A 57,671-nucleotide genomic window follows, 5' to 3' on the forward strand; every position below is an offset into this window, starting at 1 on the left:
ACATGCAAATTATAAAACCTGTTATATCGGCAAATGGCATTTAGATGGCCACGATTACTTTGGAACGGGTGTTTGCCCGCCAGAATGGGATGAAGAGTTTTGGTATGAAGGTGCTAATTACTTGGCTGAATTAAGTGATAAAGAAATAGATCTGTGGCGCAATGGTCTTAATTCCGCAGCGGAATTAAGGGCTAATAATATCACCGCTGAATTTACTTGGGCGAACCGTATAAGCAATCGTGCTGTTGATTATATTAATCGTCGTGAACAGGAAAAAGACCAACCCTTTTTGATGGTACTGTCATACGATGAACCACACCACCCTTTCACTTGCCCACCAGAATATGTTGATAAATATGAAGACTTTGCCTATGACTTAGGTAAAAAAGCCTTTGATACTTTAGAAAAAAAACCTATACATCATAAGCTGTGGAGTGATGCGATGCCTTCACCTGTAGGGGAAGATGGGCAATATCGTCATCCACTTTATTTTGCTTGCAATGACTATGTTGATGATGAAATTGGGCGAGTTATTAAACATCTTGATCAATCTGAGCTAGACAATACATGGATTGTCTATACCTCTGATCACGGAGAAATGATGGGAGCACATAAGTTAGTGAGTAAAGGTGCTGCTATGTATGACGACATCACTAACATCCCTTTAATTATTCGTCCCCCCTCTTCTGATAGAGCACTTGATGCGAGTGCAAAAGTCATTAATACGCCTGTCAGTCACATCGATATTTTGCCAACGCTAATGATGCTAGCAGGCATCACTCCACCTGAAATCTTACCTGGTGAAAACTTATTATCGATTAATGATCAACTCAATATCACACGCGGCGTGATGGTAGAGTTTAATCGTTATGAAATTGAACACGATAGTTTTGGTGGTTTTATTCCTGTGCGTTGTTGGGTTAATAACGATTATAAATTGGTGCTTAATCTACTCACAAGCGATGAACTATACGACAGAAAAAACGATCCAGATGAGTTAAATAATCTTATTACATCGCCAAAACATGAAGTGATTCGTGACCAAATACATGATACTTTATTAGCCTATATGGATACTATTCGAGACCCTTTCAGAAGCTATCAATGGGCGGTAAGACCCTGGAGAAAAGGTATTGAGGCAAATTGGATGGGGGCTTTTAGACCCAAACCACGCGATGGGTTTTCTAAAGTAGTACGAGATTACGATACTGGCATGCCCACACAAGGTGTCAAAGTGGAAGATAAAAAACAAAAGTTCTAAACGACTATTTAATTTATGCCTAAGTGACTTCCAAATAAAGCTTGGGCATATAAAATATATTTTAATAATGTGTTTATTATTACTCGAGTAATTTTATGAAATGGATCAAGCAAGGCAACGCACCTGACTACCGGTTCTCTTTAGCCAACGAACGTACCTTTTTGGCGTGGATCAGAACCTCACTGGCTTTTTTAGCCGCAGCCATTGGCTTAGATCAGTTAGCCCCTAATTTAGCCTCTCCAGCAATCAGAGAAATGCTTTCTTTAGCGCTGTGTTTATTTGCCGCCCTGATAGCGCTTTATGCTTATTTACGTTGGGTCGCAAATGAAAAAGCAATGCGTCAGAATACAGACCTGCCATATACTAAAATTTTGCGCTTAGTGAGTATCTTCATGACTCTTATTGCTTGCGCCATAATATTGATGATCAGCAATGCCATTTAGCCGTATATCAAGACGTCATGACGACCCAGGATTACAGCCTGAAAGAACCTCATTATCATGGTACCGAACGTTATTTTTAATCGTCGGTGTCTCGATGTTATTTCTAAGGTTAGGATTTATTAAAAATGACCTTATTTTAGTCGCTGGTAGTATTATTTTATTACTCTGTAATATTGGTGTTTGCATCTATGCCTACAAACGGAACCTATTCGATGAAAGAAGTACAGTACTCACTTCTTACGGCTCAGTGATAGTTAAAAAAATGATCTGTTTTGCGATCATCTTCAGTGCGCTTGTATTCGCATTATCAATCATTATGTCTAGTTATAATCGTATATTTGAATCGTACCTGATCTAGATAAATTGCGTCGAATGAACTGTTGAATGAGTCAGACAATAACCCCAGCTATTTATATGAAGGTTACAAACACTTCTTTAATCATTACCCCTGAACATGAAAACAATGAGCAGCTTAATGCCAATTCCCCCCTATCTTTATTAATGAAAAGACTAAAACAATAAGTAGGTCATAAGCTACTGCTTTAAATAGGTATCGACTTCCCCCATAAATATGGTTATGTATCAATTTTTTACCGGGTGTTGCAATTAGTTGACTACTAATAATCGGTCAACTCAATAGCCAATATGACTGCTATTCCACAAAGAACTTTTCTAACATCGGATTTCATGTCCGTTACCATTCTAAATACAAATTCAGCAAGCCATGAAATAAACCAATTTGAGGCATTTAAATGAAAATCTAACAGCTTAATCCAGACGTTAGACCTATTCATAACATCAAGAAAGATACTTCTATCATTACTGCCATTACTTATTTTTATCTCTAAACGTGTTTTAGGTTATGGCTAGTTTAAGCCGTTTCATGGTTATTAATATCCAAAATAAAGATACAAATTAGTGAGATATTCATCAACATTTTATTGAAAAAATTCACCATACTGCCCTCTCTACAAGGGGAACTTTAGATGTTAAAAAAACCTAATATACTTATTTTCATGACTGATCAGCAGCGTGGTGATACGTTAAATAATCAAGATATTTTCATGCCTAATACTCGTGAATTAATGGCAGGTGGTATTCACTTTAACAATACCTATTGTCCATCTCCACATTGTTGCCCTTCTCGTGCATCTTTTTTTACAGGCTTATACCCCACTCAACATGGAGTTTGGAATAATGTTTGTGTGCAGAATGCACTTTCTCGTGGTTTAAATGCAGGTAGTGAGTTATTCAGTGATTATCTCAAAGAGCAAGATTACTCACTGTATTTTGCTGGTAAGTGGCATGTCTGTTTTGATACAGGCCCTGAAGATTACGGCTATGAAGAATTATTAGTCACTTGTAATAAAGAGCAAAAGAATGACGTTACTAATGATGCAATGTCTCCAGGTTGGGATATGTACAAAGCGATTGCTAATGAACCAGCATCAATTCGTAAAGAAGGTGAAATTAAACGTCCTGGTTATCCAGAATACATACATTATGGCATTGATGAAAACCCCTTTAATGACCGAGGAATAGTTGACTCTGCAATAGAAAAACTCAAACAAATTCGCGAATCAAATACAGAAAAACCTTGGTCAATGTACATAGGTACTTTAGGCCCACATGACCCTTACTTTGTACCACAAGCATTTTTGGATATGTATGCGAATTATGAGGTCAAGTTAAGTGAAATTCATGATGATTTTATGCTTGATAAACCCTTTTACAATCGCAAAGTAAGATGTCTTTTTGATCAACTTAGTGTCCTTGAAAAGAAAGATGCAATTCGTCATTACATGGCATTTTGCACCTATGAAGATTATCTATTAGGACTGGTACTCACGGAGTTAAAACAACATCCTGACTTCGATAATACCTTGATCTTAGCCACTAGCGATCACGGTGATTACAATGGGGAGCATGGGCTTTGGTGCAAAGGCCTACCGGCATTTAAAGGCGCATACCACATACCCGCCGTTGCTTATTGGAAAAATGGCATTGAAAATCCAGGCCGAGTCTGCGAGCAACTTGTTTCATTAACAGACTTTGCCCCTACCTTTTTAGAGGTCGCAGGCACGCAATTCAAACATCCCGTTGTTGGTAATAGTTTAGCGTCACTGTTTAAAGAAAATGAGCAGGCTCAGTATCGAGAGTTCTTATTTACTCAAACTAACGGTAATGAGCTTTACTGCACTCAACGCAGTGTTTTTAACCTCCATTGGAAACTTGTACATAACCCATTAGACACCGATGAATTGTATGACCTCAACAATGACCCTAATGAATTGTGTAACCGTATCAACGATCCAAAACTTGATCAGATCAAAAAAGATCTGCATCAACAACTTTGGCAATTTGCCGCTAGCGTAGACGATCAGAATATAAACCCTTATATCATGGTTGGTATGGCCGAATATGGCCCCGCTATCGCTTATCAGAAATAAAAAGGAAGCATTAAAATGAATACATGGACTCTATTAAGTTTTATTGGTTTTACAGCACTCGTTGCCATTATTTCGTATATAGCAACAAAAAAAGAAGATTTAAAATCCAGTGATGGGTATTTTCTCGGTGGACGAAGCCTGACAGGCATTTCAATTGGTTTTTCTATTTTGCTAACCAACTGGTCTGCGGAGCAATTAATTGGTCTTAATGGCCAAGGCTTTAGTGTTGGTTTATCTAACATGGGTTGGGCAGTGACATCTGCCATTGCTTTTGTATTAATGGCTTGTGTGTTTTTGCCTATGTTCATTCGCAAAGGGATCACCACTATTCCCGACTATATAGAAGACCGATTTGGGCCTACAGCACGTAATGTGATTGCTTGGTGTATTTTGGTTAATATGGCAGCAGTGGCATTACCTTCGGTGGTTTATGCTGGTGCATTAGGCCTTAGTAAAATTTTTGATGTTTCCTCTCTATTCGGCATTTCAGATTCAAGTGCACTGATCATCTCTATTATTTTTATTACTATTATCGGTGGGTTCTACGCCATTTTTGGCGGCTTAAAAGCAGTTGTTGTTTCGGATACGGTCAACGGTATTGGCTTTTTTATAGGCAGCATTCTAGTACTCATATTAGCATTGCGAGCATTAGGCGCTGGTGACGCAGGTGATGGATTAGTTGAACTTGTCACTAAAGAACCACAAATGCTTAATGCCGTTAGTTCTCCTAAGGTGAATGTGCCTTTTGGAGCTATTTTTACTGGCATGCTATTAATGAACATTTATTTTGCTTGTACAAATCAAGTTATCATTCAACGAGCACTTGGTGCTAAAAGCTTAGCTGAAGGGCAAAAAGGGGTATTAATAGCCGGCATTATTAAGATTATTAGTATATTCATTTTAATTGTACCTGGTATTGCAGCTTACCACCTTTATGGCTCTGAAAATATTCGCCCAGATGAAGCCTACCCGCTATTAATTAATCGCCTGTTACCTGAAGCCGTGGTCGGTTTTTTTGGTGCCGTTCTTTTTGGTGCAATTATTTCAACTTTCAATTCAACCATTAACTCTTGCTCTACTATCTTTGCGGTTAATATTTATAAGCCATACCATAAAGGAAAAATGGATCCGGCAAAATGTATTACTGCCGGTAAATGGTTTGGTGCAGGCTTGGCTTTATTCGCAGCTATATGTGCACCGTTTATAAAATTTGCACCGCAGGGTTTATATATGTTCATGCAAGAATTCAATGCATTATTTACTATCCCTATGCTGTTAATGATTTTGGTTGGTATGGTATCTAAACGCGCTAGTTCAACGGCGACTATTTCCGGTATGTTGACCTACATGGCTCTATATTTATTCTTCCGCTTTGGTTATACAGGTTGGGATTTACATTTCTTGCATAAAACTGCCATCTACTTTGGTTGTGGTTTACTGGTCACCGCTGTTATCACTTATTTGCACCCTGCTGAAATTGTTAAAAGAAGAGTTCAAGAAGCTCCTGTTAATATTCAAAACTGGAAACATCTTCGTCTAGCATCAGTGGCTACGACAGTATTAATGGTCGCAACTTATGCCGTCGCTTCTCCAATCGGCGTTGTTGCACCTATTGAGGAGATCCCTGGTAATTTAATGATTATTTTATTCGCTTCTCTATTCAGTACTTGGGCGATTAATACTGTTATTAAAAGATATTGTGATAATAAAGCCAATAGTATTTTTGAAAGTGGCCCTAAAGAGGAATTAATAAAACAAGTTTAACCCTGAGTTAAGGGTGGCCACATTACTTTTGTGATGTGGCCTTTTTTGTTTGAAAATCATACTTACACTGAACTAATGGGATAAGTCTCATTAATACCCTATTCATTCAAGATGTACATAACCACAACTCATGGTGTGAACTGTTCCTAGGCACTGTATCACTGCAAACAAAGGTGAAGTATCTAAGGGATATATACTATTATTATGGGTTTAAGCCCATAAGCGAGCCAGTACGCTTACTTTCATGCATCTCTACGTTATACAATATTTTTTAATACTTTTTGACCTTTATTTAGAACTGCTGTTTAGAACAATTATTTTGCTCCTATGATTCATAGTCTAGGAATAATAGAAGTTAGCCTTGTTATAATTCAGGCGTTTACAGGAATGAATATGGAAAAACTCTTATTACATTTTAAAGAAGCGGCTTTACAGGCCTCTATTTCTCAAGCAAGTATTGAGCTAGGGGTTAGCCAACCTGCTATCAGCAAAAGTATTAAGCTATTAGAAGCTCGTTACCAGACCTCATTATTTGAACGTAAAGCTAGAGGTGTAACATTGACTCCTGCTGGTAGAATATTACTTGATCGCGTGCAGCGAATAGAAAATGAATTAGTCGCCATAACACAAGAAATCAAAGCGTTAGATCATCAAAAAACAATCTTAAAAATTGGTGCAGGAAGTGCTTGGGAAGGCCCTATTTGTAATTTTTTACCCAACTTTTACTTAAAATATCCACATGTAAGAATAGAGGTGCAGTCTAATACTATTTATCAGCTTATTCCTGCCCTACTTAATGATGAAATTGAGTTAGCTTTTGGTGGCGAAGATGGCGCATCTTTGGTTAAAAATAATGAACTCAGCTTCACGCCTATGATGAAAAGCCGCATGTGTATTATGGCGAATAAGAATCATCCCCTAGCACAAGGCCAAATATGCGACCTCGAAATGTTAACTCAATACCCTTGGGTAGCTTTTCAAAATTCTAAAGTCATGTTGGATCATCTTAATCAGCAGTTAGACCTAGAGCGAATAAGACCTGTTAACTTCATTTTACAAACTGATTTTCTACAAATGGCCTTAACTATGGTTAAACACAGCGATGCATTAATGTGTATTTCCAACCGTCAACTTAATCAATATAACCAGTCTGATATTACAGAAGTACGCATTAAAGAACCGATTTGGCACTATCACCTTGGTGTTTGGTCAAAGTCTCCTAAATATCGCAGTCAGACAGCTTTAGATTTTATTGAAGAGATAATCAAGCATGTATAAAAAACGGACTTCAAAATCGTACTTTTAGTCGCACATCCGTTTCATATTAAGAACACTTTTCATTGCTGCATCTATTCGCATAAACTCTGCACGCCGCCCTATCAAGCCGAACAACATACCTTGATTTCGGGATATTGATACAAAGGCTCAGCCGAGAGGCAGCATTTACTTGTCATAAGATTTAAATCGGTTGTTACCTGTATCAATGCATATTACGTGCAATTGCAATCCCATCTTTAAGTGTTCGAGAGAATTGTAATTTACGTGGTTTAAAGCGAATACCAGCACGTCGTAATTTCAACACCATACGCGGCTGCAGATTATTAATCACTAAGCCTATCTGCTGTTTATCAAGACTTTCTTTAATCGATTCAATAGCAATAATCGCACTCATATCCAGCATAGTAACTTCGGACATATCGAGTATGATGACACGAAGATTTGGTGTGACAATTGAAATACTTTGCAATGCTTTTTGCGCTGACCCAAAAAATAATGAACCGTTAATATCATAGATAACAATGCTGTCAGAGAGATCATCATAAACTTCATGATTTTTCTCGACTCGCGAGGTATCTGTCAGAGTAATACTTCGGCGAATAAACAACATCGCAGCTAAACCAATTCCAACGGCCACTGCAATGGTCATATCAAAAAGTACCGTCAGAACAAAACATAAAATAAGTACAATAACATCGTCTTTAGGTGCAACTTTAACCGTACGGATGAAATGTTTCGCTTCACTCATATTCCATGCAACCACTAATAATAATGCCGCCATCGATGCCATGGGGATATAAGCTAACAAAGGTGTCAATGCGAGTATTGAGCCAAGAATAAATAAACCATGAACGACAGCAGCAAGAGGGATCGTACCGCCTGCTTTGATATTTGCCGCCGTACGAGCTATTGCAGCGGTTGCTGGAATACCACCAAATAATGGCGCAATCATGTTACCAATACCTTGACCGATAAGTTCATCATTTGGGTTATGTTTCTTGCCAGACATCCCGTCAGCGACTACTGCACATAACAAAGACTCAAGCGAACCTAATATCGCAATAGTGATCGCGGCAGGTAAAAGCATTTTGATAAGGTCAAAGCTGATGCCAATTGGCTGACCATCTGCATTTGGTAAATTCCATGGCCATTCAAAAGCAGGTAAAATAGCAGGAATACCATCACCGGTTATGCCGTTTATATCATAGTGAAATCGACTGCCAATAGTAGCAACGGAAAAGTCCGCATAAAAGTATTGGAACCCCCAAGCAGTAATAGAGCCAACAAGCAGTGCAATCAGATGCCCTGGTACTTTTGAGTGTACTCGAGGCCACAACAATAAAATGGCAATGGTAAGCCCACCGATGAAAAATTCTTGAAAATTGATCGTTGGCAATGAATAGATAATTAAAGAGAGTTTTTCAAGATAATCCCCTTCAAATGTCGCAATGCTCAGCCCTAAAAAATCTTTTATTTGTAATGTGCCTATAACAACACCAATACCCGCTGTAAATCCAATAATAACCGGGTAGGGAACAATCTCAATAAGCTTTCCAAGCTTACCGACCCCCATCAAAATTAAAAAGATACCCGCCATAAATCCACTGATCAACAATCCCCCGATTCCAAATTGATGAACAATTGGTAACAAGACAACCACAAAGGCGGCTGTAGGTCCTGATATATTTACTTTTGAGCCGCCACAAACAGCAATAAAAAGACCGGAAATAATAGCGGTATATAATCCATGTTGGGGGGGGACACCACTGGCAATAGCTAATGCCATAGAGAGAGGCAAGGCAATAACGCCTACGGCTAACCCCGCTAATACATTTGCTTGAATATCAAAAAGTGTCGGTTTGCTCGAAATAGATTTTTTTAATGCAGAAAACAAGATGTGCTCACTTATAGGCTCTAACGATAAAATTGGATCTTACTCTTTCATCTTGTATTTCTCAATAATTCATAAAAAAATAGAAGTTAAACTGAGTTATTATTTTTAAAATAAGTACTGAAATTATGAAATTCTTTAAATATTATTAATTGTTATCTTTATTAAATTAGAGGGAAATGTTTTAGCATTCTCGTGGAGCTGTGTTTCTTAATAGAAATGGAGGTAGTTGATAGAAATGGAGGTAGTTGCGTGCATAATTTTAATCAATATGGATCGCTTGTCTTTAATCGAACTAGTTTGATAATACCTGTTATTAACATTATCTTAAGAGCTTGTTTTACCTTACTCAGAAGAAGATATTGATGAGCATGAGCGCGATGCTTTAAAAAATTTTGAGACACCTCTATGATGAGCGACTCAAGATCATATTCCTAGCATCCGTTTACCCCCTGCAGCTTATTGATTTTTGCGTCTTCATGTTAATGATTATATCGCCTGAATAACGCTTTTACAGCAGAAACAAAAACAGCGCTAAAAAGCGCTGTTTTTTATTACTTTCCTTACTAGGAACTCTACTGAGGAGTTAAAGCCCTAGTTTAGCTAGCTCTTTTTCTACTACTGCAACAGGTAGTGGAATATAACCATCTTTTTTCACTATGCCTTGGCCCTGCTCAGATAACATTAGCTTAATGAACTCAGCTTGTAGCGGTGAAAGTGGTTTGTTTGGGTGCTTGTTAACATAAACGTATAGGAAACGAGAGAGTGGGTATTTACCACTGATTGCATTTTCCATGCTCGCTTCAACAAATGGGCCGCCTTTCTTAGATAAAGCTACGGCTTTAACGCCGGCTACTTTATAACCAATACCAGAGTAACCGATAGAATTTAAAGAAGAAGCGACAGATTGAACAACTGATGCTGAACCTGGCTGCTCATTAACAGAGTTTTTAAAGTCACCCTTACATAATGCTTTTGACTTAAAGTAACCGTAAGTGCCAGATACAGAGTTACGTCCAAATAATTGAATATCTTTACCAGACCAGCTACCTTCTAGGCCAACATCAGCCCAGCGAGTTGCATTTTTGTCATTACCACATTTTTGTGTAGAGGAGAAAATCGCATCAACCTGTTTGATTGACAAACCTTTAATTGGGTTATCTTTATTAACAAATACTGCCAGTGCATCGATTGCAACACGTACTTGAGTTGGCTTGTAACCGTAACGCTTCTCGAATGCTTCTATTTCTTTAGACTTCATTTTACGGCTCATTGGACCGAACTGAGAAGTACCTTCTGTAAGAGATGGTGGCGCAGTTGAAGAGCCTGCAGCTTGAATTTGAATGTTAATATTTGGGTATTGGCGTTTAAATTCTTCAGCCCAAAATGTCATCATGTTTGCTAATGTATCAGAACCAACAGATGAAAGGTTGCCAGAAATACCGCTTACTTTAGTGTAAGTTGGCAAAACATGATCTGCTGCAAGAACAGGCGTTGAAATTAATGACGCAGTACCTAAAGTAACCGCTGCTGCTAACATTTTAAGTTTCATTCAAAACTCCATTTTCTACTAAGTTAATTTTTATGATTTGTATTTCATTAATTATTTAACAAAATATTCATTACGCTTCGTAGCGATGTTGCTTAATATGCAGCTTTAATGTGACACTTTGATTACAAGTGAATTATTTTATTCATTTTTTATTCATTGTTTTATGGGTAGAAACAAAAAAGGCTTATTACATTTAAGTAATAAGCCCTTTAAATCATAACGTTAACTATCTTAAATTATTTTTTATTAACGCTAAGTCTGCGTATTAATATTAACGGTAAAGCAAATATCCATAACCAAAAACTTGCACCACCGCTGCGCTCGTAAGAAGTCTCACTATCAACCAACGCTTCAGATTCCCAACAGTTTGGGCTGTTATCAGGCTCTGAAGTTAAGTCAGGTGTTAATTTCACCATTATCTGTGATGCATTAGTTTTATTGGTATAGTCGTCAATACTGTCGTATTGATAACCTTGAGCCAAAATCACGCCGTTATCATTAATCGCCGTTGCACTTTGTAAACGAATTAACGGATGTGTAACCACACCATCAGCATCCGCGCTGCACAGCAAATCTTCTAAGAACCAACTATCACCGCTGGTTTTATCATATAAAAATGCACTTTGTGTGCGAGAATTACCACCTGAAACAGGAGCCGTTTGGTCATAGGCATCGGCTTTACCGACAATCAGCCCCTTGTTATTCATATCATAACCCTGGCTATTCGCTCCGACTTTAGAAGCACTGTCGCCAGCTAAACGTTGTTTAGTTGATAATACTTTTTTATTTTCCAATGGCTCGTCAATACTTTTATTGTCGATATCATAAATAAACATTTCTATAGGTTTATTTACGTTTGTAGATGATGAGTATTGTCGATTACCCATTACGATATTATCGTCGGTAATCGTTTGAGCCCATGAGCTATAGTAAGTATCATCATCGTCATAATCACCACTACCATCATAACTTTCATCTGTTGCTGATGTTATTGCTGTTGGTTCCCCATAAACACCGTCGTCACTAGGAGTCATGATAATCGCACGTTGACGCGCACCTACATCACTATCTGAGTATTCATATGATGAAACACCGACCGCAATCCCAGCACTGTTAATGTCTAACGCCACTGCACTGTATGTCGCGTTACTGCCTTCGTTTGTTGTATTATCATCTAACCATTTTGTTGCCAGAGCAAAACCTGTTATTTCAGTTTCAGTCCCGGTGTATTCCCAAGCCCAAGCTTGTGTATCAAAACCAGGGCAATAAACAAGGTCATTGAGAGTATCAACCTCATCGATATCACCGCTGCTATAACAAAGGTCAAAATTATCAGTATCATCATCACCGCCAGATAAAGACTTACTGCTGCTACCTATAATTAGCGTTTTAGTGATTTGCTTAGGGGCCGTGCCATAAGTCACATCACGCATTTTATAAGCACTAGTAAAACCACCATCTGTATCAAAGTCAGGCATTAATGAAACCGATGCTGTGCTGGTACTCGCATCAGTGATAAAACCACGACGCACAAAGTCACGTGTTGCATCTGATGCGTAAGGCGCAGAGCCATATCCGACAGCAAAACTGCCACTTAATAAACTAGAATCTACAACATCTGTTACTTTAACATCGGTATCGCTGCCAAAACCTTCGATATTAATATTACTGGTTGCACCGAAGAAATAACTACTTGGATCAGCATTACCAGCATCAATATCAAACATTGCATTACGCCAAGCTTGATAACCATTTTCAAAACTTAAATCCGCACTACTTTCACTACCTTCAAATGCAAAATCACAAATATCATCATCATAAAAACAGGTTTGATTAAAGGTAAAAGGCAATCCTAAGTCGATATCTTGATCTAGTTGCGCTTTGAAAGCGTAAGCTGCAAATAAACTGCCTTCTTCAGTAATAGCTGACGGGAATGGGCCTATAATACTGCCGTCTGTATCAACAGATAATATTTCAACACTATAATAAGGTGTTGTCGTCGCGGCCCAGGCACTGCTTGCAGATAACAGGGCGATAATTGAGATACTTTTTGTGTATTTCATGTAAACATTACTCTCCGTTTTGTAACTCGTCCAATTCTTCCCAACGTGCAAAAGCGGTGTCTAGCTTCTCTTCCGTTTCAGCCAATAGCGCTAAGAATTGGTCGGCTTCTTTTTTATCTTTAGTAAAAAACTCAGGCGTATTAATGGTTTCTTGTAATGTGCCTACTTGCTCTTCTAATTGTTCTAGTAAAGCTGGTAAACCGTCTAATTCAAGTTGAATTTTATATGACAATTTTTTCTTTTTAGCAGGCGCTTTAGACACCGTTTTTTCAACAGCCTGTGTTGATTTTTTTTCTTTAACGTTATTGTCTTTAAAGCTATTGTCTTTAACGTTAATGCCTTTATCGTTAGCCACCGACGCTTCACTTTGCGCTTTATGACGCACAGCATCACTGTAACCACCAACAAATTGTTGAATATTACCATTGCCATCAAAGAACCAAGTGTGTGTTACTGTGTTATCAACAAAGCTACGGTCATGGCTCACTAATAATAAGGTGCCTTGGTAATTTGCTAATAACTCTTCTAATAACTCCAGCGTTTCGACATCAAGATCATTGGTCGGTTCATCTAAGATCAAGAAATTACTTGGTTTTAAGAATATTTTGGCTAATAAAAGACGGTTTTTCTCTCCACCTGATAATGCTTTAACCGGCGTACGCGCGCGATCTGGGTGGAACAAGAAATCTTGTAGGTAACCTAAAACATGGCGTTTATTACCATTGATTTCTACTTCTTGTTTCCCTTCTGCAAGGTTATCAACCACGGTTTTCTCAGGATCTAATGCATCGCGGTATTGGTCAAAATAAGCCACTTCTAACTTAGTACCACATTTTACCGTACCTTGATCCGGTTCAAGATTACCTAGTAACAATTTAAGTAATGTACTTTTACCACAGCCATTTCGGCCCACTAGTGCAATTTTATCACCACGCATGATCGTGGTTGAAAAGTCACGCACAATACGTAAATCATCGTAACTGTAAGTTAAGCCTTCAGTTTCAAAGATAATTTTACCTGAACGTGCTGCTTCATCGACAATAATTTTGGCTTTGCCTTGTACATTCGTTCGCTCTGACCGCTCTTGGCGTAATGATTTAAGCGCACGAACACGCCCTTCATTACGAGTTCGACGCGCTTTAATACCTTGACGGATCCAGGTTTCTTCAATGGCTAATTTACGGTCAAATTCTGCATTTTGTTCATCTTCAACACGTAATGCTTCTTCTTTAGCAATTAAGTAATCTTCATAACCACCAGGCCATGAGCTTAACTTACCACGGTCAATATCAACAATACGGGTTGCTAAACGACGAATAAATTCACGGTCATGACTGATAAAAACAATAGAGCCTTGGAATGACATTAAAAATTGCTCAAGCCATTCAATAGTCCCGACATCTAAATGGTTAGTCGGTTCATCCAATAATAATAAATCAGGGTCATTCACTAACGCTTTAGCCAGTGCGACTTTACGTAACCAACCACCGGATAATTGATCCAATGTAATTTCAGGATCAATGGCTAAACGGTCTAAGATTTGGTTGATTTTCGAATCTAATTGCCACGCATTAAGTTGGTCAATTTGTTCCTGTAAGCGTTGTAATTTATTCATTGCTTTTTCACTGCAGTCTTCAGCAATGATATGCAATTGTTCATGGTATTGACTCAACACCACACCCGCATTTTCCATGCCTGATGCGACAAAGTCATAGGCACTCATGGTGCTTGCCGTTGGTGGATCTTGCTCAAGACGTGCGATTTTTACATCGTTATTGATTAATAACGAACCATCGTCTAATTGAATACGACCATCAAGGACTTTTAACAGTGTCGATTTACCCGCACCGTTTCTTCCTACTAAACAAACTCGCTCGTTTGGTTCAATAACTAAATTTGATTTATTTAATAATGCACCACCGCCAAAAGCCAGTTCTGCGTTATGTAATGTTAATAATGCCACGGTTATTCACTCTTTATTAGGTGATAAGAATTGTTCGATTTGAGATAACGTAAAAGGCCAATCAAGATGTTGGCCTTTTGCATTTTCTAATACTGGAATACGAATACCAAATGAATCTACCAAGTGTTGCTCGCTAATGATATCGACTAACACATAGTCAACTTGGCATTGCGTTAACAATGCAATTGCTTGCTCACAAAGATGGCAGCCATCGGTATGATATAAAACAGGTAAACTCATTTTTAATTGTCTATTACTTATAATTTGTTAACTATGCTTGGTCAGTAACCAACACTGGTGGATTTTATCATTACCTTTAAAATCTTCAGGGATGGATGCTTTACTAATATCTTTGACATAAAAACCAAGTGCTTTGATCGCTTCAAGGTCAAGTTTAAACCCGCGTTTGTTATTCGAGAAAATAATCTCCCCGTTTGGATTAACACGCTCACTCGCTGATGTTAATAACGCAACATGGTCATCTTGAACATCAAACACATCACTCATACGTTTAGAGTTTGAGAAGGTAGGTGGATCAATAAAAATAAGGTCATACATTTCATGTGCATGTTGTAACCATTTAATACAATCCTGTTGAATAAATTCATGCTTACCTTGAATGCCATTTTCAGTAAAATTCTCTTGGCCCCAATTTAGGTAAGTATTAGACATATCAACACTAGTTGTTGATTTAGCGCCACCTAATGCCGCATGAACAGAAGCGGTTGCTGTGTAACAAAATAGGTTTAAGAAATCTTTGCCCTTGGCCATATTACCAATACGTAAACGTGTTGGACGGTGATCCAAAAACAGACCAGTATCTAAATAATCTTGTAAATTTACAATCAGTTTTGCAGGCCCTTCTTGCACCACTAAACGTTGTTTTTTACTGTCTAATTTTTCATATTGTTGGCGTCCTTTTTGACGCTCACGCACTTTGATGATTAATTGGTCATCGGTTAAATCTAATAAATAACGCGTAGTTGAAACGATATCTAAGAAACGACGACGTACTTTCTGTGCATCAATTTCTTTAGGAGCGCGGTATTCTTGAATAATTAAATATTCGTTATAACGGTCAATGGCCACATTATATTCAGGTAAATCAGCATCATATAAACGGTAACATTGAATATCTTCGCGTTTAGCCCATTTGTCTAAACGTTTCATATTTTTTAATAAACGGTTAGCAAAGTCTTCCGCATAGATAGCAGGCTTAATTTGCTTAACTGCTTTAAATACGATTTCAGATTCAGATTCTTCAGCCATCGGGAATTCTTGAGTTGGTGTGATCGTGCCCCAAGGATTATCATCTGTTGATTCTTTATAAACAACTTCAGCAGCTTTTGCTTGCTTCCCTTGTTTAGGTTGTTTAACTGGTTTAGCCGCTTCTTCAACAATAGCCGCGCCTTCAACAACACGTTTAGGAGAGATTCGGTAATTTTTAAGCACACATTCAATCGGTCCATTAAAGAACTTATAGCTTCTTGCTGCGCGCATTCCTAAACAGCTCAGTAGTTCAGTATCCATTGCAAACATGCTCAGATTCCAACCAGCAAAAGCTTCTTTAAAATGATGACCTAACTCTGTATACAAACTAATGGTGTCACTAAACCCGCCTAAACGTTCACCGTATGGTGGATTTGAAATGACTAATCCGGTGCTTAATTCTTCCGGTGGTAATACTTTTTTAGCATCTTGAACGCTGAATTCAATTAACTCTGCAACCCCAGCACGTTGTGCATTTTGGCGTGCGATGCTAATCATATCTTTACTTAAATCAGAGGCATAAAAACGTGTAGTGCAATCTTTAACGGCACGTTTAGCATAAACCTGAGCTGTCGTTTTTAATGTTTTCCACGTTTCAGCATCGTGTTTTTTCCAATGTTCAAAACCAAATGTTTCACGTAAAGAACCTGGAGCAATATTCAACGACATCATTGCAGCTTCAATAATAAGCGTACCCGAACCACACATTGGATCTAATAACGCTTCGCCTTCCCAGCCACTGCGTTTAACAATACCCGCCGCCAAGGTTTCACGTAATGGAGCTTCACCAGCGATAGTACGGTAACCACGCAGATGCAATGGAGAGCCAGAAAGGTCAATATAGATAGAGGCTTTATCTTTGTATAAACGACCATTGAAACGAATATCGGCATCGCGTTTTTCAACATTAGGACGTTCATCGAATTTTTTACGAAAACGATCCACAATCGCATCTTTAATTTTTAATGCGCCAAACTGTGTATTACGAATTTCGTCATTACTACCAGAGAAATCAATTGAGAATGTTTTATCTACATCAAAATGTGATTCCCAAGGAATGTTGCTACACCCAAGGTATAAATCCATTGGGTCGATCACTTTGAATTCACTTAATTTAAGTAAAACACGAGATGCAAAACGAGACCATAAACACACTTGGTAACCTTGCTCTAATGAACCGTCAAAGCTAACACCACCAGCAATTTGCTTAGTATTTTCAATACCAAGTTCTTTAAGTTCTACTTCTAATAAAGGCGCAAGCCCTTTCGCGGTGGGGATAAAATAACTGAACATAGACGCTCTCATGCAATTGTTGAATAAAAAAATAGGGCATATTATACCTTGCAAACTGTATTATCCCTATGGAATTTTACGCCTTTATGGTGTGTGACTAAAAATAAAAAACGCCTCAAAATAGAAGCGTTTTTTAATGGTTATTGAGTGCGGAAATGAACTTATTTATTCAATAAATATTTGATACGTGTTTTTAATATATCCGTTGCGATACGATTTTTTCCACCACGTGGAATGATGATATCGGCGTGTTGCTTTGATGGTTCAATAAATTGTAAAAACATCGGTCTTACTGTTTTTTTGTATTGTGACATCACTGAATCTAATGTTCTTCCACGCTCCATAATGTCGCGTGTTAAACGGCGCATTAAACAAATATCTAATGGTGTATCGATAAAAATACTAGCATCAATTTGGTTGCGTAATGTTGAATCTGTTAGTAATAAAATACCTTCAATGATAATAATTTTTTTAGGAGATAAGTTAATCACTTCATCGGTACGGGTATGTTCGGTGTAACTATAAACGGGAATTTCAACAGATTGGTTATTTTGCAGTAATTTTATATGCTGGCTTAATAACTGATGGTCAAAGGCTTTTGGGTGATCGTAATTAGTTTGTACACGTTCTTCCATAGGCATGTGAGATTGATCTTTATAATATGCATCTTCAGAAATGATGCCTATTTGATCGGTGCCTAATTCTTGACGAAGCTCATTACAAATAGTATGTGCAATTAAACTTTTCCCTGAAGCTGAAGCTCCTGCAATTGCGATAACGACACAGTGATTTTTATTCAAAATTGACCTTCATAAAATTAATTAAATGATAGAAATATAAAATAGTATAGCGTTGAAATGGCAACCTACAATAATGCCCTTAACTTATTTTAATAATGATTTAAAACAGGTTAAGGGCAAAATATAAATTCTATTAACGCTAGGTTTGTAAATGTTTACTGTTTACTAGCAAAACGATTAATAAAATAAGCAATGATTGAACCACAGACTAACCCACCGATATTGGCCACCATATCCAACCATTCACCATATCGATTAACATAAGGCTGTATTAACTCAATGCTTCCACTTAACAGTACATATAAAATAAAAACAACCACCCAATTATTCGGTCTTTTTAACATTAATGGCAAAACCAAAACACTGTATGCAATAAAATGATGGGTTTTATCACTGCCCGGTACGCCCGGTAAACTGGGTAAAGGAGATAATGACAGCGAAGCTATTATCGCGACTAACAATAACGATAGTGCTATCCAATATTTTCTTATTAACTGTAATAGATAGTTCATAAAATAGTATGGGCCTTGTTGCTCAAATCTAAGTTAATGTATTAAGTCATTGTCTCAGCTAATTCACTTAGCAGCTTATGCTGATGCTCTGTTAATTCCGTTGGCGTTGGGATCACAACGGTGTAAATTAAATCACCAATATGGTCACTATTCATGGATTTAACACCGCGTCCTTTAATTCTGAATTTACGTCCCATTTGCGTTCCAGCAGGTATTTTCAGATTAATATGCCCACTAAAGGTTGAAGCCTTAGCGGTTCCACCTACAGCTGCAACCGGAAATGAAGTGATTAAATCACAGTAAAGATCATCGCCTTTTCGAGTGAAAAAATCATGTGCTAATAACACCACTTCAACAAATAAATCACCGCGTCCAGCACCTAATGTGCCAGGGTTACCTTTACCAGGTACACGAACTCGTTGTTTATCATTAATACCAGCAGGCATTGTGACTAATAAAGGTTCAGTTGTATTTGGTAAACGCACCTCTTTAATACAACCTTCAACCGACTCTTCTAAGGTCATGTCGATTTGTAAAATAATGTCTGAACCTTTCTGTGGCTGAGGTTGGTAACGTTCTTGACGCTGCTGGCGTTGTCCGAACATATCCCCAAACATATCATTGAATTCACCACCTTGCCCGAATCCGCCCTGCCCAAAACCGCCTCGCCCTTGCGCTTGGCCATTTTCAAAAGCGCTATGTCCAAAATCATCGTACTGCTGACGTTTTTCTGGATCATTTAATATTTCATAGGCCGCTTTAACTTCACGGAATTTTTCTTGCGCAACTGGGTTATCTGGATTTCTATCAGGATGATATTTCATCGCTAATTTTTTATAGGCTTTTTTAATCTCTTTCTCAGATGTGGTTTTACCGACACCTAATACTTCATAACAATCACGTTTCGACATTTTTCTCTCAATAATTCCATTGTAGTTACTATAATGCGGCGATATTGTGCACTAGTTTATTAGCTCACTGCTTAAGAAGCGATAGCCATGATATAAAATAATGGCGATTTTTTTATTGCACAACAAAGCGCGCGAATTATAGCGTAACTAATTTGAAATCACATAAAAATTGCTAAAGGAAAAAACAAAACAGTAGCAAATAATGTTATATCAATTATTTTAAATAAACGTTCTAAATTTTGTACAGAAAAAATGACGTAACTTAAGGCGTAAGTTTCGTAAATGGTTATTTTATTTACAAAACTTATAACGAAGAGATAAGTTGTTTTAGCAAGCAAAATAGATCCGTTAATTAGTGCGCCTGGTTTTAAGGTATGAAGGTTTTAACTAAAAACTTATTTTCTAAATGATAGCGATATTATTATGCGAATCTAGGAGAATACAAACTGAATTTTTTAGCGAAAAATGAGCATAGTTTAAAAAGCATGTAATCAAAGGGAAGGCTTTATTTTTTCAAAAATAGTGAGGGGTTTTCATTAAAACTGACAATGCATTGTCGACAAATGCAGCTTTTATTTTTTAATGCTTCAGGCAATAGGTTTAATAGTTCCTGTGGCACGGGTAAATCATTACACCAACAGCCTTGCTTAGCTGCAACATCGCATCCATTAGTTTGTAAACAAAGCGGACAAGCGGCTTGATTTGTTTGTTCTGTCATTTAAATGGTCTATTTATTTAAGAAGCTGTGATTGCAAAAGTAAAATACAAAGCCCAGTGAAAAGCAAAACCACAACAACTATTTGTGCTCACTTCAATTCACTTAAACAAAGGGCTTTTTATATTAACTGATATTAATCAACACTACATGTGTCGTGCTGACAATTTTCATCATGCTGATGATCGTCTTCACTATGTGCATTTGAGTATGAAGCTAATACTTCACTGCTAGGACTGTAATCGTCATCATTACCTGCAATATAACGTAGGTGTTCCCAAGTTAGCATATAAGCAAAAAACAAACGATGTTGGCGTTTTATTTTAATGCTTTTTGAGGCAAATAGTTGGCTACCGGCATAACCTTGTAAAGATTCAATAATGTTAACGTAACGTAACCAAGGCAATGTATTGTGTTTGCTTGGGTTAAAGTTAACTTGATTAAACGCGGTTAATGCATTCCAAAAATATTTATTGGTATCAGCATTATGTGTTTTTCTAGCTTCTTCAATTAACGAAAAAAAGCTTCTGTCGGTTGATTGTTCAACACCAAGATAATCTTTTAATTGTGTTATTAAATGTAATTCTGCTTGATAAAAAAACGCAGCCAATGAAACTGGTTGTTGTGTTTTAAATTGAGCAACAAAACTTTCAAAATTTGTATCCACAGGTTTCTCCCTGTCATTTTTAGTAGAACATGACCCACTCATTTCATCATAGCTGTATTATGATGATCTAAACTTGTTTGTTAATACCAACTCCGCTACCTCAAGCTTCAGAGAGAACAGAGCATGGCAGTAACGGGTATAAATATTAACCTAATTTATTTTGCAAATAACCAAATGCGGTTAACATCGCTTGCTCTTGGAACTTCTTAAGTCCTAATTCAACCGCTGTAGGTGTATTTTGTGCTTGCTTAAGGCCTTTTTTGATATAGTCAGATGAGATAACTTGTACCTCTACATCACGCATTAATTGCAATGCACCTTCAATTTTGAAGCTTAAAGTATGACCTGCAAACTTACCTTTTAACGCACGTTCACGAATGATCACTTTATCAATTTGGTAATCTTTCATTAACTGTGCAAAATCAAACTGAAACTTTTTTAACGGTTCAGTATTAATAGGGTCATTTAATGTTAGTTTTGTTGTACGCACAGGCGGTACGTCGTAAAGACCGTTTTTAAACTGCATAATCGCAATAACGGCTTCGTTACCTGTTAATTCAACACCACATACTCTCATTGTCTTTCCTCTTATCTTTCAATCATTATTCATCTGCTAATAGTATATTAGCCAAAAAACAAAAGCCCTAATCAAAGATTAAGGCTTTTGTAATAACTCGCTGAACATTAAATGAATAGTCAATGAACATGCATCTCATATTCGTGTCGCAAATTATTTTTTATTTTTATGTAAAGCGCGAGTATACACTTTAACTAGTTAGCATGCATACGTAAATTTATCATACGAATAGTTGCGCCAATACCGGCAAGTACTTGGTTAGCGTTCACGCCACGTGTAGTAAATTGCTCATCGCCATCGGCCCAAGTAACGGTACACTCAGTGAATGCACTGGTTTTACCACCAGGAGGAATACGTAATTCAAAATCCACCAGCTCAGGGAACACAAAGGCGCTGTTATCTAAGACTTTAGTCATTGCACTAATAAAGGCATCAAAACCACCATTACCACTACCACTGCTTTTATAGATTTTATCTTTAACACGTACTCTAATACTTACCGTTGACTCTAAATCTAGTCCAGAATTTATTGAGCAGTTTAACAACTCAACGTAGTTGTAATCGTTACGCTCTAATAGATCCGCAATAATAAAGGGTAAATCATCAGCAGTAATAGACGCTTTTTGATCACCTAAACGCACGACTCGTTTTAATAGTTTTTTCTGTTGATCCGCATCCAGTTCAATATCCATTGCTTCTAAGTTTTTTGCTAATGAGGCTTTGCCACTCATTTTACCTAGTGCATAACTACGTGAACGCGCAAAACGTTCCGGTGTCAGCGCTGAAATATATAAACCACCTTTACGGTCGCCATCGGCATGAATACCACTGGTTTGAGTAAATACATCTGCCCCGACAATAGGCGTATTATCGGCAATGCGCTTACCTGAAAAATTTTCGACTAATTTACTTAGGTTGTGAATTTCCGATTCATCAATATTTACTTTTTTACCTAATTTATCTTTCAACACCACAGCAACTTCAGTTAACGATGCATTTCCAGCACGTTCACCTAAACAGTTCATCGTACAATGGATAGAAGAAACCCCTGCTTTAACCGCGTACATAGCATTCGCCGTAGCCAAGCCGTAATCATTATGTGGATGGAAATCAAATTGCAATTTAGGGAAACGAGTCACCATATCACTTAAGCTGGCGAACACTTCATCGGGAGACATTACTCCTAAAGTATCGGGTAACATAAAATGATCAATACCGGTATCGGCTAGTTGAGTGACCATTTCATAGACATATTGAGGGCTATCTTGGTAACCATTTGACCAATCTTCTAAATAAATATTAACTTTTAGACCTTGCTCAAGTGCATAACTTATTGTTTGTTTAACATCTGCAACATGTTCATCTAAGGATTTTTTTAATTGCTCAGTACAATGTTTCAAACTGCCTTTAGCTAACAAATTAAGTACTTTGCCACCAGTATCTTTGATCCAATCAACACTTAATGTGTGATCCACAAATCCTAATACTTCAATGCGCTCCACTAACCCTTCTTTTGCAGCCCACGTGTTCAACTTGCTTACTGCTTCTTTTTCTCCTTCAGAAACACGTGCTGATGCAACTTCGATACGATCAATTTTAAGCTTTTGTAATAGTGCTTTCGCTAGGCTAACTTTTTCTGCAGGAGAAAACGAAACCGCTTGCGTTTGTTCTCCATCGCGTAATGTTGTATCCATCAACTGTACAGTGACATTATCTTTAGCCATTGTTTACTCCACTTGAGATCTTAAGAAAAAACTTATTGCAGTCAGTACATTCAGTCTTCACTGCAATAAGTTTTCGATAAAAAAGGCGCAACCAGTGCGCCTTTGATTCTGTTTTTAAACTATTTTTCAATAGCTTAAATTTTACTGATTAAGCACTAGGCCATAACCATGGAAGACGTTTTTTCTGTGCATTTTCGTACGCAGAAATTTGTTCTTCATGCTTCAATGTCCAAGCAATGTCATCAAGACCATCAAGTAATGATTCTTTACGGAATGCATCAACTTCAAAAGAGATTGATAAACCACCTGGTGTTGTTACTTTTTGTGCTTCTAGATCAACTGTGAATTCAACACCTTCATTAGCAGAAATTTCAGCCATTAAAGCAGCAAGTTGCTCATCAGTTACGATAATCGGTAAAATACTATTTTTAAAACAGTTGCTATAAAAAATATCAGCAAAGCTAGTTGATATAACAGTATTAAATCCATAGTCAGCGATTGCCCAAGGCGCATGCTCACGAGATGAACCACAACCAAAGTTTTCACCAGCAACTAGTATTTTAGCGCCTTGGAAAGCTGGTTTGTTTAATTCAAACTCTGGGTTTGGTGTAATATTATCCGCAAGGTAACGCCAGTTATGGAATAAGTTAATACCAAAACCTGTACGCTCCACTTTTTTCATGAAGTTTTTTGGGATGATTTGATCCGTATCGACGTTACTACGATCCATTAACGCTGCGATACTTGTATGTTTAATATATGGTTGCATTATCTAGCCCCTATTTCCAATCTCGAATGTCTACAAAGTGACCTGCAACTGATGCTGCAGCGGCCATTGCTGGTGAAACAAGGTGAGTACGTCCACCTTTACCTTGACGTCCTTCGAAATTACGGTTTGAAGTAGATGCACTACGTTGTCCATCTTCAAGCTCATCACCGTTCATAGCTAGACACATTGAACAACCTGGATCACGCCATTCCCAACCTGCATCTAAAAAGATCTTATCAAGACCTTCTTTTTCTGCCTGTACTTTAACAGGGAAAGAACCTGGTACTGCAAACGCTTGTACACCAGCAGCTACTTTTTTACCTTTCAGTAATTCGGCAGCAGCACGGAAATCTTCAATACGACCATTAGTACAAGAACCGATAAATACCACATCGATGTGGATATCAGTAATTTTTTGGCCTGCATCTAATGCCATGTATTTAAGCGCATTAGCACAAGCTTGTGATTTAACTTCATTAGTGAAATCAGATGGAGAAGGAACCACACCTGTTACAGAAATAACTTGCTCAGGTGATGTACCCCAAGATACTTGTGGAGCAATATCTTCAGCTTTTAATTCAATAACGGCATCAAACTCTGCGCCTTGATCAGATACCAATGATTTCCAGTATTCAACAGCTACAGGCCAATCTTCGCCTTTAGGTGCAAACTCTTTGCCTTCAAGGTAATCAAATGTTACTTGGTCAGGTGCAACAAGACCAGCACGTGCACCCGCTTCAATCGCCATATTACATAGCGTCATTCGCCCTTCCATTGTTAGGTCGGTAATGGTATTACCTGCGAATTCCATTACGTAACCTGTACCGCCAGCAGTACCTGTTTTAGCAATGATAGCTAATGCGATATCTTTTGCTGTTGAGAAAGCAGGTAATTTACCTTCTACTTTCACTAGCATTGTTTTTGCTTTTTTCTGTTGTAATGTTTGTGTTGCCATTACATGCTCAACTTCACTCGTACCGATACCAAACGCTAACGCGCCAAATGCACCGTGTGTTGCTGTATGGCTATCACCACAACATACAACCATACCAGGATGAACGAAACCATGCTCAGGCACAACGATGTGAATAACACCGTTTTGCTTACTGTCCATACCGTAAAGATTAATATCATTTTCTTCACAGTTAGCAGTCATCGTTTCAACTTGTTTTTTTGCAATAACATCAACAATATTAAAACGGTCTTTAGTTGGTACACAGTGATCGATTGTACCTAGAATACTATGTACGTTACGTACTTTACGGTTTTGCAGACGAAGGCCTTCAAACGCTTGTGGACTTGTTACTTCATGCATTAGATGTCTGTCAACAAACAAAAGCGGAGAGCCTGCTTCTGGTTCATGAACTAAGTTCGCATCCCAGATTTTTTCATACATTGTTCTAGTCATTGTTTCCCTTACCACACTATTACTTAAAATCTTTTTCCGGCCTAAACATATTTGGATAATGCGAATGATTATCAATAAGCAGATCGCGGCGCATTTGTAAAGCCTCATTCTAATTGATCAAGGTCAATCCTACAATATAGTGACATAACTTTATCTGCAGCAATTAAATATTTATGCACTAATTAACACATTTTATGCATAAAAATAGAGGCGAGTGAAAATCATATAATCAATATTTCAATAGAAAAAAGATAACAAACTCCGTAATATAGCGGCATATTAACTCTCTATTAGGCTTATCGTTGATGCAATTTGATATCATCACTACACCAATACAATTATCTGAGTATGTTGCCACATTAGATAACTCACCTATTTCTTTAGACACTGAATTCGTCCGCACCCGTACTTTTTATGCCAACTTAGGTCTATTGCAAGTATCACAAAATGAAAAGATTGTATTAGTCGATCCTATCGCGATCGGAGATATCAGTGCATTTTGGCAGGCGATAGATAATAAAGCCTGTATTTTACATGCCAGTAGTGAAGATTTAGAAATCATCAGGCAACAAAAGGGTGATTTAAATATTAAGTTATTTGATACACAGGTAGCCTGCGCATTTTTGAACCACGGCGCGTCCTTGGGTTATGCCAAAATGGTTGAATTAATAGATGGCGCTGTATTAGATAAGGGAGAGTCTCGTACCGATTGGTGTGCTCGACCGTTAACCCAAAAGCAGCAACATTATGCCGCCGCTGATGTGTTATATCTCGAGCCGAGTTTAGTTGTTTTACAAGCGCAACTTGCAGAAAAGAAAATGACCGATTTTTTTGAACAAGAATGCCAAATGATTTTAGATCAAAAGATGAAACCAATTGACCCCGATAAAGTTTATAAATCATTAGATAATCTGTTTAAGTTAGATAGACACAGCTTAGCCATCATTAAAGCGTTAGCTAAATGGCGATTACAAACTGCACAGGCGCGTAATCTGGCGCTTAACTTTGTAGTGAAAGCAGAACATTTATGGTTATTAGCTTATTATCAGCCAGCTTCAGTCAACGATTTAAAACGCTTAAACTTATTACCTAATGAAATTCGTATTCACGGGCAAAATATTTTATCCGTTATCGCAGAAGTGTCCGCGCAAGATCCTGAAACCTATCCGCCCCTTATTTCTCGTTTAATTGATTTTCCTGAATACAAAAAAACCTTAAAAGAGATGCGTGATAAAATTAAAGCCTGCGCAGAAAAACATGAGCTACCAGTTGAATTAATTGCCTCTAAACGTGTCATTAATGAGTATTTAAGTTGGTCTTGGAAATTAAATGATCAACAGCGTTTAACAGCACCTAAACCAAAACTGTTAAGCGGATGGCGTTTTGAGCTGATCGGGCATCAATTTAACTATTAATTGAACTATTAATTTAACTGCTAACAGTGACAGATTATAAGAATGGCTGGTTTTCATTCGCTACAGTTCGATTCATAAAGAAGACAAGCGAATTTAAAAACCGCCTAATTGATCTAGGCGGTTAGCCACAGTCTTATACTAATTTCTTTATGCATTTGATGCATACCGATTAATGCGTATCAATTAATACGTAACTAGGTTGATAAATGATAATAAAAACAACATCGCCCACCGATAAACCAACATGGCTAGAAAGCAGCAAAATTTATCTACAAAAGCGAGTTGCTATTTTATTTTTTCTTGGCTTTTCTGCAGGCCTTCCCATCCTATTAGTTTTTTCAACTTTGTCCTTTTGGTTACGAGAAGCCGGAGTAAGTCGCGCTAGTATTGGCTTTTTCAGTTGGATAGCCTTGGCTTACGCGTTTAAATGGATCTGGTCACCTTTTGTGGACCGTTTATCCATTCCACTGTTAACTGCTTGGCTTGGACGACGACGTTCGTGGTTATTACTATCTCAACTAGCCATTACCGCTGCAATTATTGGCATGGCAATGAGCGATCCTCAGCAAAATCTCACCTTATTTGCGATTTGTGCTTTAGTCGTTGCTTACAGTTCAGCCACACAAGATATCGTCATTGACGCTTTTCGTATCGAATCTGCACCAGAAAAGTTTCAAGCGGCTATGGCAGCTGCCTACATGACAGGATACCGACTAGCAATGATCATGGCTGGAGCAGGTTCTTTAGCTATTGCAGCATTAGTCAGCGACTCACAGGCTTACCAATTATCGGCATGGTCAACATCATACTTTGTAATGGCGGCTTGTATGAGCGTAGGGATTATTACTACATTTATTGCCCAAGAACCTGAATATAAAAGTACTTTACAGCCACATAAAAAAGTACATTTAACCCCTATCGCACGTTTTAGGGCATGGTTAGAAATCGCAATAGTCGCGCCTTTTTCAGACTTTTTTAAACGCTATGGCAAGCATGCTTTATTAATATTATTGCTGATAGGTAGCTATCGTATTTCTGATATTGTAATGGGCATTATGGCTAACCCTTTTTATGTTGATATGGGCTATAGCAAAGGGGAAGTAGCAGCCATTTCTAAGGTATTTGGGGTAATAATGACTCTGCTTGGCGCAGGATTAGGCGGTATCTTATTAACACGTTATAGCACCTATACAATCCTATTTTTGGGTGCGTTTTTAGTTGTTGTAACTAATTTTATCTTTGCCATTTTAGCTTTTGTAGGAAAAGATTTAACGTTATTAACGCTGATCATCTCCATGGACAATATTAGTGCAGGCATCGCGACCACAGCCTTTATCACTTATATTTCTAAACTAACAAATATTGAATTCTCTGCTACTCAATACGCATTATTTAGTTCAATGATGTTGTTATTCCCGAAATTTATTGCCGGTTTTTCTGGGGTCTATGTAGATAGTTTTGGTTATGTTAACTTCTTTGTCGGCTCCGCCTTAATAGGCATTCCGGTGCTTGGTTTGATTATGCTGTTAAAAAAAATAATAGAAGAATAAGCCAATCAATTAACTTATAACCGACGTAACTATAAGAAATTGTACTTATTATGCGAATCTAGGACTTATAACCGATGTAACTATAGCCATGTAACTATAACCAACGTGATGATGACAAATCTAACGTTAGATATTATGTACAGTTATTGATGATTTGAAATATTCAAATAAGTATCATAACGCCGTTTTATTTCACGTACATAAGTTACGGGCTCTTGACCTCGAACATAGCCGTAACGTGCTTTGGCTGCATACTTAGGTTGCGATAATAATAGCATGGCTTTTTCAACATGATTAAACCAGACATCGTCTTGCCAACCTTTTTGCCTTGCCAAGCGAATAGCATCTCGAACATGCCCAGCCCCTGCATTATATGAAGCTAACGTAAACCAAGTTAGCTCTGACTTAGGGATTTCGTCTGCTTGCATTCGCTCTCTTACCCAGTCCATATAACGAATACCAGCTTCAATACCCTGCTCGGGATCATGCATATCTTGGATCCCCAATTGCTCAGCAGTGCGAGGCATTACTTGGAATAACCCTTGCGCTCCCGATAAAGACTTTGCATTGGGATCAAAACGGCTTTCTTGATGCATTTGCGCAACTAACAAACGCCAGTCAAACCCATACTCCTTGGCATGTTTTTTTACTAGGTCATCAAAAGGAGACATAACACCAGACTCAATTTCAGCCACATAACCTTTATATTGCTGATCTAAGCGTTTTTTATTTTTAAAGTATTTATTATAAATTACATTATAAAACAGACCTTTATAATGTTTTTTGATGAAAACATTGACCTCTTTTAATAACGTTTCATTACCCGCTTTAATTCCCCAACTTTGTGCCTTAGGTTCTCCTAAGGCCATAAAGGATTGAATATCATCACGAAAGGTTAACTCTAAATCAACAATATGACTGTCGGCGATGGTCATGTCATACTTTTTATCCGCCACCGCTTCAATAATTGATTCCGTTTCCATATTCTCAGGTACGGCAATCAATTTAACACCAGGTACTGTTTTTTGCAGTTGCAATGCAGTGCTCCAGTAAGCACTAGAAGAACGTGTATAAATCTTATGCCCTTTGAGATCTTGAGTTGTTTCTATCCCTGTTACACCGGATTGCCCAACCACCAACTCAGAAGCATAATGGTAAGGACGAGAAAAGCCGATCCCCTTTGCCCTTCTTGCCTCGGTTGGTGTTAAAAAGCCTAACGCAATATCTGCTTTATCGTCAATTAAGTAATCTAGCAATGCAACATTATCTGGAGCAACTATAATTTCGTAACGTAATTTATTTTCTTTAGCAAAGCGCTTTGCCAATTCATAATGAAATCCTAACAACTCCCCTCGCCAGATATAATAAGATGAAAGATTATTCCTTAATACAAAGCGAACTCTGCCCTTAGCTTGTATCGTTTGCCACTGCGTGAGATTAGATTTTTTGATAGATGATGAAGGTGCAACCTTAGCGTCTGAAATGTCATTATCTGTGGTTGCATTCGATGAAGCAGTCGTTATTTTTAGCAACTCAGTTGCTAGCTGCTGCGACTGAATGAAAGCATTCAATTGTGTTAATAAGTTTTTATTTTCAATATTAACAGCCCATGCAATATCACGCTTGCCACTTGCTTGAATACTTTTTTTAATATCGTCCCGATAGGCTAAAGCAGAGGCGATTAGATTTTCATCTTGTATCGCAAGGTCATATTCACCACTGGCAAGTCGATCATATAAAAGCTCAGTGCTAATACTATTATCAATATAACGAATACGCATCTTAGGGTATATTTTTTGTAATCCTAGCGCGGTAGTTTGGTAGCTTTTCCCTTTTTGAATGACCACTTCACGCCCATTTAATGCACTCCCTTTTTTCAATGGAGGTGATTGCTTGCCCAAAATGAAGTACTCATTACTTTGAATTAAAGCATCACTAAAATTAACGCGTTTTTTACGTGCCGTGGTAATGGTTAAATTCGCTGCAATCACATCCCCTTCACCTGCGATTAACTTACTAAATAACTGGTCAAACTTGGTCACTTTAACTTGTTTAAACTGAAGGTTTTGCTGTGTTGAGAATTGCTGCAGGTATTGTAATTCGAGGTCTTGAGGATGACCATTGCGTGGCAAATAAGTCTCACCACCAACCCATGTTAACACGGTCAAAGTAGGTTTTTCGTTAGAAAAATAATACTTTAAAAGAAAAAGGCTCGCTATCAATATCAACACCAAGCACACAATTTTTGGTAGTGAAAATAAAGTAGTACGTTTATTTTTACCCTGACTCATAGGCTAGTGTTCCTTCAATGACTACAAAAATCCATTTATATGCACAACAAATTTAGCGCATTAAGTTTATTCACAATGTTCGAGCCTAACCTCCTATGATTTCAACATTTAAATGTTAATAAAATACAATACTCTGACTTTGAGTGATTTCCCTTCAATAAGACAAAACCAACGAGATAGTTTGTCGCTATTTCTATTTATGTCGCACTGATTATTTTGATCTAAATAGAATCCAAATTATTGTAGATGCTGCGTCCGAGTATAAGATTTACTATTTTATGGTAGATACCGACACTCAGTGATCTATAACATATCTTAGAGCAAAATTTAGAGCGGCCCATCCATTAATGTACCTACAACTAATGGATGGCAACCTTTTTTAGAGTTTACTGATTTTTTCAGCTCTTATTTCTCGGTAACTATCTCATTACTTTCAGCAGCCTGACCTTGCATAATGGTAATTTCAACGCGACGATTACGACGTTGCTCGGTAACGGTATTACCCAAAGTAAGCGGTTTACTATTTGCGTACCCAACCACCTGCATTTTTTTATCTTGAATGCCGTCAACTTTAAGCATTTCTTGTGCAACAGACACAGCTCGTTGCGCAGATAAGTCCCAATTAGATCGATATAATTCCGACTGTATTGGTTCATTGTCCGTATGACCTGAAATAGTCAACACACCGGGTACATCCACTAATATTTTAGCCACTTTTGCTATCACAGGCCTAAAGCGAGGCTGTAAAAATGCAGAACCAGCTGGAAAAGATCCTTTTTCTCTTACTCGTATAATTAACTGTTGCCCTAAAGACTCAATTTCTATTGCGCCATCAACAATTTCTTCTTTTAAGCTTTCTGCTACTTTTTTAGCTAAACCTTGTTGTGCAGCGACTTCAGGAGCAGGCACATCACTATCCGCTTGCTGTGATGCTTTAGTTGATGCAGCATCACCCTCATCATCGCCCTGCGCTCCTACTGAGGTATCCTTCTGTTCCTTAGAAACCTCTTCATTAGTATCTTCATTAACTTCAACTGCGGTCTCTTGCAAAGGAACATTGGCATCCCCCCCCGCTCGACTACTTTCACCCTCTTCAAAATCTAGATCTGCTTTAGTAATTTCAGTGGTATTTTGCATAATCACTTCAATCGGTGTGGGATCGGGTTTACCAGGTCTAAATTCCTGTGCTATCACCGACGTTCCTTTAGGAATATCTTTTACCTCAATGCTATTTTGGACACCGAAAGCAAACTCCATTGAACCCGCTATTTGTTTAAACTTTAAAACATCCATCTCGGAAAATGATAAAAGTAAAACAAAGAAGCACATAAGTAATGACATCAAATCGGCAAAAGTGCCCATCCATGCAGGCAATCCCTCCGGGGGACATTTACACTCTTCTTCCATTACTCTGCTCCTTCACCAGCAGCACCGCTACCTCGTTTAGATTCAGGTAAATAGTTACGCAACATGCCTTCAATAACACGTGGATTTTGACCGTCTTGAATACCTAAGACGCCATCTAGAATAAGGCTACGGTTCAATTTTTCTTCCGCGGCTCTTAGTTTTAATTTATCTGAGATAGGTAATGCGACCATGTTTGCCACTACCGCACCATACAAAGTAGTTAATAGTGCAACCGCCATCGCAGGGCCAATGGATTTAGGGTCATCCATGTTAGAGAGCATGGCAACCAGTCCCACCAATGTACCAATCATGCCCATCGCAGGGGCAACATCACCAAAATTTTTAAATATATCAGCGCCAACTTCATGACGCTCTGCGGTTAATCGAATATCATTTTGCAGTGTACTACGGACCACATCGGCATCATGGCCATCCACCAACATATCAACGCCTTTTTGCATAAACGGATTGCTAATTTGGGCTTCTTCTAATGCCAAAAATCCACCTTTGCGCGCTGCATCAGCCATCTCAACTACTTTTACAATTAATTCTTCTGCAGGATCTATTTTGAACATGAAGGCTTTCATGGCAACTTTAATCGCACCAAAGAATTGCCCCATGTTATATTTCATCATTACAACAAAAGCGGTACCGCCAAAAACAATCAAAATAGAGGTCATATCAATAAACATATCAATAGTGCCACCCATTAACATCGCCATAATAACAAAGCCGAAGGCGCCTATAATTCCAACTAGAGTTGCTAAATCCACAGATTAATCCTTTTTAATTTTAATAGTTAAACATTACTAAGATGATAGTATAGCCATTTCTGGTTAGTTTGCAGTCAAAGATACTTTATTTAAAACAACATTTTACACAAGCCAGTAAACAGCCAACAACTTCACTATTTAGAAATTATTTTTAGCCCTTAGTTTGACATCCTTAACAGTCACGGTAATCTTGCACAAAATACTCAAAAGAGATCTCCCATGGCCCTAAAAAAACCTGAAAATATGCAATATGAAGAAGCAATTATTGAGCTTGAACAAATAGTACAGCATCTAGAGCAAGGTGATTTGCCTCTGGAAGATGCATTAAAACAATTCGAACGAGGCATTTCTCTCGCCCGTAGTAATAGCCAAAAATTACAACATGCACAACAACAAGTTAGTATTTTAATGCAAAATGATGCACAAGCAGCTTTGCAAAAATTTGAAGAATAACTTTTACCTTTATCCCGAAGACTAAGCAGCTTACATGACACAATTAATTTCTACCATGCAGCAACATCAAGCACGTGTAAACGATCAGCTTGAACAATATATCAATCATCCCGCTTCTTATTCAAAAACATTAAATGAGGCGATGGCTTATGGTGCCTTATTAGGAGGAAAGCGTGTTAGACCTTTTTTAGTGTATGCCGTAGGACAAATGCTCGGTAGTAAATTAGATACACTTGACCCGATTGCAGCATCAATTGAATGTATTCATGCCTACTCCTTAATCCATGATGATTTACCAGCAATGGATGATGATGCACTGCGTCGCGGTAATGCAACCTGCCATATCAAATATGATGAAGCAACGGCAATCTTAGCAGGCGATGCATTACAAACATTAGCTTTTGAAATTTTATCTAATGAAATACCCGCGTTACCGGCTAAATCGCAGTTAAAAATGCTTAATATTTTAGCCAAGGCTGCTGGCGAAAAAGGTATGTGTGCAGGGCAAGTGTTAGATATTGCCGCAGAAAATACAGCGATCTCATTAATTGATTTAGAAATGATTCATAATGCCAAAACAGGCGCATTAATTATCGCGGCAGTGCAGATGGGAGCGTTAAGTAAAACAGATATCGATGACGCTGAATTTTTGCTATTAACAAAATTTGCCACCGCAATTGGTTTAGCGTTTCAAGTGCAGGATGATATTTTAGATATCATCAGCGATACTGAAACCCTAGGTAAACCGCAGGGCTCTGATCAACAATTACATAAATCAACGTACCCTGCTTTGCTTGGTTTGCAAGGTGCACAACAAAAAGCTCAAGACTTATATCAAGAAGCGCTTCATGCTTTATCACAATTGCCTTATAATACGCAGTTACTCGAGTTGTTTTCTCATTACATCATCAAACGCGATAAATAAATATGCCATTGGATTTAAAAAATTACCCGTTGCTCGCTAACATTAATTACCCAGAAGACCTGCGTTTATTAAAAAAACAGCAGCTCCCTGCATTTTGCGAAGAGCTACGTCGTTTTTTGTTAACCAGTGTTAGTCAAACCAGTGGCCACCTCGCTTCAGGGTTAGGTGTAGTAGAGCTTACTGTTGCTTTACATTATGTTTATCACACACCTTTTGATCATCTAGTTTGGGATGTTGGACATCAAGCCTATCCGCATAAGATTTTAACCGGCCGCCGCGACCAAATGGATAGCATACGACAGTTTAAAGGCTTACATCCTTTCCCTTGGCGTGAAGAAAGTGAATACGATGTACTGAGTGTCGGTCATTCTTCGACATCAATTGGCGCTGCCCTAGGGTTAGCTATTGCCGCGGGGAAAGAACAAAAAAATCGTAAAGTAGTTGCAGTGATTGGTGATGGCGCTATTACTGCGGGCATGGCTTTTGAGGCATTAAACCACGCAGGTGCATTACACAACGATATGTTGGTAGTGCTTAATGACAATGAAATGTCTATTTCAGAAAATGTTGGTGCGTTAAATAATCATTTGGCAAAAATATTATCCGGTGATTTATATACTCAGCTACGTGAAGGGGGCAAAAAAGTACTGTCCACTGTGCCTCCAATTAAAGAACTAGCAAGAAAAACCGAAGAACATTTAAAAGGCATGGTTTCTCCTGCGACTATTTTTGAAGAATTTGGCTTCAATTATATTGGTCCAATGGATGGTCATAATGTGATCGACCTAGTGGACACGTTACGTAATATGCGATCCCATGCAGGACCGCAATTTTTACACGTAATGACTAAAAAAGGTAAAGGTTATAAACAAGCAGAGTTAGACCCTATTACTTACCATGCTGTGCCAAAATTCACCCCCGATGAAGCTTTGCCAGTGCCTAAACCCTGCGCACCTACCTTTTCTAAAATATTTGGCCAGTGGTTAAATGACATGGCCGATCAAGACGAAAAACTAACCGCTATTACCCCAGCAATGCGTGAAGGTTCTGGAATGGTTGAGTTTTCTAAACGTCACCCAGACAAATACTACGATGTTGCTATTGCTGAGCAGCATGCTGTTACCTTAGCTGCCGGTATGGCTATTGCTGATTTAAATCCGATTGTAGCTATCTATTCCAGCTTTTTACAACGTGCCTATGACCAAGTGATACATGATGTTGCTATTCAAAATCTTGGCGTGTTATTTGCCATTGATAGAGCGGGTATTGTTGGCGCCGATGGTCCAACACATCAAGGCGCTTATGACCTAAGTTTTTTACGTTGTGTACCTAATATGACAGTGATGACCCCTTCCGATGAACAGGAATGTCGTAACATGTTATATACAGGACATTTACTTAATACTCCTGCGGCAGTACGTTATCCAAGAGGCAGTGGAACAGGTATTGAAGTTGATAGCAGTATGACAATCCTAGAAATAGGCAAAGCCAAGGTGATTGCTGAAGGTCAAAAAACGGCTATCTTATGTTTTGGCACCTTTTTACAAGCAGCTATTCCCGTCGCAGAGGAATTAAACGCAACAATAATTGATATGCGTTTTGTTAAACCTTTAGACCAATCATTATTAATCAAGCTTGCGCAAACACATTCGCAAATAGTGACTATTGAAGAAAATAGTATTTTGGGTGGGGCAGGCTCTGCAGTGAGTGAATTTTTAATGTCACAACAATATACGGGTAAGATTTTACATTTAGGATTACCTGACTCATTTGTTGAACAAGGTACGCAAGCGGAAATTTATCATATGTTGCAACTAGACAGTGAAGGCATTGCAGCACAAATTGATGCCTTTTTTAACTAACTGTATCGGTTTTAACTCGCTATATAAGGTTAATTTTGAGGTTTTTTAGCTTTTAATATATGGCGATTAATCTTCATAAACGGCTTAAGTTTCTTATGCATACGAACAACAGACTTTAAAGTTTGTTGTTCTATTAACCATCCTGATTAGATAATCTACTATCTTTGTTAACTTTAAACAGAGACCAGTAGGGAATACCATTACTTGAAAAAATATCTTGCAGGTTAAACTGATTGTTTTGAGCCCAAATTTTATCTTGGTAAAATAGAGGGAAAATCCAGTTATCTTGTTGCAACTTTTGAAAGTAGTTAGCTTGAGATTTAAAATTTCCATCTATCTTTTTTTGTTTAAATTTATCTTCCAGATAACCAGTTAAAAAACTATTTTTAAATAAGTCCTCATAAATATTATCTTTACTCATCAAATTGGTTTGCCAACTAGAGATAGTAAAATCATAATAAAGGTTCGTATTATCCCAAACGTTCTGAGAGCTTACCTCTTGTACCACCAGATTAACGCCAATTTTATCTAGCATATGTGTTAATGCATCGGCAACCTTTCTTGTATTTCCCACATCATCCAACATGACTAACAAAGACATCTGCTTAGGCAAAGGTTGTACCTGTAATATTTGCTTTGCTTTTTCTAAATTATACTCAGGCATTGACAGCGTATTTTTATCTTCTTTTTGTACCAAACTATTATCGGTAAATGCCATTACAGAAGGCTGAATTTGACCATTATCTTTCAGAATATATTTCAGCATACCCGGTTGATTAATCGCCATATGGATAGCCTCACGTACTTTTTTATCGCTTAATACAGGTGACAATTGATCATTAATCGCAAGAAAGATGGCATTGGATGAAGGAACTTGTACTAATCGTGTAGAGGTGTTTTCAGCAAGGTCATCCATAAACTTATTAGGAATTGCATAACTGACTTGTACATCATTTGCTAAGAGTGCAAACAAACGCGATTGTGGTTTATTAACACGCATAAAACGAAAGAATTTGGTAGGTAACGCTCCTTCCCAATAGTTATTGTTTGCAATCACTAACACCCCTAGCACAGGATTATATTTTTGTACTAAATACGGGCCAGTACCAGACATAGTCAATTGGGTAATAGGCGGTAAAATGATTGACGGAGGGGTATCTAATAATCTTTTATTACTTTGATAAAAAGCTGAATCTAGCACAAATAAATTAGTTAAATCATCCAGCAACTGAATTTCGCTCAGTCCAGAGCGAATATCGAAGCTATTGCTGTCATTGGACTTTATGGTATCTATTTTATTAAAAAAACGTAACTTCGCATTATTTTTTGCCTGCTCAAAAGACCAAATAACATCTTTTGCTGTCAATATATTACCAGAATGGAAATGGACATTTTTACGTAAATAAAAACGAATTGTTTTGTTATTAATTCTTTTCCAATTTTTAACTAAGCGAGCTTCCAACTGTTGCTGCTGATCCCAACGAAACAGTGGATCAAATAATAGATGCTTAAATTGTTCTTCGATTAATTTTTGGTCCGCAAAGGGATTAAATGAGGTTGGTATTTTATCAACGGCAACGGTAATCGCTTGAGGATTAAATACATTTGGATTTTGTGCGAAACAACCAACAGCGTAAAATATTGAAGTAATAAAAAACCAACGTAAACGCATATTTACCTCTTACATTGCTTATAAAGAATAGAATTGGATGAGCAAGAATAAACCTATCGCAGCAAAGATACCAGCCACAATATCGTCGATCATGATCCCGAAACCACCCTCTACTTTTTTATCTAACCAACTAATTGGAAAAGGTTTTAATACATCAAAAAAACGAAATAATAGAAAACCGATACACACCCAAACAAAAGGAATCGCCATGCCATTTTTAATCTCTGGGTAAACCAATAAAAGCGGCAGCATGGTGATCCAATAACCTACAAACTCATCCCAGACAATCGCTTTATGATCATGCACACCCATTGCTTCGCTGGTAACGTGACAAAACCAAAACCCAGCAAAACTGGTGATCACTAATACCGCTAGGTAATATTCAATACTCAGTATGGCTAATAAATAAAATAGTGGAACCGCTGCTAAAGTACCAAATGTTCCAGGTGCTTTAGGCGCTAAACCGCTACCAAAACCAACGGCAGCAAGGTGTATCGGATTTGAAAGCTTTAAACCTTTCAAATCATCTCGAGTTAACATGTATGTGTGACCTTATTTAAAATGATCCCAGCTACTATTGTCTAATATGACAAGCTGCTCATGGTGAGTAAAAACGATCTCTGGTTCTTTATGCATAGGTAGGCTAGTAGATAAGTTATTAGATAGGCCACCAACGACATCAGTGGTCTTGGTAATTGCGTTGACTTTACCAATTTCAAAACACGATAACGATGACTCGATCCCCTGAATTGCTAACTGATCCTTTAGTAAAGCAAGTTTATGAGGAGAAATAGTAAACAATAACTCATAGTCATCGCCACCATTAACAGCAAACTGCCATGCTTGTGAAAGCGTAATATTACCTGATTTTATTTCTTCAAGCATCGCATTAGATAAAGGCAAATCCTGTAATCTTATTTCAGCACTACATTGTGATTGCTTTAAAATATGCGCTAAATCTTGATTCAATCCGTCAGAAATATCGATGCAACTAGAGGCGATCCCCACTAATAATGCGCCCATATCTAACCTTGGCTCGGTGAACTCTAAGGCATCGATAAAAGCTTGAGGGTCATCAAGTGATAAAGCTTGTTGCTGATTGTCTGATTGCTGCTGTTGCAATTTTACAGCTAAGCCCAGCGCCCCATCTCCTAAACAGCCACTCACACAAATAATATCACCTGCTTGAGCCTGTTTACGGGTTAATGCTTGTCCTGATTTGATGACACCTTTCGCGGAAACTGTTATTGATAAAGGCCCCTTAGTCGTATCGCCACCAATTAATTGCACATTATACTTATCTGCTAACGTAAAAAAACCGCGACAGAATTCAGCCAACCAAGGCTCATCTATGTTCGGTAAAGTAATAGCGAGTGAAACCCACCTTGCTGTCGCCCCCATTGCAGCGAGATCACTTAAGTTAACTGCTAATGATTTATAACCTAGGCGATAGGGATCTACATCTTCAAAGAAATGTACGCCACTGACTAAACTATCCGTTGTGACGGCAAGTTGATAGCCATTGGCGATATCTAAAATCGCACAATCATCTCCAATGCCAATCACCACATCCTTTGCGGACTGGGTCTTGCGCTGGAAATAACGTGAAATAATGTCAAACTCACCCTTGCTCATTTTCTTTTTAATGACAATTTAGGTTTAGTCGCTGGGTTGTTTTTTGATGCCGAAGTCGTTTTTGCATTTTTATTTACAAATACCTTCTTGGCTTTAGGCGTTGATTTAAAATCTGTTTTTTCACCTTTCCCATAATACGGGTTGCTATCATTATTCTGACTCTGATTCTGACGAGATAATTTAGCGCTATTCGCATCATCGCTCGACTGTTGAGATTTAGGCAAAGTCGTATTGATAGCTGTCTTGGAAGAGCCTGCCACAGCAGCATTAATGTCAGCCATTTCCTGAGCTGATAAATTACGCCATTGTCCTGCTTTTAGATTATTAAGTGTAACATTCATGATCCGCGTTCTTTGCAGACGTGTCACTTCATACCCTAAATACTCACACATACGACGTATCTGTCGGTTTAAGCCTTGCGTTAGAATAATAGTAAATACAAAACGACTTTCAACTTTAACAATACAGGGTTTAGTGATCGTATCTAAAATTGGTACACCACGTTGCATTCTGTCAACAAAGCGTTCACTTAATGGGGTATCTACTGTGACACGGTATTCCTTATCATGCGCATTTTCTGCACGTAATATTTTATTAACAATATCGCCATCACTGGTTAAAAAGATAAGTCCCTCAGAGGGTTTATCTAAACGACCAATAGGAAAAATACGTTCTTTATGTTTGATTGCATCAATGATATTTCCGTACACATTTCGTTCAGTGGTACAGGTGATGCCAATCGGTTTATTGTAAGCAATATAAATACGATCAGATTTATTTGTCGCAATTTTATTGATACGTTTACCATCAACAAAAACTTCATCTCCGGGTTGCACTTTAGTGCCAAGTTCAGGAACTTGCCCATTAATTTTAACGCGGCTTTGTTCAATTAATTTATCAGCTTCGCGTCGAGAGCAATACCCCGAATCACTGATAAATTTATTAAGACGTTTCTCGATATCTTGACTCACAGTAAACCCCAATATTATTTATTTTATGACTACATACCCATCGTACTTCAAGATCTTGGTCTCGCGCTAACTTACCTATCAGTACATATGCAATACTAACAATCATTGCCCAACTTGATTGTTGCAATCTAAAAGCGATGCACGAATTCAAGTAACTAAGTTCTTGTAACTAAGTTCAAGTAGGTAAGTTCAGTAGCTAAATTCAGATAACCGGACACAATAAAGCTAATACCAATCTGCTCTGCTGCTATCAACAGTATTATAAAATCGCAAAAGAATATTACTAAGCAAAATAGGCTTCTAGGCTAGCTAACTAAAAAGCTAATCTGTCATTTTATGCCTAGTATCTTGGGGCGAGTTTTACTGCTGACTTTACAAGTTGAAGTGCCATGAATATAAAACGCTATATTAAAGCATAACGGAGAAGTTAACGGAAATGAAATGCACTGCGATTAACACAATCGCATCGATAAACACTAAAAGCAGCCAAATAGCTTACTTCGTATTACCTAGCTATACCTTCAGAACTGGAGAGGCTAGCTTCGTATTTTTATTTGTGTTCAAGTTTTATCTGTGTCCAGGTTTTATCTGGTCGCCAACTATTCACCCAAGAAGGTAATTTAGCGGCCGGCATCGGTCTTGCAATACCAAAGCCTTGTGCAAAGTGACAGCCTAGACGCAATAATGCAACACCATGTTGTAACGTTTCCACTCCTTCAGCAATGACTTCTCGTTTAAAGGCTTTAGATAATCCCATGACACCTTCAACAATAGAAAGATCATCAGGATCATGTAACATATCACGAATAAAAGTCTGATCTATTTTGATCACATCCACAGGCAACTGTTTCAAATAAGTAAGGGAGCAATACCCAGTACCAAAATCATCAAGTGCAAATCCGACACCAAGCTTAATACAGTCAGACATGATTTTTGAAACCTTCTTGATGTCAGCAAGCGCACTCGTTTCTAGTACTTCTAATTGTAATGAGCTTGGATCAACATCTGGGTGTGCATTCAATAGCTCTGATAAGCGCTGAACAAAGTTATTTTGTTGTAACTGCAATGCATCAATATTAACACTGATAGTGGTATGTAGGCCTATTTTTTTCCAATCTGATATTTGTGTAAGTGCACTATCAATGACCCATTCGCCAATAATAATGGTCAATTCATGGCGATCAACTATCGGTAAAAAGTCATCTGGAGAAAGTAACCCTCTTTCAGGGTGAATCCAACGGAGCAATGCTTCTACTCCGATCATTTCACCACTTCGCATATTCACTTTAGGTTGATAATACAAAATAAATTCATTCTTTTGCAAAGCAACACCAATACGAAGTAAGTTCTCATGTAAACTTTTTAACGCTATATCCTGCGCCATATCAAATAGATGATAACGATTTTTACCTTCTTGTTTTGCACTATACATAGCTTGGTCTGCATGGCGTAAAAGTTGCTCTGCATCAACGCCATCGTGGGGATAAATAGTAACACCTACGCTAGCTGAAACATTAATAGTTAAATGTTCGATGGCAACAGGTGCTGACACTGATTTTAACAACCTCTCTAATAAAGGTTCACAGGCTTCCGGTGTCTCCAAGTTAACCAATACTGCGACAAACTCATCACCACCAAAACGAGATAACGTATCTTCATCGCGCAGTGTTTTTTGCATCCGCTGTGAAATTTCAACTAATAATTTATCGCCAACATCGTGCCCATGAAAGTCATTAATCGCTTTAAAATTATCTAAATCGAGAAAAACGACCGCTAATGAAAAATTGTTACGTTTACATAAGCGCATTGCTTGTTTTAAACGATCTGCTAGCAAGCTACGATTTGGTAGATTCGTTAAAACATCATATTGCGCAATATGCTCAAGCTGCTTTTGATGTGCTTTAATAGCAGCAATATCAGTATAGAAGGCAATATAATTTTTCACTTTACCAGCATCATCTGACACGGTACTGATAGTTAATAAATGAGGAACAATATCGCCATTTTTACAACGGTTCCAAATTTCTCCAGTCCAATACCCTTGATGATAAATTGCTTGCCACATTTCATGATAAAAATCATCCGAGTAATGTCCTGATTTAAAAATATTGGTTTTTTTACCAAATACTTCATCGCTTGAGTAACCAGTTAAGTGAGTAAAAGCACTATTTACTTCAATAATATGATTGTTTTCATCGGCAATAATAATTGCTTCTTTAGCATGCGTGAACACACCTGCAGCTAGTTTTAATTTATCTTCAGCTAATCGACGGTCAGTGATGTCCACTCCCACAGCATAAATTCGCTGTTGCTCTACGGAAGCTGTTGCAGACCACATAATTAAACGATATTTTCCTTGTTTATTCATGTATCTATTTTCAAAAGAGTAAGTGTTCTCTCCTGCTTGCAAATTGATTGTTTCTGATGCTGTTTTATCAGCATCATCAGGGTGGAGTAAATCGAAAACATTACTATTCAGTAATTCTTCACGACTAAAACCAAGTATCGACTGCCACCCTGTATTAACCTTAAGAATCAAACCATCAAAGCTCACTATTACATGCAAATTCATCGGCAGTTTAAAAAACTCATTTAATGTATCGCGATTGTGTTTATCAACCGTCATATCTTTTACAAAAGCGCCCATTCCGGTTACTACACCGAGGCTATTAAGTATCAGGGTGTTATACCAATTGCAATAAATGGTGTGCCCATCTTTAGTGATATTAGATATGCTAAATTGCTTCCCTCCTCGATGACCTAATAGTGAATCATAATAGGCAAAAAAATCACTTCGTAAATCAGGTGCAACAATTAGGTTTACAATATTTGAACCAATAGCCTTTTCGGAAGCATAACCAAAGATCGCTTGTGCTGCATGATTCCACTCAGTACAGATAAAATTAACATCCCATGCTATTGAGCCTAATGGGGTATTTCGTAAATGTCTTGATAAACTGGCTTCGCTTTCCCTTAAAAATAACTGGCTATCTTTAAGTTGTTGTTCAGCTTCTAGTCTCGTTTTGGCCATTGCAGAAAAGTTTTTTTGTAAATCAATAAGCTCCTTGGTTTCACCAACAAAATCTAAATCTGTTTTTTCACCTAGTTCAAGTTGTTTACTGGAGACTTCAAGTGCTTTAATTGGTTTTAAAATATTTTCCCTTATTACCCAGACTGCAAATAAAGTGATCAATAAGATAAAGCCTACAAGAAATATAGTAATGCGTGACAATCTTGAGTCGATAATCGCTAATTCATGATCAAAGGGTATACCTACGATAAATCGTACAGCTTGATCATTAACTTCAGAACTTAGTTTTCTATTAACAAAGATCCTCATGTAACCATTTTGATCTTTTCTTATTTGGGTTTGTTGAGCAGATGTTGCTTTACTAAAACTTGGAATATCTTTAACTGATTTCCCAATGAGCGCTTTATTTTCAGGATAGTTAGCAATTATTTTGTCATTAACGTCAGTGATATAGGCAACGGTATTTACCGGTAAATGCGTAGATTCTAACTTTTTACTCCACCATTCCAGTGATACCACAGCAACGACCACCGCAGCAAGCTGATCTGTTTTAGTATCAATCACAGGATAAGCAAAGTTAATACTGGTGGTCTGGCTAGCTCTATCAAATTGAAATTGACCGATGGCAAAGGACCGCTTAGATATCGCCTTTTGAATATAAGGTCTGTCAGCGACGTTTACAGGCGTCGTTAAAGGATGAGCATTACAGAGTAATTGACCTTTTATGTTAGGGGCCCCAAGATTGACATAGGACTCAGATAGCTGCTCGATATCAGATAAAAAAGCATTACATTCTGCGGAATCAGGGGTTAATAACTGAGGATATTTAGATAGTCGTTTTAAGAATTTTTCAGTTTCATCAATAATTTTTATTTGTTCCGCTGCCATATAATCAACAACATCAATCGCACGTAATCTAGCAGTTTCGATGGCACTACTGCGCTCTTGAGTTGCTTGAAAAAAAACAGCAATAAATCCCGGCAATATAATCATAAAAATTAAAAATAATAATCGAGATTTTAATGAATGGAGAAAAGTGAGCATTTATCTATTACCTTACTCAACATAACGCAATGACTGCATTAATATACAAAGAACTCACCAAAAATACTGATAAAGGAGAAACGAGCAACGTAACAAATAAAGATAATAGGCCCCACCTCATCATTCACAACACAGCTTTGGTTTAAGTTTAACTTTAACTTTAACTTTAACTGACTAGGTTATTTCTTAATTAATCTTGAACTATTCATTTCTGCTGCAAATAAAAAGCTGTCCCATTCTCTATTTGTCTATGTTGATTATTCATATCATTTTATTATGAGTCACTATTCTTTCAGTAAAGTATTAAACGAACTAAAAAATGACAAGTAGATGATTAAATCAAATTTAACTTAACTTAACTAGATAAATATATCTATGATGCAAACCACTACTTTTGAGTTGTTTTTATGATTTTGTTCTCTTTTTATCGTTAAGCTTCTATTTACTGAATTGAGCGGTTAATCTAAAAGAGATGAAATGAGTGCATACCCTATGATTGAAAGATGAAGAGGTGAAGAAATAAAGGGCATAAATGATAGGCAAAAAAAAAGCTTCGCAAATGCGAAGCTTTTTCTTAAAATTGGTGCCCGGAGACGGACTTGAACCGTCACGACCATAAGTCGAGGGATTTTAAATCCCTTGTGTCTACCGATTTCACCACCCGGGCGATTATCTAAGTTTCTAGATAAGTGGCGCGAATTATATAGTACTTTTTATTAAGTACAAGATGTAATAGTAAAATAACCAAATAAAATCAGTTGATTGATGAAAAATAAAACAATAACTATTAACTCTAGTTTTGGAATGGCTCCCCCCCTACCTAAAGCAGATTTAACATTGCTTATTATTTAAATCTAGGCGTCCCAAGATTATCGGCTTGAAGATAAATCGTAGCACCTACTACTCTAACCAACGCACCACTTCCTGTAATGATTCAGTAGTATTATCTGTTAGTGGCCAATATTCTAAACCTATATATCCGCTAAAATTAGTTTGTTTAATGGCAGAAAAAATTTCAGGATAGTTAATCTCTCCACGTTGTAATTCATGGCGACCAGGATGCCCTGCAGCATGAAAATGACCAATATAATCGATATTAGCCAATATATTATTGATAATATTACCTTCGCTAATTTGCTGATGATAAATATCAAATAACACTTTTACGTTAGAACTAGAAACTTGTTTAATAATATCAAAAGCTTCGGCACTTTTTATTAAGTAATAACCAGGGTGATCAACTAGTTCATTTAAAGGCTCAACAACTAACGTAATATCAGCGGCCTCTAACAATGGTGCTGCGGCAGTTAAACCATCTATTAATGACTGTTTTTGCTGTTCGCGTGGCACCCCTGCAATAAAGTCCCCCACTTGAGAAATAATAGTTTTAATTTTTAACGCTTTAGCCACAGCAATTGAATCACTTAGTGCTTGTAAATAAGCACCACGTTGTTCAGCGTCTACTAAGCTGATAAATTTAGTACAGCAACAGGAAATCGATAAGTCATAACGATTAACAGCGGCTTGCAATGCGGTTAAATCTTTATCCCACCAAGACCAGAACTCTATGGTTGATATATTCGCTTGAGCCGTTGCTTGGCAAGCTTGCTCAAAAGATAAATTGCCAAAAACAGCATCGATACAAAGTGAAGGTGATAATTTAGTTTGCTTAGTCTGCATAGGAACCTTTTATTATTAAATTATTTAAATAATTCTGTTTTTATTATCAATTAATTGCGCATGTACTCAGTATCCATTTACTGAAATAACCATTTACTTAAATAACCATGCACTTAAAGCCACGCACTCAAATACCCATTTATTCAAATCGATTTACTCAAACCCACGCACTCAAATAAGAGTCAACGTAAAAAAATGGAAGCAATTGAAAAAGTTATTTATTTACCATTAATAGGACACTATTAACCTTTCCTGTTAATTTGTTCACATTTATTATATCTGCCCTGATGTTTTTTCATAAACTTATCAGGATTAGTTGTAATAACAAAGTCAGTATTTAAAATAACTTAACTCAGTCATATAACCGTTATCATTCAAGATAAAAATCAGTAAGTCGTAAGGTAAGCAGATTCTAGGCTTATAGGTAAAGCGCTAACGGATATAAATACTTTTAACACCAAAGGGATCCCTATGAAAATTGCAGTTACAGCCGCGAGCGGTCACTTAGGTGCTAGCATTGTTAATGCTTTATTAGCACTTATTCCTAAAGGAAATATTATTGCATTAGCTCGTACACCAGAAAAAGCCGAAAATTTAGGTGTTGAGGTGCGTCCTGGCGACTATGAAAATCCCACTCAATTGCAACAATCTTTGCAAGATGTAGGTACATTATTACTCATATCAGGTATGGATGAACCCAGTAAGCGAATTGGTCAACACCGTAATGTAATCAATGCAGCTAAACAAGCGGGCGTTAATAAAATTGTTTATACAAGCATTCAAGGTGCCGAGGAAGGCACCGCTTTTTCCCCAGTGGTGCAAAGTAACCGCCAAACAGAACAAGATGTGATAGATAGTGGTTTAGATTGGGTGATCGGTCGAAATGGTATTTATATTGAACCTGATATTGAATATATCGATAATTATAAAAAAGTTGGACATGTTTTTAACTGTGCAGATAAAGGCCTATGTGGTTATACGACGCGGCCTGAACTAGCTTATGCTTACGCGCGTATGCTTAGTGAAGATAAACATAGTGGTAAAATTTATAACCTAAATGGCGAGGCAATTTCACAGCAAAAGCTGACGAACTATTTAAATGATGCCTTTGATGCACAGCTAACCTACCAATCAATGAGCGTAGAAGATTATCGTAAAACCCGCTCTAATGAATTAGGCGATTTTCTAGGCACTATTATCGCAGGTATTTACCAAGGCATACGTGAAGACAAAGTGAATAATCCGAGTGATTTTTTACAAGCGGCTGGCCGTGAACATCAGAGTTGGGATAGTTTTTTTACTCACTTAAAAGGGAAGTCTGCTTAAATGGATTTGATTGATAGAATAGGTTATTTTTTAACATTATTTAGTGAGCATTTACTAATTTCATTTTTAGCTATGTTCATTGTTAGTGTGTTTGGGGTCGCTATTGGTATTTGGGTTTTTTATTCAGCCAAAGCACAACGCATTATCATGCCGACCGTTAACTTTTTATACACCATTCCCTCCATTGCAATGTTTGGTTTACTCATTCCGATCGTCGGTATCGGGTTACAAAATGCATTAATTGTATTGGTATTATATGGCTTATTACCTATTGTGCACAGCACCTATAGTGGTATGAAAGAAGTCCCTTATAATTTAGTAGATGCAGCCAAAGGGTTAGGCTCAACACCATTGCAATTATTTCGCCATATTTACTTCCCCCTAGCATTACCCAGTATTTTATCTGGATTACGAATTACCACGGTGATGGTGATTGCTTTGACAGGGTTAGCCGCCCTCATTGGTGCAGGCGGCCTTGGACAAGCTATTTTCCGCGGTTTGAATACAATGAATACGTCATTAATTGTAACCGGTTCTTTAGGGATTTCGTTATTTGCTATTTTGGGTGATAAGTTTGTAGGGACATTAGAGAAAAAGAATAATCTTCAGCGCATCATTAGTCGTAATGCACTGCCTTCACAAAAGCATTTTATCTATATTAACCTCGCCGTTTTAGCTGTTTTATTAGTGATGTCCTTGGCTTATATTAATCCCTTCGCAAGTGCTAAAGAAAGGGTGATTACAATTGCTTCAAAACCCATGTCAGAACAATACATATTGGGCGAAATAATGTCTCAACTAATTGAAAATGAAACTGATATCCATGTAATTCGACAGTTTGGTATTGGCGGCGGCACAACTAATATACACCCAGCTCTACTGTCTGGTGATCTGGACATGTATGTAGAGTATACGGGTACAGCTTGGATGAATGTGTTAAACCAAAAATCACAGCTAGATTTTGGGCAATTACAACAACAGTACCAAGAAAATTACCAATTAAAGTGGTTAGGTTTATTGGGAATGAATAATACCTATGCCATTGCAATTCCAGAATCTATCGCAGCACAAAAACAGATCAAAACGTATTCAGATTTAGTACGCCATAGTGGTGATTTTGATTTTGGTGCAGAATTTGAATTTTTTGAGCGCGCAGATGCTTACCCTAGCTTGATCAAGGTTTACCCTTTTAAATTTGCCAAACTTCATGAGATGGATATCAGTTTACGCTATAAAGCCATCGAAGAAGGCAAGGTTAATGCCATAGATGCCTTTACCACGGACGCACAAATTGAAGCATTGAACTTGCAGGTATTAGTTGATGATAAGCACTTCTTTCCCGACTATGAGGCGGGGATAGTAATAAGAGAAGCGATATTACAACAATACCCAGCGTTAACTAAACTGTTGATGCAATTGGAAGGTGAAATCTCCACCGATAAAATGCGCAAAATGAACTACCAACTTGAAGTGTTAAAGGAAACACCTAAGGCAATAGCACAAGAATTTTTAGCAACACTAAGGAATAAACATGAGCAATAAAAAAATAGTGGTTGCCGTTAATAATGTGACTTTTTCCTATGATGATAAAATAGTGCTTAAGGATTTTTGCCTTAACATTGAGGCAGGTAGTTTCGTTTGTTTAACTGGTGAAAGTGGCTGTGGAAAATCAACATTATTACGCTTGATGAATGGTTTACTAATACCGCAACAAGGTGATATCAATATTGATGGCAAACGATTGACCGCAGAAAATGCAATAGATACCCGACGTCGCATTGGTTATATACTACAAGAAGGTGCTTTATTCCCTCACTTAACCGTTTACCAAAATATGATCTATTGCCTCACGCTATTAAATATGTCGTCTGAAGCCTGTCAAAAACGCATCGATGAATTGTTGCCCTTGGTCAATTTGAGTCATGAACTACTAGATCAATTTCCTGATCAACTCAGTGGTGGTCAACGTCAAAGAGTGGGTATTATCAGAGGTATTGCTCATCGCCCTGCCATTGTGTTGATGGATGAACCATTTTCAGCATTGGATCCAGAAACACGTGAAAGTTTACAAGATTTAGTAAAGAGTATTCATCAGCAGACTAATACTACTTTCATAATGGTGACGCACTCCTTAAGCGAGGCTGAAAAATTAGGCACAGCGATCGTTAACATGTAAAAGATAAGAGAATATAAAGATGGGGAACGATTTTCAGTTCCCCTAAATCAAACTTTCTAATGCCAATACAACTCGAATTTTAAGCAAAAAAAAGCCTCAACATTAGTTGAGGCTTTTTCTTATAATTGGTGCCCGGAGACGGACTTGAACCGTCACGACCATAAGTCGAGGGATTTTAAATCCCTTGTGTCTACCGATTTCACCACCCGGGCGATTGCTTTAAAGCGTGCTTAAGCAATGACGAGCATTATAGAGAAATTAATGTCAGTCACAACCCCTAAACCGCAATAAAATATAATTTACTAACTGATTGCTGATTATTTCAACATATTGATATTTAACAAACAATTTTAGCTTAAAATACCCCCACTAACATTTAACGCTTGAAGTCACTTACAAATATATAGGTAAATAAATGAATAGATAAATAGGTAAACAGCAGGCCAAATAATTTATTTGCCTTTTTTATTATAAAAAACGGATTTTAATAAAAATGTCATCTTTTAACGGTACAAGTATGCGCACTTTATTTACTATTCTATGGAAGGTTATCAATGAAACTTAATTTACTGACTAGCATTATTCTTTCTTCTACTTTAATTGGCTGTACAAATACTCCTGTAACAATATCTGGATCTGAGCAGAACATTGATCGCAATATAAGCGAAAGCATTGAGCAACACATCAACCAAAGCATTGAATTACAGGAAGCAGGACGATACCAGTCAAATATCTTTGACCAGAGTGCAGCTGAAATTGTTACTTTTGATAAGCTGACCCAGAAAACATTTGTCGTCAATGCACAATCAGGCAAGATTGATATATTAGATAGCAAAAATATTGATAACCCCACTTTTGTTAACAGCTTAGATATCAAAGCAGATATAAAGAAACAGTTCAACGGCGAAGCCGGAGCTGCTAATAGTGTTGATGTATATAATGGATTATTAGCAGTTGCTATTGCAGCTAAAACTAAAACAGATAATGGCTGGATCGCATTTTACGATACCCAAGATTTACGCTTTATCTCTGCACTTTCTGTCGGAGCCTTACCTGACATGTTAACTTTTACTCCTAACGGACAACAGTTAGTCGTCGCTATAGAGGCAGAGCCTAGCAACGGAAATTATACCGTTGACCCAGAAGGCGAGATTGCTATCTTAGATATTAAATGGACCAATAAAATATTAAATACCGCCCTCACCCGCTTAACATTCACTGATTTCAATCATGGTGGATCGCGTCACCATCAACTACCAAAAAATTTATTATTAAATGGTTACCAAGCTAGTGTTTCGCAAGATTTAGAGCCTGAATATATAGCCATCAACTCAGATAGTAGTAAAGCTTATGTCGCACTGCAGGAAAATAATGCTATCGCGATTATAGATTTAGCAGCAAAGTCCATTGAACGTATTATGTCACTTGGTTTTAAAGACCACTTGCTAAAAGGTAATGAAATTGATGGCAATGATAAAGACAAACAAGCTTTATTAAAAAATGAAGCGTTGTTAGGAATGTATCAACCGGATTCAATTGCGACCACTCGCATTAACGGTATTGATTATTTAATTACAGCGAATGAAGGTGACGACCGCAGTGATTGGATAAGTGATTTAACACAAGCTGATTGTGAAGCTGGGCATTTTTATTACCATTTACAAGATGCTCAGTGTGGCGATGATATAAGATTAAAAAATGCATTATCTTCTAAGGATTATCAACCGCAATTGGCTAGTGCTAAATTAGACTTATCCAACTTTACAAAAGGTGGTGCATATCAGGAGACGGTTAAAAGAATTAAATTTTCACATTCATTAACAGCTCAGCATGGTGATTTAGACGGTGATGGAAAAATAGATCGTTTATTAACCTTCGGAGGACGCTCTTTTTCTATATGGGACATTAATAGCAGTAAAATGGTATTTGATTCAGGTAGTGATTTTGAACGATTAACAGCACAAAAATACGGTAATAATTTCAACCAAACGCACAACAAACTCAAAGCAGAAAATCGAAGTACAAAAAAAGGTCCTGAACCAGAAGCATTAACCACTGGCTCAATAAATGGTAAAACTTACGCATTTATAGGGTTAGAGCGAATGGGTGGAATTATGGTTTATGATATTAGCCAACCTGAACAGGCACGATTTGTACAATATCTTAATAATCGCGATATGACGATCAATCCAGCACAAAATAAGCAAAAGAATGAACAAGGGATCACCACCTATCAAGTTGATGCTGGTGACTTAGGTCCTGAAGGCTTCAAGTTTGTAAGTGCAAAAGATAGCCCAAGCGGTACACCAATTTTAATAGTAGGTAACGAGGTCAGTGGTACAACACGTTTTTATCGAATAGCAATAAAATAACAACATATGCTCAACCCGTTATTTACTTATCGACTTGATTAACTATCGTACAAATACAGAGTAAAAACACAAGAACCAACAAATATTTGAATCGAAACAGAGTTTTTACACTATTTGAAATTGACAACTAAAAACAGGGCGAATACAATCCGCTCTGTTTTTAGTAAATAGATTTCCCAACCTACTAAAACATCCACTGCGTTATTGATCACGCACTATAGTGGGGCTATAGCTCAGCTGGGAGAGCGCAACGCTGGCAGCGTTGAGGTCTGCGGTTCGATCCCGCATAGCTCCACCACTTTTTTCAAGATTTCCCCTCTACATATTTTAATTTAAAGCGATTATCTTCAAAGTAGCTATCTTTCAAACTGATTAGCTTCCAAACTGACTAGTTTTCACACTGTTCATCTTTAAAAGCAACTCTGCCAAATGAGTTTATAGTTACTATTCAAAACAGTTATTGATAAGTAACAATTCATAATGACTATCCTAAATAATCATTCAAAGTAACTATTAAAAGCCACTATTAAAATAACTATCCAAAATAGCCATCCTGTTTGTAGTCACCTTTTTCTCATAGTCACTTTTTCTAAAAAATGCTATTTTTCGCTCGTCTCTACCTTTGCTTCTGGTTTTGCTTTACGACGCTGGCGAATCAGCCCTTCTTGAATAGAGGAGGCAACCAACTTGCCGTCTCGAGAGAAAAATTTGCCTGACACTAAACCGCGGCCATCGGATGCGACTGAACTTTTTACCGAATAAAGTAACCATTCATCTAAGCGAAAATCATGGTGGAACCACATTGAGTGATCGATAGTCACCACTTGCATGCCTTCACTAAAAAAAGAAACACCATGGGGTTGTAATGCAGTTGGTAAAAAATTGAAATCTGATGCATAGGCTAATAAATAGCGATGAACGCGTAAATCATCGGGCATACGTCCATTAGCCTTAAACCAGACTAAGCGTGTTGCCGGTTCAATTTCAGGTTCAATAGGATTGATTAATGTTACTGGACGCATTTCTATCGGTTTTTCAGCAACTAACTTGTCACGAATAGAAGCGGGTAACAGGTCAGAATGTAATAAAGCCATCTCTTGCTCAGAAATAAGATCTTCTGGGGCAGGAGCTTCAGGCATCTCATCTTGATGCTCAAAGCCCTTTTCAGGTGCTTTAAATGAAGCGGTCATATAAAAAATAGGCTTACCATTTTGAATAGCCTTGATTCGTCTTGCAGAAAGTGAATTACCGTCGCGAATTCTTTCAACATCGTAAACAATAGCCCGATCTGTTTTACCTGGACGTAAAAAATAAGAGTGAAATGAGTGTACTTGCTGTTCCTTCTTAACGGTTTCTTTAGCAGCAGAAATCGCTTGCCCCATTACTTGGCCACCAAATACTGCGCCAAACCCTAAATCTTGGCTATCACCACGAAACAAGTTTTCTTCTAACTTTTCTAAGCTTAATTGCTTTAACAGATCGTTTAATACTTTACCCATTTTTAACTCCCAAAAAAGGGCGTGTAATACGCCCTCGTTTATTATTTAAAAAGTAGTTGAAGCTTATAAAGACATGAGTAATTCACGTACTTTTGCAAAATCAACAGGGAACTCTTTTGATAATAGAGGCAATTCTGCACGTGATGCTAACTCTTCAGGAATGAAAATGTCACGCCCTAAAATATCTTCAACACTTTCTTTAAACTTAGCAGGATGCGCTGTACATAAGAACAAACCAGTTTCGTTATCTTTAAGCTGTTTCGTCAACTCATGATAAGCAATTGCGCCATGTGGCTCACATAAATAACCTAGTTTATCCATTTCGATCAAGGTGTCTTTTGTTTCTTGATCCGACAGCTTGCCATAACCTAGTTCCGTTAATGACCAGCCTTTAACTTTAAATAGCTCTTCAATACGTGGCCAGTTATTTGGCGCACTCACATCCATCGCATTTGAAAGTGTTGCTACAGTCTTTTTCGGTGCCCATGTGCCTTCTTGTAAATAACGAGGCACCGTATCATTTTCATTGGTTGCAGCAATAAAACGTTTAATCGGTAATCCTAACGCTTTAGCTAATAGCCCCGCCGTTAAATCACCAAAATTACCACTCGGTACCGAAACCACCAAGTTATCACGTTGTTCAACAGATAATTGTGCAAACGCTTCAAAGTAGTAACAAATTTGTGCAACAAGACGACTAATATTAATTGAGTTTGCAGAGTTTAAACCCACTGCTTGTTTTAACTCTTGGTCATCAAATGCTTGTTTAACCATCGTCTGACAATCATCAAAGTCACCTTCAATCGCAACCGTTGTGATATTGCCACCTAATGTACAAAATAATTTTTCTTGTAATGGGCTAATTTTTCCTTTTGGATAAAGGATAACAACATTAATATTTTCCATGCCGTAAAAAGCATGCGCAACTGCAGCGCCAGTATCACCAGATGTAGCGGTTAAAATAGTGATTTTTCCATCGTCTTTGAATTGCGCTAAACACTGCGCCATGAAACGGCCGCCAAAGTCTTTAAAGGCTAACGTAGGACCATGAAATAGCTCTAATGCATTAATATTTTCAGTGACTTTTTTAACTGGCGCAGGAAACGTAAAGGCATTAGATACGATTTCATAAACAGCTTGTTTGCTCAGTTCATCACCAATCAAATGCGATAAAATTTCAGTTGAGCGATCCACTAAATTCATTTCAAGTAACGAATCGATATTGTCTAATGGAATAATAGCTTCAGGGAAAAATAAGCCTTGGCCACGCCCTAATCCTTGTTTAACAGCTTGTTGAAAGCTGACTTGTTCGCTGTTGTCTTTAATGTTGTATAAATTCATAATTCTTTTCCTAACACGCGTGCACCTTGTTCATCAAGGTGACAAATATGACAGAACCCCTCTTCATTTTGAAGAAAGTTTTCCGTTAACCAAGTTTTTAATAATTCTGCTTGTGACAAATCACTCATCACTGCGAATACCGTTGGGCCAGAGCCAGAGATCCCCATCGCCAGTGCACCACTTTGTTGTGCAAATAAGCGCGCTTGATCAAAACCTGGAATCAATTGAGAACGATAAGGTTCAGCAATCACGTCATTCAGCATTAACGCTGCTAAAGCCGGTTGTTCACTATGACAAGCATGCACAAATGCCCCTAAGCGACGGCCATAAGTCAAGGCATCAGACAAGCGATATTGCGATGGTAATATGTCACGCGCTGCGGCGGTTGAAATAGTAATACCAGGATAAGCAACTACCCAATACCACTCTTTAAATGAAGGAATGGTCTGGCTAATAACGCCACCTTCATTGATCATCAATTGCATACCACCAAGGTAGCAAGGAGCAACATTATCATAATGTACGCTGCCACTAATTTTACCTTCCATTTCACCCATGATAGTTAACATCACATGCTCATCTAATAGATAGTCATGCCATGCATTTAAGGCTTCTAGTGCAGCTACGATGGAGCTTGAACTAGACCCCAAACCACTTCCAACAGGAAGATTTTTTTCTAAGGTCAATGACACGGGTAATATTTCTTTATGCTGCTTTGCAAGCTCCGCCTGGTAAGCTAAATAACAGTCGTAAACAATATTACTCTTAGAGTCATCGGGTAATTTATGTGCATAAGGGCCAACACATTGTAATGAAAACCCGTAATCACCTTTAGTGATCATAACGCGGTCACCTAATGGAGAACCGTCAATAGGAGTTAAAGCGCCACCTAATACGTCAAATCCCACACTTACATTTGCCGTTGAAGCTGGAGCGTAAACAACAATAGACATATTAAAACCCCTGTTTCTGAATTTGAACGCTGTTCGTAAAACACATTACGCAAGCATTTTTAAATTGTTTTATAGTAGCAAAAATTGCAACCATGTTAGAACTCCTGTTTCCAGTTCAATGTACGAAGCACATCAGCAAACACACCTGCTGCCGTGACTTCCGTACCAGCACCATAACCGCGCAATACTAACGGAATAGGTTGGTAATATTGACTATAAAACGCCAGCGCATTTTCGCCATCTTTTACTTTATTCAATGGATCGTTTTCATCCACGGCCATAATACTACATTTACATTTACCATCTTCAATACTGCCAATGTAACGTAATACTTTACCTTCTTCATTAGCTTTATCTTGCAACTGTTTAAAGTACTGATCTGCTTCTGGCAAACGTGCCATAAACTCATCAGCAGTCCCAGTATCATCAAAACCAGGCGGTAATGCTTGCTCTACTTCGACATCATCTAACGTTATGTCCATTCCAGACTCACGGGCTAAAATAAGTAGCTTACGCGCAACATCTGTTCCACTTAAATCATCACGAGGGTCAGGTTCAGTAAAACCAAGATTACGCGCTTCAGAGGTTACATCTGAAAATGATTTTCCTTCATCTAACTTACCAAAGATGAACGATAAAGAGCCAGATAAAATACCATTAAATTTAACTAAACGGTCACCTGCGTTGAATAGGTTTTGTATATTTTCAATTACCGGCAGACCAGCACCCACGTTAGTATCATATAAAAACTTACGACGTTTCATTAACGCAGTTAAACGTAACTGGTGGTAGTAATCCATGCTGCTTGTGTTAGCTTTTTTATTGGCAGTGACAACGTGGAAACCTGCGCCTAAAAAGTCAACATAACGTGCTGCAATACCATCGTTACTAGTACAATCAACAATCACAGGATTTATAATATGCGAACCATTAACGAGGTTCTTCATTGCCACTAGCGATAACTCTTCAGTGGCATCTTTTAATAAATCGCGCCAATTGTTTAGGTCAACACCATGAACATCCAATAACATCGCACGGCTGTTAACCACACCACAAACTCGAATCGCAATATTGCGTTCTGCTAAATAGGTCTGTTGGCGATGAATTTGATCAATCAATGCACCACCAACACCACCACAGCCAATTACAAACAGGTCAATAAATTGCGTACTGCTAAAGAAACTGTGATGACATGCAATCACTGCTTCATTGGCTTTTTTCTCAGAAACAACGGCAGAGATAGAACGTTCTGAAGATCCCTGTGCAATTGCAGTCACGTTAATAGAAGCATCGGTCAGTGCGGTTAGGAAACGCGCAGCAACACCTTTTTCTTTTTTCATGCCATCACCAACAAGCGAAATAATAGCTTGTTTGTCAATCACATCGATTTCTTCTAGTAAATTATTTTCAAATTCTAGGCTAAATTCTTCAGTTAATGCATCTATCGCTTGTTGTGTATCATTTGAATAAATACAAAAGCTTAAACTATATTCCGATGAAGATTGAGTGATCAAAATAATTGAAACACCAGCACGAGAAACCGTCGAGAAGATACGACCCGCCATGCCTACAATTCCTTTCATACCAGGGCCTGAAATACTTAGCATACTCAGTCCTTTAAGATCTGAAATGCCCTTTACACGTAATTTCTGATTACTTGTTTGTGCACTAATCAAGGTACCTTCCGCTTGAGGATTATGTGTATTTTTAATAAGACAAGGAATATGGTGCTGCGCAATAGGTGCGATGGTTTTTGGATGCAATACTTTTGCGCCAAAATAAGAAAGCTCCATGGCTTCTGCATAGCTTAACGATGTGAGTAATTTTGCATCTTTAACTAAGCGCGGGTCACAGCTGTAAACGCCATCAACATCGGTCCATATTTCACAGCATTCTGCTTTTAAACAAGCGGCTAAAACGGCAGCTGAATAATCTGAACCATTACGTCCTAAAACTAATGTTTCACCTTCTTCATTACCTGCTGT

The 57,671-nt window shown here is 37.7% G+C and carries 43 protein-coding genes and 3 tRNA genes (2 of these 46 cut by a window edge); 16 read left to right on the top strand and 30 right to left on the bottom strand.

What is annotated here, in order from left to right; genetic code table 11:
* The 6 genes from GQR44_RS10845 to GQR44_RS10870 all read left to right on the top strand — a co-directional run.
* On the top strand, positions 1-1,261 hold the 3' portion of the coding sequence (locus tag GQR44_RS10845; RefSeq protein ID WP_166371831.1) for a sulfatase-like hydrolase/transferase. The gene continues 266 nt to the left of window position 1, outside the view; only the last 1,261 of its 1,527 coding nucleotides appear in the window; its start codon lies off the left edge, out of view; its stop codon occupies positions 1,259-1,261.
* 95 nt (positions 1,262-1,356) lie between these two features.
* Positions 1,357-1,704: a DUF202 domain-containing protein gene (locus GQR44_RS10850; RefSeq protein WP_166371832.1), complete on the top strand. Its 348-nt coding sequence runs from the start codon at positions 1,357-1,359 to the stop codon at positions 1,702-1,704.
* Positions 1,694-2,062, top strand: a complete 369-nt coding sequence (locus GQR44_RS10855; RefSeq protein WP_166371833.1) for a DUF202 domain-containing protein — start codon at positions 1,694-1,696, stop codon at positions 2,060-2,062. The genes GQR44_RS10850 and GQR44_RS10855 overlap by 11 nt, the downstream gene beginning before the upstream one ends.
* Before the next feature lie 628 nt (positions 2,063-2,690).
* Entirely contained in the window at positions 2,691-4,154 is a 1,464-nt protein-coding gene (locus tag GQR44_RS10860; RefSeq protein WP_166371834.1) for a sulfatase-like hydrolase/transferase, read from the top strand.
* Positions 4,155-4,169: 15 nt separating this feature from the next.
* Positions 4,170-5,918: a solute:sodium symporter family transporter gene (locus tag GQR44_RS10865; protein WP_166371835.1), complete on the top strand. Its 1,749-nt coding sequence runs from the start codon at positions 4,170-4,172 to the stop codon at positions 5,916-5,918.
* 393 nt (positions 5,919-6,311) lie between these two features.
* Complete coding sequence (locus GQR44_RS10870) at positions 6,312-7,196, top strand: LysR family transcriptional regulator (protein WP_166371836.1); 885 nt, start codon at positions 6,312-6,314, stop codon at positions 7,194-7,196.
* Between the two features lie 202 nt (positions 7,197-7,398).
* Here GQR44_RS10870 and dauA read toward each other — a convergent pair whose 3' ends face one another.
* The 15 genes from dauA to leuC form a co-directional block, all read right to left on the bottom strand.
* Entirely contained in the window at positions 7,399-9,090 is a 1,692-nt protein-coding gene (dauA, locus tag GQR44_RS10875; protein ID WP_166371837.1) for a C4-dicarboxylic acid transporter DauA, read from the bottom strand.
* Positions 9,091-9,673: 583 nt separating this feature from the next.
* Complete coding sequence (locus GQR44_RS10880; RefSeq protein ID WP_166371838.1) at positions 9,674-10,639, bottom strand: phosphate ABC transporter substrate-binding protein PstS family protein; 966 nt, start codon at positions 10,637-10,639, stop codon at positions 9,674-9,676.
* Between the two features lie 236 nt (positions 10,640-10,875).
* Entirely contained in the window at positions 10,876-12,702 is a 1,827-nt protein-coding gene (locus tag GQR44_RS10885) for a DUF3466 family protein (RefSeq protein ID WP_166371839.1), read from the bottom strand.
* Between the two features lie 7 nt (positions 12,703-12,709).
* On the bottom strand, positions 12,710-14,665 hold the full coding sequence (locus tag GQR44_RS10890; RefSeq protein ID WP_166371840.1) for an ABC transporter ATP-binding protein: 1,956 nt from the start codon (positions 14,663-14,665) through the stop codon (positions 12,710-12,712).
* A 6-nt stretch (positions 14,666-14,671) separates the two neighbouring features.
* Positions 14,672-14,905, bottom strand: coding sequence for a glutaredoxin family protein (locus GQR44_RS10895; protein ID WP_166371841.1), 234 nt, complete (start codon positions 14,903-14,905; stop codon positions 14,672-14,674).
* Between the two features lie 27 nt (positions 14,906-14,932).
* A complete protein-coding gene (rlmKL, locus tag GQR44_RS10900; protein WP_166371842.1) occupies positions 14,933-17,227 on the bottom strand; it encodes a bifunctional 23S rRNA (guanine(2069)-N(7))-methyltransferase RlmK/23S rRNA (guanine(2445)-N(2))-methyltransferase RlmL in 2,295 nt (764 codons plus the stop codon).
* Positions 17,228-17,388: 161 nt separating this feature from the next.
* Positions 17,389-18,027 (bottom strand): uridine kinase, encoded by a 639-nt coding sequence (gene udk, locus GQR44_RS10905; RefSeq protein ID WP_166371843.1) that lies wholly within the window; start codon positions 18,025-18,027, stop codon positions 17,389-17,391.
* A 155-nt stretch (positions 18,028-18,182) separates the two neighbouring features.
* Positions 18,183-18,539 (bottom strand): VanZ family protein, encoded by a 357-nt coding sequence (locus tag GQR44_RS10910; protein WP_166371844.1) that lies wholly within the window; start codon positions 18,537-18,539, stop codon positions 18,183-18,185.
* 41 nt (positions 18,540-18,580) lie between these two features.
* Positions 18,581-19,450, bottom strand: coding sequence for a DnaJ C-terminal domain-containing protein (locus tag GQR44_RS10915; protein ID WP_166371845.1), 870 nt, complete (start codon positions 19,448-19,450; stop codon positions 18,581-18,583).
* Positions 19,451-19,955: 505 nt separating this feature from the next.
* Positions 19,956-20,168, bottom strand: coding sequence for a cysteine-rich CWC family protein (locus GQR44_RS10920; protein WP_166371846.1), 213 nt, complete (start codon positions 20,166-20,168; stop codon positions 19,956-19,958).
* 133 nt (positions 20,169-20,301) lie between these two features.
* Entirely contained in the window at positions 20,302-20,832 is a 531-nt protein-coding gene (locus tag GQR44_RS10925; protein ID WP_166371847.1) for a hypothetical protein, read from the bottom strand.
* A 145-nt stretch (positions 20,833-20,977) separates the two neighbouring features.
* Entirely contained in the window at positions 20,978-21,409 is a 432-nt protein-coding gene (locus GQR44_RS10930) for a DUF3010 family protein (RefSeq protein WP_028869829.1), read from the bottom strand.
* 194 nt (positions 21,410-21,603) lie between these two features.
* Positions 21,604-23,133, bottom strand: a complete 1,530-nt coding sequence (locus tag GQR44_RS10935) for an alpha-isopropylmalate synthase regulatory domain-containing protein (RefSeq protein ID WP_166371848.1) — start codon at positions 23,131-23,133, stop codon at positions 21,604-21,606.
* Between the two features lie 148 nt (positions 23,134-23,281).
* On the bottom strand, positions 23,282-23,902 hold the full coding sequence (gene leuD / locus GQR44_RS10940) for a 3-isopropylmalate dehydratase small subunit (protein WP_166371849.1): 621 nt from the start codon (positions 23,900-23,902) through the stop codon (positions 23,282-23,284).
* A gap of 10 nt (positions 23,903-23,912) precedes the next feature.
* Positions 23,913-25,310: a 3-isopropylmalate dehydratase large subunit gene (leuC, locus tag GQR44_RS10945; protein WP_037072059.1), complete on the bottom strand. Its 1,398-nt coding sequence runs from the start codon at positions 25,308-25,310 to the stop codon at positions 23,913-23,915.
* Positions 25,311-25,615: 305 nt separating this feature from the next.
* Between leuC and rnd the strand changes: the two genes are divergently transcribed.
* Both rnd and GQR44_RS10955 read left to right on the top strand, forming a co-directional pair.
* The gene (gene rnd / locus GQR44_RS10950) at positions 25,616-26,725 is read left to right on the top strand and encodes a ribonuclease D (protein ID WP_166371850.1); all 1,110 of its coding nucleotides are present in this window, start codon (positions 25,616-25,618) and stop codon (positions 26,723-26,725) included.
* A 206-nt stretch (positions 26,726-26,931) separates the two neighbouring features.
* A complete protein-coding gene (locus GQR44_RS10955) occupies positions 26,932-28,275 on the top strand; it encodes an MFS transporter (RefSeq protein WP_166371851.1) in 1,344 nt (447 codons plus the stop codon).
* A gap of 143 nt (positions 28,276-28,418) precedes the next feature.
* Here the strand turns inward: GQR44_RS10955 and GQR44_RS10960 are convergent, their stop codons facing one another.
* From GQR44_RS10960 to pomA, 3 genes are all read right to left on the bottom strand, one after another.
* Positions 28,419-30,566: a transporter substrate-binding domain-containing protein gene (locus GQR44_RS10960; RefSeq protein ID WP_166371852.1), complete on the bottom strand. Its 2,148-nt coding sequence runs from the start codon at positions 30,564-30,566 to the stop codon at positions 28,419-28,421.
* A gap of 405 nt (positions 30,567-30,971) precedes the next feature.
* A complete protein-coding gene (locus GQR44_RS10965) occupies positions 30,972-31,973 on the bottom strand; it encodes a flagellar motor protein MotB (protein WP_166371853.1) in 1,002 nt (333 codons plus the stop codon).
* On the bottom strand, positions 31,973-32,746 hold the full coding sequence (gene pomA, locus GQR44_RS10970; protein WP_166371854.1) for a flagellar motor protein PomA: 774 nt from the start codon (positions 32,744-32,746) through the stop codon (positions 31,973-31,975). The genes GQR44_RS10965 and pomA overlap by 1 nt, the downstream gene beginning before the upstream one ends.
* 219 nt (positions 32,747-32,965) lie before the next feature.
* Between pomA and xseB the strand changes: the two genes are divergently transcribed.
* Genes xseB through dxs form a run of 3 tightly spaced genes read left to right on the top strand, consistent with a single transcriptional unit; the run spans position 32,966 to position 35,986 of the window.
* Positions 32,966-33,199: an exodeoxyribonuclease VII small subunit gene (gene xseB, locus GQR44_RS10975; protein WP_166371855.1), complete on the top strand. Its 234-nt coding sequence runs from the start codon at positions 32,966-32,968 to the stop codon at positions 33,197-33,199.
* Between the two features lie 34 nt (positions 33,200-33,233).
* The gene (ispA, locus tag GQR44_RS10980; protein ID WP_166371856.1) at positions 33,234-34,124 is read left to right on the top strand and encodes a (2E,6E)-farnesyl diphosphate synthase; all 891 of its coding nucleotides are present in this window, start codon (positions 33,234-33,236) and stop codon (positions 34,122-34,124) included.
* 2 nt (positions 34,125-34,126) lie between these two features.
* The gene (gene dxs / locus GQR44_RS10985; RefSeq protein WP_166371857.1) at positions 34,127-35,986 is read left to right on the top strand and encodes a 1-deoxy-D-xylulose-5-phosphate synthase; all 1,860 of its coding nucleotides are present in this window, start codon (positions 34,127-34,129) and stop codon (positions 35,984-35,986) included.
* A gap of 133 nt (positions 35,987-36,119) precedes the next feature.
* Here the strand turns inward: dxs and GQR44_RS10990 are convergent, their stop codons facing one another.
* The 7 genes from GQR44_RS10990 to GQR44_RS11020 form a co-directional block, all read right to left on the bottom strand.
* Positions 36,120-37,658 carry an ABC transporter substrate-binding protein gene (locus GQR44_RS10990; protein ID WP_166371858.1) on the bottom strand — a complete coding sequence of 513 codons (1,539 nt, stop codon included), beginning with the start codon at positions 37,656-37,658 and terminating at the stop codon, positions 36,120-36,122.
* Positions 37,659-37,676: 18 nt separating this feature from the next.
* Complete coding sequence (locus GQR44_RS10995; RefSeq protein ID WP_166371859.1) at positions 37,677-38,198, bottom strand: phosphatidylglycerophosphatase A; 522 nt, start codon at positions 38,196-38,198, stop codon at positions 37,677-37,679.
* A gap of 12 nt (positions 38,199-38,210) precedes the next feature.
* The gene (gene thiL, locus GQR44_RS11000) at positions 38,211-39,293 is read right to left on the bottom strand and encodes a thiamine-phosphate kinase (protein WP_166371860.1); all 1,083 of its coding nucleotides are present in this window, start codon (positions 39,291-39,293) and stop codon (positions 38,211-38,213) included.
* Positions 39,290-40,264, bottom strand: a complete 975-nt coding sequence (gene rluF, locus GQR44_RS11005; RefSeq protein WP_166371861.1) for a 23S rRNA pseudouridine(2604) synthase RluF — start codon at positions 40,262-40,264, stop codon at positions 39,290-39,292. The genes thiL and rluF overlap by 4 nt, the downstream gene beginning before the upstream one ends.
* A 550-nt stretch (positions 40,265-40,814) precedes the next feature.
* Positions 40,815-44,339 carry an EAL domain-containing protein gene (locus GQR44_RS11010; protein ID WP_166371862.1) on the bottom strand — a complete coding sequence of 1,175 codons (3,525 nt, stop codon included), beginning with the start codon at positions 44,337-44,339 and terminating at the stop codon, positions 40,815-40,817.
* Between the two features lie 581 nt (positions 44,340-44,920).
* Positions 44,921-45,006, bottom strand: a tRNA-Leu gene (locus GQR44_RS11015).
* Positions 45,007-45,239: 233 nt separating this feature from the next.
* A complete protein-coding gene (locus tag GQR44_RS11020; protein WP_166371863.1) occupies positions 45,240-46,019 on the bottom strand; it encodes a TIM barrel protein in 780 nt (259 codons plus the stop codon).
* 471 nt (positions 46,020-46,490) lie between these two features.
* Between GQR44_RS11020 and GQR44_RS11025 the strand changes: the two genes are divergently transcribed.
* The 3 genes from GQR44_RS11025 to GQR44_RS11035 are packed head-to-tail and all read left to right on the top strand — an operon-like array spanning position 46,491 to position 49,521.
* Complete coding sequence (locus GQR44_RS11025) at positions 46,491-47,345, top strand: SDR family oxidoreductase (protein WP_166371864.1); 855 nt, start codon at positions 46,491-46,493, stop codon at positions 47,343-47,345.
* Positions 47,346-48,887 carry an ABC transporter permease/substrate-binding protein gene (locus GQR44_RS11030; protein ID WP_166371865.1) on the top strand — a complete coding sequence of 514 codons (1,542 nt, stop codon included), beginning with the start codon at positions 47,346-47,348 and terminating at the stop codon, positions 48,885-48,887.
* Complete coding sequence (locus tag GQR44_RS11035; RefSeq protein ID WP_166371866.1) at positions 48,877-49,521, top strand: ATP-binding cassette domain-containing protein; 645 nt, start codon at positions 48,877-48,879, stop codon at positions 49,519-49,521. The genes GQR44_RS11030 and GQR44_RS11035 overlap by 11 nt, the downstream gene beginning before the upstream one ends.
* A 126-nt stretch (positions 49,522-49,647) precedes the next feature.
* Here the strand turns inward: GQR44_RS11035 and GQR44_RS11040 are convergent.
* Positions 49,648-49,733, bottom strand: a tRNA-Leu gene (locus GQR44_RS11040).
* Between the two features lie 342 nt (positions 49,734-50,075).
* On the opposite strand from GQR44_RS11040, the gene GQR44_RS11045 reads away from it, so the two are divergent.
* Both GQR44_RS11045 and GQR44_RS11050 read left to right on the top strand, forming a co-directional pair.
* Positions 50,076-51,893, top strand: a complete 1,818-nt coding sequence (locus GQR44_RS11045; protein WP_166371867.1) for a choice-of-anchor I family protein — start codon at positions 50,076-50,078, stop codon at positions 51,891-51,893.
* A gap of 222 nt (positions 51,894-52,115) precedes the next feature.
* A tRNA-Ala gene (locus tag GQR44_RS11050) sits at positions 52,116-52,191 on the top strand.
* A 301-nt stretch (positions 52,192-52,492) separates the two neighbouring features.
* Here GQR44_RS11050 and tesB read toward each other — a convergent pair.
* From tesB to thrA, 4 genes are all read right to left on the bottom strand, one after another.
* Entirely contained in the window at positions 52,493-53,392 is a 900-nt protein-coding gene (gene tesB, locus GQR44_RS11055) for an acyl-CoA thioesterase II (protein ID WP_166371868.1), read from the bottom strand.
* A 63-nt stretch (positions 53,393-53,455) separates the two neighbouring features.
* On the bottom strand, positions 53,456-54,733 hold the full coding sequence (gene thrC, locus GQR44_RS11060; protein ID WP_166371869.1) for a threonine synthase: 1,278 nt from the start codon (positions 54,731-54,733) through the stop codon (positions 53,456-53,458).
* Complete coding sequence (gene thrB, locus GQR44_RS11065) at positions 54,730-55,686, bottom strand: homoserine kinase (protein WP_166371870.1); 957 nt, start codon at positions 55,684-55,686, stop codon at positions 54,730-54,732. Before thrB ends, thrC begins: the two co-directional genes overlap by 4 nt.
* Before the next feature lie 95 nt (positions 55,687-55,781).
* Positions 55,782-57,671: the 3' portion of a bifunctional aspartate kinase/homoserine dehydrogenase I gene (gene thrA, locus GQR44_RS11070; RefSeq protein WP_166371871.1), read on the bottom strand. 573 nt of this gene lie beyond the right edge of the window; the window shows 1,890 of its 2,463 coding nt (coding positions 574-2,463); the start codon falls outside the window, past its right edge; the stop codon is at positions 55,782-55,784.

The sequence above is a fragment of the Psychromonas sp. SA13A genome (genome assembly GCF_011378715.1).
In the GTDB taxonomy this organism is placed as follows: Bacteria; Pseudomonadota; Gammaproteobacteria; order Enterobacterales; family Psychromonadaceae; genus Psychromonas.

Bases quoted from the DNA above. Each gene is read 5' to 3' on its own strand.
- GQR44_RS10850 (WP_166371832.1), top strand. From the start codon at position 1,357: ATGAAATGGATCAAGCAAGGCAACGCACCTGACTACCGGTTCTCTTTA.
- GQR44_RS10855 (WP_166371833.1), top strand. From the start codon at position 1,694: ATGCCATTTAGCCGTATATCAAGACGTCATGACGACCCAGGATTACAG.
- GQR44_RS10860 (WP_166371834.1), top strand. From the start codon at position 2,691: ATGTTAAAAAAACCTAATATACTTATTTTCATGACTGATCAGCAGCGT.
- GQR44_RS10865 (WP_166371835.1), top strand. From the start codon at position 4,170: ATGAATACATGGACTCTATTAAGTTTTATTGGTTTTACAGCACTCGTT.
- GQR44_RS10870 (WP_166371836.1), top strand. From the start codon at position 6,312: ATGGAAAAACTCTTATTACATTTTAAAGAAGCGGCTTTACAGGCCTCT.
- GQR44_RS10880 (WP_166371838.1), bottom strand. From the start codon at position 10,639: ATGAAACTTAAAATGTTAGCAGCAGCGGTTACTTTAGGTACTGCGTCA.
- GQR44_RS10885 (WP_166371839.1), bottom strand. From the start codon at position 12,702: ATGAAATACACAAAAAGTATCTCAATTATCGCCCTGTTATCTGCAAGC.
- GQR44_RS10895 (WP_166371841.1), bottom strand. From the start codon at position 14,905: ATGAGTTTACCTGTTTTATATCATACCGATGGCTGCCATCTTTGTGAG.
- rlmKL (WP_166371842.1), bottom strand. From the start codon at position 17,227: ATGTTCAGTTATTTTATCCCCACCGCGAAAGGGCTTGCGCCTTTATTA.
- GQR44_RS10910 (WP_166371844.1), bottom strand. From the start codon at position 18,539: ATGAACTATCTATTACAGTTAATAAGAAAATATTGGATAGCACTATCG.
- GQR44_RS10915 (WP_166371845.1), bottom strand. From the start codon at position 19,450: ATGTCGAAACGTGATTGTTATGAAGTATTAGGTGTCGGTAAAACCACA.
- GQR44_RS10920 (WP_166371846.1), bottom strand. From the start codon at position 20,168: ATGACAGAACAAACAAATCAAGCCGCTTGTCCGCTTTGTTTACAAACT.
- GQR44_RS10930 (WP_028869829.1), bottom strand. From the start codon at position 21,409: ATGAGAGTATGTGGTGTTGAATTAACAGGTAACGAAGCCGTTATTGCG.
- GQR44_RS10935 (WP_166371848.1), bottom strand. From the start codon at position 23,133: ATGGCTAAAGATAATGTCACTGTACAGTTGATGGATACAACATTACGC.
- leuD (WP_166371849.1), bottom strand. From the start codon at position 23,902: ATGCAACCATATATTAAACATACAAGTATCGCAGCGTTAATGGATCGT.
- leuC (WP_037072059.1), bottom strand. From the start codon at position 25,310: ATGACTAGAACAATGTATGAAAAAATCTGGGATGCGAACTTAGTTCAT.
- rnd (WP_166371850.1), top strand. From the start codon at position 25,616: ATGCAATTTGATATCATCACTACACCAATACAATTATCTGAGTATGTT.
- GQR44_RS10955 (WP_166371851.1), top strand. From the start codon at position 26,932: ATGATAATAAAAACAACATCGCCCACCGATAAACCAACATGGCTAGAA.
- GQR44_RS10960 (WP_166371852.1), bottom strand. From the start codon at position 30,566: ATGAGTCAGGGTAAAAATAAACGTACTACTTTATTTTCACTACCAAAA.
- GQR44_RS10965 (WP_166371853.1), bottom strand. From the start codon at position 31,973: ATGGAAGAAGAGTGTAAATGTCCCCCGGAGGGATTGCCTGCATGGATG.
- xseB (WP_166371855.1), top strand. From the start codon at position 32,966: ATGGCCCTAAAAAAACCTGAAAATATGCAATATGAAGAAGCAATTATT.
- ispA (WP_166371856.1), top strand. From the start codon at position 33,234: ATGACACAATTAATTTCTACCATGCAGCAACATCAAGCACGTGTAAAC.
- dxs (WP_166371857.1), top strand. From the start codon at position 34,127: ATGCCATTGGATTTAAAAAATTACCCGTTGCTCGCTAACATTAATTAC.
- GQR44_RS10990 (WP_166371858.1), bottom strand. From the start codon at position 37,658: ATGCGTTTACGTTGGTTTTTTATTACTTCAATATTTTACGCTGTTGGT.
- GQR44_RS10995 (WP_166371859.1), bottom strand. From the start codon at position 38,198: ATGTTAACTCGAGATGATTTGAAAGGTTTAAAGCTTTCAAATCCGATA.
- thiL (WP_166371860.1), bottom strand. From the start codon at position 39,293: ATGAGCAAGGGTGAGTTTGACATTATTTCACGTTATTTCCAGCGCAAG.
- GQR44_RS11010 (WP_166371862.1), bottom strand. From the start codon at position 44,339: ATGCTCACTTTTCTCCATTCATTAAAATCTCGATTATTATTTTTAATT.
- GQR44_RS11020 (WP_166371863.1), bottom strand. From the start codon at position 46,019: ATGCAGACTAAGCAAACTAAATTATCACCTTCACTTTGTATCGATGCT.
- GQR44_RS11025 (WP_166371864.1), top strand. From the start codon at position 46,491: ATGAAAATTGCAGTTACAGCCGCGAGCGGTCACTTAGGTGCTAGCATT.
- GQR44_RS11030 (WP_166371865.1), top strand. From the start codon at position 47,346: ATGGATTTGATTGATAGAATAGGTTATTTTTTAACATTATTTAGTGAG.
- GQR44_RS11035 (WP_166371866.1), top strand. From the start codon at position 48,877: ATGAGCAATAAAAAAATAGTGGTTGCCGTTAATAATGTGACTTTTTCC.
- GQR44_RS11045 (WP_166371867.1), top strand. From the start codon at position 50,076: ATGAAACTTAATTTACTGACTAGCATTATTCTTTCTTCTACTTTAATT.
- tesB (WP_166371868.1), bottom strand. From the start codon at position 53,392: ATGGGTAAAGTATTAAACGATCTGTTAAAGCAATTAAGCTTAGAAAAG.
- thrC (WP_166371869.1), bottom strand. From the start codon at position 54,733: ATGAATTTATACAACATTAAAGACAACAGCGAACAAGTCAGCTTTCAA.
- thrB (WP_166371870.1), bottom strand. From the start codon at position 55,686: ATGTCTATTGTTGTTTACGCTCCAGCTTCAACGGCAAATGTAAGTGTG.